At 46.8% G+C, this 46,081-nt stretch carries 36 protein-coding genes; 25 read left to right on the top strand and 11 right to left on the bottom strand.

Features of this window, described 5'->3' with window-relative positions; genetic code table 11:
- Positions 1-177: 177 nt before the first annotated feature.
- Entirely contained in the window at positions 178-1,530 is a 1,353-nt protein-coding gene (locus BM082_RS20380; RefSeq protein WP_074928410.1) for an MATE family efflux transporter, read from the bottom strand.
- Between the two features lie 207 nt (positions 1,531-1,737).
- On the opposite strand from BM082_RS20380, the gene BM082_RS20375 reads away from it, so the two are divergent.
- The 8 genes from BM082_RS20375 to mepA all read left to right on the top strand — a co-directional run bounded on the left by BM082_RS20375 (position 1,738) and on the right by mepA (position 12,608).
- A complete protein-coding gene (locus BM082_RS20375; RefSeq protein WP_244276063.1) occupies positions 1,738-3,546 on the top strand; it encodes an IucA/IucC family protein in 1,809 nt (602 codons plus the stop codon).
- Entirely contained in the window at positions 3,533-5,248 is a 1,716-nt protein-coding gene (locus BM082_RS20370; protein WP_074928406.1) for an IucA/IucC family protein, read from the top strand. Before BM082_RS20375 ends, BM082_RS20370 begins: the two co-directional genes overlap by 14 nt.
- A gap of 22 nt (positions 5,249-5,270) precedes the next feature.
- Entirely contained in the window at positions 5,271-6,527 is a 1,257-nt protein-coding gene (locus tag BM082_RS20365) for an AMP-binding protein (protein ID WP_017012454.1), read from the top strand.
- 9 nt (positions 6,528-6,536) lie between these two features.
- The gene (locus BM082_RS20360; RefSeq protein ID WP_017013335.1) at positions 6,537-7,811 is read left to right on the top strand and encodes a DUF6005 family protein; all 1,275 of its coding nucleotides are present in this window, start codon (positions 6,537-6,539) and stop codon (positions 7,809-7,811) included.
- Between the two features lies 1 nt (position 7,812).
- A complete protein-coding gene (locus tag BM082_RS20355; protein ID WP_017012456.1) occupies positions 7,813-8,643 on the top strand; it encodes a sugar phosphate isomerase/epimerase family protein in 831 nt (276 codons plus the stop codon).
- Between the two features lie 113 nt (positions 8,644-8,756).
- On the top strand, positions 8,757-9,491 hold the full coding sequence (locus tag BM082_RS20350; protein ID WP_017012457.1) for a response regulator transcription factor: 735 nt from the start codon (positions 8,757-8,759) through the stop codon (positions 9,489-9,491).
- Between the two features lie 137 nt (positions 9,492-9,628).
- On the top strand, positions 9,629-11,569 hold the full coding sequence (locus BM082_RS20345; protein ID WP_017012459.1) for a TonB-dependent receptor domain-containing protein: 1,941 nt from the start codon (positions 9,629-9,631) through the stop codon (positions 11,567-11,569).
- A gap of 202 nt (positions 11,570-11,771) precedes the next feature.
- Positions 11,772-12,608 carry a penicillin-insensitive murein endopeptidase gene (gene mepA, locus BM082_RS20340; protein ID WP_017013338.1) on the top strand — a complete coding sequence of 279 codons (837 nt, stop codon included), beginning with the start codon at positions 11,772-11,774 and terminating at the stop codon, positions 12,606-12,608.
- Positions 12,609-12,661: 53 nt separating this feature from the next.
- On the opposite strand, the gene BM082_RS20335 is transcribed toward mepA, so the two are convergent.
- Together BM082_RS20335 and trhP are read right to left on the bottom strand one after the other, a co-directional pair.
- Positions 12,662-12,916 carry a YfhL family 4Fe-4S dicluster ferredoxin gene (locus BM082_RS20335; RefSeq protein ID WP_017012461.1) on the bottom strand — a complete coding sequence of 85 codons (255 nt, stop codon included), beginning with the start codon at positions 12,914-12,916 and terminating at the stop codon, positions 12,662-12,664.
- A 3-nt stretch (positions 12,917-12,919) separates the two neighbouring features.
- A complete protein-coding gene (trhP, locus tag BM082_RS20330) occupies positions 12,920-14,311 on the bottom strand; it encodes a prephenate-dependent tRNA uridine(34) hydroxylase TrhP (protein ID WP_017012462.1) in 1,392 nt (463 codons plus the stop codon).
- 292 nt (positions 14,312-14,603) lie between these two features.
- Here trhP and BM082_RS20325 point away from each other — a divergent pair, with 292 nt between their 5' ends.
- On the top strand, positions 14,604-15,884 hold the full coding sequence (locus BM082_RS20325; RefSeq protein WP_017016734.1) for a peptidoglycan DD-metalloendopeptidase family protein: 1,281 nt from the start codon (positions 14,604-14,606) through the stop codon (positions 15,882-15,884).
- A 76-nt stretch (positions 15,885-15,960) separates the two neighbouring features.
- On the opposite strand, the gene rdgC is transcribed toward BM082_RS20325, so the two are convergent.
- The gene (gene rdgC / locus BM082_RS20320; RefSeq protein ID WP_181163557.1) at positions 15,961-16,875 is read right to left on the bottom strand and encodes a recombination-associated protein RdgC; all 915 of its coding nucleotides are present in this window, start codon (positions 16,873-16,875) and stop codon (positions 15,961-15,963) included.
- A gap of 122 nt (positions 16,876-16,997) precedes the next feature.
- Here rdgC and sbcD point away from each other — a divergent pair, with 122 nt between their 5' ends.
- The 5 genes from sbcD (at position 16,998) to BM082_RS20295 (ending at position 25,076) form a co-directional block, all read left to right on the top strand.
- On the top strand, positions 16,998-18,233 hold the full coding sequence (sbcD, locus tag BM082_RS20315; protein WP_026025133.1) for an exonuclease subunit SbcD: 1,236 nt from the start codon (positions 16,998-17,000) through the stop codon (positions 18,231-18,233).
- A complete protein-coding gene (locus tag BM082_RS20310) occupies positions 18,230-21,904 on the top strand; it encodes an AAA family ATPase (RefSeq protein ID WP_074928404.1) in 3,675 nt (1,224 codons plus the stop codon). Before sbcD ends, BM082_RS20310 begins: the two co-directional genes overlap by 4 nt.
- Positions 21,905-22,059: 155 nt before the next feature.
- Complete coding sequence (gene phoB / locus BM082_RS20305; protein WP_017012467.1) at positions 22,060-22,749, top strand: phosphate regulon transcriptional regulator PhoB; 690 nt, start codon at positions 22,060-22,062, stop codon at positions 22,747-22,749.
- 63 nt (positions 22,750-22,812) lie between these two features.
- Positions 22,813-24,108, top strand: a complete 1,296-nt coding sequence (phoR, locus tag BM082_RS20300; protein WP_017012468.1) for a phosphate regulon sensor histidine kinase PhoR — start codon at positions 22,813-22,815, stop codon at positions 24,106-24,108.
- 14 nt (positions 24,109-24,122) lie between these two features.
- Positions 24,123-25,076 (top strand): PstS family phosphate ABC transporter substrate-binding protein, encoded by a 954-nt coding sequence (locus BM082_RS20295; protein ID WP_017012469.1) that lies wholly within the window; start codon positions 24,123-24,125, stop codon positions 25,074-25,076.
- A 113-nt stretch (positions 25,077-25,189) separates the two neighbouring features.
- Here BM082_RS20295 and ppx read toward each other — a convergent pair whose 3' ends face one another.
- The 3 genes from ppx to BM082_RS20280 are packed head-to-tail and all read right to left on the bottom strand — an operon-like array spanning position 25,190 to position 29,316.
- On the bottom strand, positions 25,190-26,698 hold the full coding sequence (gene ppx, locus BM082_RS20290; protein WP_017012470.1) for an exopolyphosphatase: 1,509 nt from the start codon (positions 26,696-26,698) through the stop codon (positions 25,190-25,192).
- The gene (gene ppk1, locus BM082_RS20285) at positions 26,691-28,787 is read right to left on the bottom strand and encodes a polyphosphate kinase 1 (RefSeq protein WP_017012471.1); all 2,097 of its coding nucleotides are present in this window, start codon (positions 28,785-28,787) and stop codon (positions 26,691-26,693) included. Before ppk1 ends, ppx begins: the two co-directional genes overlap by 8 nt.
- Positions 28,788-28,806: 19 nt before the next feature.
- On the bottom strand, positions 28,807-29,316 hold the full coding sequence (locus tag BM082_RS20280; RefSeq protein WP_017012472.1) for a glycine cleavage system transcriptional repressor: 510 nt from the start codon (positions 29,314-29,316) through the stop codon (positions 28,807-28,809).
- A gap of 241 nt (positions 29,317-29,557) precedes the next feature.
- On the opposite strand from BM082_RS20280, the gene BM082_RS20275 reads away from it, so the two are divergent.
- The 4 genes from BM082_RS20275 to phoU are packed head-to-tail and all read left to right on the top strand — an operon-like array spanning position 29,558 to position 34,985.
- Entirely contained in the window at positions 29,558-31,729 is a 2,172-nt protein-coding gene (locus tag BM082_RS20275; RefSeq protein ID WP_074928402.1) for an ABC transporter permease subunit, read from the top strand.
- Positions 31,730-31,773: 44 nt separating this feature from the next.
- Positions 31,774-33,420 carry a phosphate ABC transporter permease PstA gene (gene pstA / locus BM082_RS20270; RefSeq protein ID WP_074928399.1) on the top strand — a complete coding sequence of 549 codons (1,647 nt, stop codon included), beginning with the start codon at positions 31,774-31,776 and terminating at the stop codon, positions 33,418-33,420.
- 25 nt (positions 33,421-33,445) lie between these two features.
- A complete protein-coding gene (gene pstB / locus BM082_RS20265) occupies positions 33,446-34,264 on the top strand; it encodes a phosphate ABC transporter ATP-binding protein PstB (protein ID WP_017012475.1) in 819 nt (272 codons plus the stop codon).
- A 13-nt stretch (positions 34,265-34,277) separates the two neighbouring features.
- Positions 34,278-34,985 carry a phosphate signaling complex protein PhoU gene (phoU, locus tag BM082_RS20260; protein ID WP_017012476.1) on the top strand — a complete coding sequence of 236 codons (708 nt, stop codon included), beginning with the start codon at positions 34,278-34,280 and terminating at the stop codon, positions 34,983-34,985.
- A gap of 69 nt (positions 34,986-35,054) precedes the next feature.
- On the opposite strand, the gene bamE is transcribed toward phoU, so the two are convergent.
- From bamE to nadK, 3 genes are all read right to left on the bottom strand, one after another.
- The gene (gene bamE / locus BM082_RS20255) at positions 35,055-35,411 is read right to left on the bottom strand and encodes an outer membrane protein assembly factor BamE (RefSeq protein ID WP_017012477.1); all 357 of its coding nucleotides are present in this window, start codon (positions 35,409-35,411) and stop codon (positions 35,055-35,057) included.
- A 147-nt stretch (positions 35,412-35,558) separates the two neighbouring features.
- Complete coding sequence (gene recN / locus BM082_RS20250) at positions 35,559-37,226, bottom strand: DNA repair protein RecN (protein ID WP_017012478.1); 1,668 nt, start codon at positions 37,224-37,226, stop codon at positions 35,559-35,561.
- A gap of 158 nt (positions 37,227-37,384) precedes the next feature.
- On the bottom strand, positions 37,385-38,266 hold the full coding sequence (gene nadK / locus BM082_RS20245; protein WP_017013349.1) for an NAD(+) kinase: 882 nt from the start codon (positions 38,264-38,266) through the stop codon (positions 37,385-37,387).
- 183 nt (positions 38,267-38,449) lie between these two features.
- On the opposite strand from nadK, the gene grpE reads away from it, so the two are divergent.
- The 3 genes from grpE to dnaJ all read left to right on the top strand — a co-directional run bounded on the left by grpE (position 38,450) and on the right by dnaJ (position 42,431).
- Positions 38,450-39,052, top strand: a complete 603-nt coding sequence (gene grpE / locus BM082_RS20240) for a nucleotide exchange factor GrpE (RefSeq protein ID WP_074928397.1) — start codon at positions 38,450-38,452, stop codon at positions 39,050-39,052.
- Between the two features lie 196 nt (positions 39,053-39,248).
- The gene (gene dnaK / locus BM082_RS20235) at positions 39,249-41,162 is read left to right on the top strand and encodes a molecular chaperone DnaK (protein WP_017012481.1); all 1,914 of its coding nucleotides are present in this window, start codon (positions 39,249-39,251) and stop codon (positions 41,160-41,162) included.
- Between the two features lie 126 nt (positions 41,163-41,288).
- Positions 41,289-42,431, top strand: a complete 1,143-nt coding sequence (gene dnaJ / locus BM082_RS20230; RefSeq protein ID WP_017012482.1) for a molecular chaperone DnaJ — start codon at positions 41,289-41,291, stop codon at positions 42,429-42,431.
- 44 nt (positions 42,432-42,475) lie between these two features.
- Here dnaJ and BM082_RS20225 read toward each other — a convergent pair whose 3' ends face one another.
- Positions 42,476-42,907 (bottom strand): type IV pilin protein, encoded by a 432-nt coding sequence (locus BM082_RS20225; RefSeq protein WP_026024847.1) that lies wholly within the window; start codon positions 42,905-42,907, stop codon positions 42,476-42,478.
- Positions 42,908-43,009: 102 nt separating this feature from the next.
- On the opposite strand from BM082_RS20225, the gene BM082_RS20220 reads away from it, so the two are divergent.
- From BM082_RS20220 to BM082_RS20205, 4 genes are read left to right on the top strand one after another with little or no spacing between them, the layout of a single operon-like run.
- Positions 43,010-43,549, top strand: coding sequence for a pilus assembly FimT family protein (locus tag BM082_RS20220; protein ID WP_035014030.1), 540 nt, complete (start codon positions 43,010-43,012; stop codon positions 43,547-43,549).
- Positions 43,546-44,235: a PilW family protein gene (locus BM082_RS20215; protein ID WP_017013353.1), complete on the top strand. Its 690-nt coding sequence runs from the start codon at positions 43,546-43,548 to the stop codon at positions 44,233-44,235. Before BM082_RS20220 ends, BM082_RS20215 begins: the two co-directional genes overlap by 4 nt.
- A gap of 3 nt (positions 44,236-44,238) precedes the next feature.
- Positions 44,239-45,528 (top strand): hypothetical protein, encoded by a 1,290-nt coding sequence (locus BM082_RS20210; protein ID WP_074928395.1) that lies wholly within the window; start codon positions 44,239-44,241, stop codon positions 45,526-45,528.
- Positions 45,518-45,958, top strand: a complete 441-nt coding sequence (locus BM082_RS20205) for a type IV pilus modification PilV family protein (protein WP_017013355.1) — start codon at positions 45,518-45,520, stop codon at positions 45,956-45,958. Before BM082_RS20210 ends, BM082_RS20205 begins: the two co-directional genes overlap by 11 nt.
- The last annotated feature ends 123 nt before the right edge of the window (positions 45,959-46,081 follow it).

Raw genomic sequence — 46,081 nt, 5'->3', positions numbered from 1 at the left:
GCTCCGCCATTCATTAAGAAGCCTCGCTAGCAATAGCGGGGCTTTTTATCGTTTGTAGGTTTTGTTAATGGGCTCTCACGAGCCTTCGGCTTGAGTTCCGGACGTGCGCGCCCCCGGTCGCTCCGTCATGTATTAAGAAGCCTCGCTAGCAATAGCGGGGTTTTTTTCGTTTTGGGCTCAAGCATAAACAGGGGCGTCGGGAGTTTTCCGTTTCTGGTGCACAGCAAACAAAGTCAGCGCTAAAGCTAGTGTTATGAATTCGGCGACGGGCAGGGCGGCGAGAAAGTGTGTTTGTTTCAGATAGGTTGAAAAGGAGAGGAGGAGTATCACTGGAAGCACTAATCCTCTACTTAATGCGATTGCAGTGGATTGCAATGGTTTCTGGACCGCGGTGAAATACGCGGAGATTAAAACATTAAGGCCACTGAACATAAGGCATGGCCAGAGGATATTCAGATAGAGCAAAGCATTTTGCTGTGATGCGTTTTCTAGATCTGAGAGGAACAATTTGGAGAGATGGTGGGGCATCAGCGTACAGACTAGCACTAGTACAGTGCTAATGCTTAGAATAGTTACTGCCGCTAAAATCATGAATTGTCTGATACGGCGGTGATTCCCTGCACCTAGATTTTGACTCACAAGAATATGGATAGCATCCACAATACCGTAGTACGCCATCATGCTGATAAAAAGAACATAATTTGCGATTGAGAAGCCTGCAATTGCTGCATCATCTCCGTTTACGAGCAATAGCCAGTGAACAGTAAAAATCACTATCCCTACAGATATTTCATTGATGAATTCAGAAAATCCATTGATGAACGCGCGTGCGGACTCTTTGATTTTTAAACCCTTCAACGTGAACTTCAGCGTTCTGTTTTTCTGCACAAAAAAGGAAAGCAAAACAATGAGCTGTATACTCTGGGCAATCGTGGTCGCCCATGCAGCCCATTCAATGCCTAACCCTAAGTATCCGAGGAAAAGAATATCCAAAGCAATATTGGTGATTGAGCCAAAGATGAGCGCCGCCGTTGCTAATACCGGAAAACCGTCGGCACGTACAAAGTAATACAACACCATGGTGGTCAATTGGATGATTAGGCAGAAAGACATAATGCCAAAATAGCTATTCATGGTTTCATGTATGTCTTGTGGCGCATTGAGCGCATCAAATAGGTACCCACTGTTTGGTGTCACGATCGCCGCCATTACGACTGTGAACAACATCGCGCTAATGAGAGATTGAGAAAAGATAGCGTCTGCCTTTTTCTGCTTCTTTTCACCTATGTACCTACCCGCCAATACAGTGCCCCCTATTGCAATCATCAAGCAGACAGAAAACATAAACGTAAAGTAAGGAATGAGTAGATTAATTGATGCAAGAGGCGCTGCGCCTAGATAGCGTCCAACAAATATACCGTCAACAATGCTGGCACTTGATATGGCAAGCAATCCAGCGAGGGAAGGTAAGGCGAAGTAGAAGAATGTTGGGATGATCGGCGCGTCAGTAATGCGGTTTTTTGTGGCCATTGAGAGTCATGCTTTGTGTAAAAACGTTATCTTGTTCGAGTGAGTGAATCATCACTAGGGGCCGGTTGTGAATTTGAGACCTTTCTGGAGGGGCGTTGTAACAAAAGTAACAGTTGGTGAAATGATAATTAATATCACTTAGGATTCTCAGCCTTGTTGGATGTAGCACTTACAAAGAGTGTTGCTCGCTTTGAAGGTGAGGTCATTTTGAGCCAGAACGCAAAGGAAATTGCAGATATTGCATCATTTCAGGCTTTCTTCAATTGCTACTTAAAAGAGATAGATGAAGGACATTGGTATACCGCGAAGCAATGGCAAGACGCGGATAAATCGATGGCACTCGAAGCTTGTACCTGGGTCGTTGAAACGCCTCTGGCAGCCCAAAGCACTAAACTTGCCGTTACCGTCAATTACCGCACCTTAGTGGGGTGTCACCGATTTTCTCGAGCCTATCTGTTCCACCCGTCGAGTTGTAAATGGCAAGAAGTGCCTTTTTCGAGTGTTGTGCAACTCCTTATTGAAACCATTTTCTCATCAAATGTTTTTTCGACCTTCAATGTTCAGCGTGAAAGGAATAAACAAGAACTGCTCTCCCGCGTAAATGAAAGTTGCTCATTAATGAATGCGTATATTTCGCAAAGACTTGATGATCCTAAGCTGGTAAGCACAGATTTTATCGATGCGGAACAGTCCCTGTTATATGGACATTGGCAACACCCAACCCCAAAAAGTCGTCAAGGTATGCTTGATTATCATCATGCCTATTATGCGCCAGAGACCAAGGGGAGTTTCTCACTGCATTATTTCAGTGTTGCTCGACGCCTTATATGTCAGCGTTCCGCGCTGACTATCTCTGCAGAAGAGATCATCACGTCTTCATTGCCAATATCATCACCTATAAAAGAGGGTCACTTGGTGCTACCCATGCACCCATTACAAGCTCAATGGCTTATTCACCAATCGAGTGTTCGTCGGTTGATGTCGGAAGGTTTGGTCGTCGACTTAGGTACGCAGGGCATTGATTTCACCGCAACATCTTCCGTTCGCTCTTTGTATAACGCGAATTTAGCGTGGATGTATAAATTCTCGCTGCCGGTCAAAATAACGAACTCACTACGCGTGAATAAAAGGCATGAACTTGATGCTGGGGTTGTGATGGCGACGCTCTATCGAAAAACAGGATTCAGCGAAGCGTATCCGCAATTCAAAATCATCACAGACCCTGCTTACATTACAGTTGTCTTGCCGGAACAAAGCGAAACAGGGTTTGAAGTCATCATCCGAGAAAACCCCTTTTCGGAAGGAAAAGATACCGATGTTGTTACCATCGCGGCGCTGACCCAAGAGGCCCTTCCGGGGGAGACGTCAATGCTGTCGCGCTTCGTTCAAACCATCGCATTAAGAGATCACACCTCACTTTCTCAAGCTTCCATTAAATGGTTTGCTAAGTATTGGGAATGCAGTATCGAGCCTATGCTAAAGCTCTACGATGAGCATGGCATCGCCTTGGAAGCGCATCAGCAAAATAGCGTTCTTCAGTTAGAAGAGGGCTACCCGTCTATTTACTACTTCAGGGACAACCAAGGTTTCTATTTATCGAATGCGTACAGAAACCACCTCGCGGCTATGGAGCCAGACTCAGTCACGGTTGATGCTCTGTACTTTGACGATGACGTTATTTGTGATCGATTCGCGTATTACCTTTTGATTAATAATTTGTTCTCTATTGTTGGCCGTTTGGGTTCAGACGGCTTGGTTGAAGAAAGAATATTGGTCAGCTTCGTTCAGCAGCGCCTTTTAGCATTGCGTAACGTTCTCACTGGCGCTGGCACCTTGTTTGTTGATCAGCTCCTCTCTCGATCCAGTATTCCCGCCAAAGGCAATCTATTAACACGCGTGCATGACGTTGACGAGTTGACGGTCGAAAATGAACAAGCGATCTATTGCCATATTCCTAACCCGTTGGTGATGACCTGCCTAGAAGAGCCAACGGAGGTTAACTATGCCTCTGCCTAACTGTGAACAACTGCCACCAGAAATAAGAGTTATCAAGCAGTTACTTGAGTCCTTGTTGTTTGAAAAGTTAGTTGAACCTTCCCCCTCATCTTTGACTGACGAGTTCTTATGGATGATGGGTAACCGTGAATACAGGGTTAAGGGCAGCATTGGTGCATTCGGTCGGTATCGATTAATGATGAATAGCCTGAAAATCAATGGGCGATCTATCGACGTGAGTAGCGAATGGCTGACGATCATTGATGATCTCCCAACCACCGCGAGCATCAAGAAAGCGCTAGCAGAAGAGTTTCTTCAAACGGCACAACTCAGTCGTTGGAATGTTCAGCACTTACCCAAGCGATTGTCGCGACGTTCATCAAGCTATTCCGAGCTAGAAAATCAACTGGATGAAGGGCACCCCTATCATCCCTCATTTAAAGCGAGGACGGGTTTTAGTGAAGCTGACCATCGAGCATTTGGGCCTGAATCGGGCAATGTCTTTAACCTGTATTGGTTAGCGATTCGTCATTCTTACTTTAAGCAAACCTTACCTTTAGAGCAGACACACTTTTGGCTCAATGAGCTTGGTCATGGGCAATGGAGTCGATTGTCCGGCGCACTAAATGCTCATGATGCGACATGGGATGATTATGCGTTGTTGCCAATCCATCCTTGGCAATGGCAGCAATTGAAAGACGGTTGGCTAGCAAAATACCTTGCGACGAAAGACATTATATTTCTTGGCATTGGTTCAGATAAATACGTGGCGACACAATCCGTACGAACGCTGCTGAACAAAGAGTCACCCCTGCATCCGAACATAAAGTTACCGATGAATATGGTGAACACCTCTTCTCATCGAAACCTTGCTGCACATTCTGTTTGCCTTGCACCAATGGTTTCTCAATGGCTTGAAAACACACTCCATCGTGATGGTGCATTGGGCGGGATCAGCATTCTCAACGAGTATGCTGGTGCACGGTTTTCTGATGATTCATTGGATGTGACTTCATCAACTGAATTAGGTCAACTGGCTGTTATTTTTAGAGAAAGTGTAGAGCTTCATTTGAAAGAAGGAGAAGCTGCTATTCCGTTTAACGCCATCATGATGGTGGAACATGATGGGCTGCCATTCGTTACGGGTTGGGTTGAACGCTATGGACTTGATGCATGGCTAGAGCAGCTTATCGAAGTGACGGTGACACCAATATGGCATCTCTTGGTGAAACATGGCATCGGTATAGAGCCCCATGGTCAGAACATGGTTCTAGTGCATCGTGATGGGTGGCCAGAGCGCATCATTGTTCGAGACTTTCATGAGAGCGTCGAGTACAACGCCGCATTTATCCGTGATGCAGACGCGGTGCCGAATTTTGCAGAGATTGAACCTTCACTCAGTGATGCGCCGCTCGATGATTATTACGCAATGAGTTCGATCGAACTACTGCGAGAGCTTGTTATGGATACCTTGTTTATCTACAACCTTGCCGACGTTTCACACCTTATCAGTACTTTCTATCCTTTGCCTGAACACGAGTTTTGGCGCCGTGTTTCTCACAAACTCGACGAGTATGAAAAAGAACACCCTGAGCTTGCTGAGCGCTTGTCGCTGCTTGGATACCGAGCACCCGAAATTCTCACCGAATCTCTTATGACAAGAAAGCTGAAGGCGAGTAGCGCCGAGTGCCACCACTATATTCCAAACCCACTGTCTATTTAGCATATTGAACAATAGGGACGTTATGATTTTTGTTAACGATGAATTCTATGGTCATGAGTATTTTCATGACGCTTATGAGGCATTTAAAGCCGATCCCATCCTTGGAGACTGCGCGGGAAAACGCTTTGCGATATGCAGTGAGGACCCTGCTTATGTATTGTCTGTGTGTCTGTATTTACGCCAACACGGTGGGTCTTTTTACCCGATATTTGCGCCAACACCTCGCCTTGCGGCTAAACGCTTAGCGAACCGTGCTGAGTGCCATTTCTTGTTGTTCGATAAACACCAGCCCGCGATGACGTTGCAAAACAGTACGGTTGATAAAGATGCAGTACTTGTTCAAACAAGTTCAGGAACAACGGGTGAACCAAAAGTGATTACACGCACTTGGCAATCCATTGCTGAGGAAGTTGAAAGCTACGTATCTTTCTTCTCAACCCCTCACACTATGACGCCGCTTATTGCATGTCCTATCACGCATTCTTATGGGCTAATAGCCGGCGTACTTGTCGCCCTGAAGCGAGGGTTAACGCCCGTTATCATCAATAACATCAACCCGAAATACTTGTTAAAAACCTTATTAAATACACCGAATCACTTACTGTATTCCTCTCCCGCGCTGATTAACTCTGTGGTTCAGCTTTATCCAAAAGATCAGAGGTTACACGCGGTAATGACGTCAGGCACGGTGCTTCCTGGGGCTTGGTTTGATGCGTTGCGAGAGAAAACAAAACACGTCTTCCAGCAATACGGTTGCTCGGAGGCAGGTTGTATTGCCATTAACACAAATACGCTCACCGCAAACCAAATAGGACAGCCATTACCACATTTGCAGGTCTTTGCAGGAAACGACGCTTCTTGCCCTGATGAAATTGTGATCACAAAAGGCGACGTAACCATCCACACCCAAGACCTTGGGTATATTGATGACAAAGGGGCGCTTTATTTTGTATCTCGGTGCGATGACATGATCAACGTATCGGGGTTGAATGTTTATCCACAAGACATCGAAAATGTTGTGCTGGAAATCCCTGACGTCACGGAAGCGATCGTCTTTAAGCGCCCTGATCCTTTTTCTGGAGAGCGTGTTTGTCTGCAATTTATTGCTACGAATCAGTTAGAGCCAAGTCGCATTCGCCATTGGTGTGGAACCAGATTGGCGTCTTATCAGCTACCCGTAGATATCGAGCAATGCGAAGAAATTGAAAAGATGGCGAACGGCAAGATTAACCGCAAGACGTTATCACAAAGCACAATTTCAATTCCGGCGTTAGGATAAGGAGGTACCATGCAGCGCGAAGACATTATCGAATCCATCCGACAAGTGCTGGCTGAAAACATGCAAAGCCGACATATGGACAGCTTCAGTGAATCTGCAAAGTTAAATGAAGACCTGTATCTTGATTCAGTGCTGATTCTTCAGCTTATTCTGCATCTAGAACTCGATTTAGGATTGAGCGTGCCCGAGCAAAACATTACTGCTGCGGATTACGCAACCGTGTCGAGCTTGGCCGACTTTCTGTGCCGAGTGAACAATAAGGTCGAGGTGGTAGACGAGGTAACAACGGAAGAGTTTGAAGACGTAAAAGTGCATTGCTTTGTCAGTTGTGTGTGCGAGTCGCTCAAACGCAAAGGGATCGATCATCGTCCGTTCTATTTCGGCGTGTGGGATGCCACTTTTACCATCAGTGAAGACTTTCAGCTTCAATACCACTCTGACGATATCAATCATGAACAGTTTCTTTCGTGGTATCAGCGCCTTTATGGTGTTCGCCTAGATTCTTGGTATAACGAGAATGTGTCTAAGCGACAAAACATTCAAGAAATGAATGTGTTATTGGCAAAAAAGCCAAAGACAACAAACCTGATGGTTATGTTGGACATGTACCAACTGCCAGAGAGAGAGAATAAGTTTAGCCAGAACCCTTTCCCCCATTATGTCATGTTGGAAAACACGGATAACCCCGAAAAACTCATGGTGCTAGATCCTGATTTTCGTTGGGAAGGCTTGCTTGATCGCGAACGCATTTTGAATGCTATTGCACAGCCGAGTGTCGCCGGTGGTTATGTGTTTGATGAACAGGGTTTAAAACACGCTGCTCCCGAGGATGTGAAAGCCTATTTTGAAGCATGCTTTATTGGGACCTCGAACCCACTGACGGAAGCCATTCGCACCATTCTTAATGCGCATATATCGGGTGCTCATGGTGTTTCTCTGTCTGCCTTGAACTTCGCATTACGTGAAATTCGGGTTATTGCCGTTCGTAAGTATGCGTATGAGCATGGCTTTGCGTTTTTCTGGCGAGCACTTGGTCTCGTCGATGACGACTTCGAGCGCTGGTGTGATGTGATTGAAGAGTTAATTCAAACCTACTCTTCTATTCAGTATCAAATCATGAAGCTTGCTGAGACGAAGGATTTGTCTTTACAGGTGGGTATTTATGCCCTGCTAAATAAGCAGAATAAAACTGAAATGCGTATTAAAAATCGTTTATACGAGGTATATCGAGATTGGTGTGAGCTCAATGATTTGACCATCGAAACCTGCGCAGAGGCTGTGTGATATGCAGTTGTCTATTTGTACGATCTCGTTTCGACATCATCTGGTTTCTTTAGAGAACATCGCAGAGTGGGCGAGGTGTCATGACTTTCAAGGTATAGAGCTTTGGGGGGTTCATGCGCGTGGGTTAGAAACGCAGCCTCAATATGATGCTAAGTGGATCAAGGATATGGGGTTGTCTATTTCAATGCTCAGTGACTATCTCCCCATTGTGGGAGATGCGCGAGATGCAGAAGAAAAGTGTCAGCATATCTGTCGTCTAGCGAATTACTGGGAAACGTCAAAAGTCCGCACTTTTGCAGGGCATCAGGCGAGTCAGCTCGTTGATGTTAAGCAGCGAAAGACAATGACACACCGCCTACATAAAATCTGTTGTTATGCGGCCGATTTAGGGCTGGATGTGCTTGTCGAAACGCACCCTGGAACCTTAGCGGATACTCCGAACTCCATTATTCAGTTGCTGGAAGAAGTTAACCATCCGGCATTGAAACTGAACTTTGATACCTTGCATGTGTGGGAAGCGGGAGAAGACCCTGTTGCTTTCCATCGGCGCGTGGCGCATTGCATCGGGCACTACCATTTGAAAAATGTACGTTCGAGAGATCAGTTAAACGTATTTTCACCAGACAATGTTTACTCACCCGTAGGCTGTCGTTATGGCATGGTGCCTCTGTTAGAAGGAGCGATGGATTACCATCGATTTCTCCCCGAAGTGTTGAAAAACGATCATGCAACGGCCTCGTTGGAATGGTTTGGCAATGACGTTAAGCAAACGCTATTGGGGGATAAAGCTGCGCTCGATTCCGTTCAACGGCACATTCGAATGCATTCATAATCAAAATGAATGTGTCGCCCAACTAATTAGACCCTATTTATGTGACATGGATCCTATATGTGAGGTGATAGGCTTTTATAAAACGTAATGATATTGATAATCGATCGCATTTAATGGGCTCAAAAAAAGATGTGAGTGAAGTAATGAATGCACGAGGAGCACAGCATGGAAATATTTTGCTGGTTGTTGAGCCTGATAAAAAGTACGGACAAGTGCTTGTCGATCAACTTCAACGCAAAGGCTTTATGGCTCGCTGGTGTTTATCATCCGAGGAAGCGTTAGCACTGCATGATCAACTTGCAGTTGAACTCGTGATGTTATCGACATCGCTTCCTGAAATGAAAGGTCATAACTTACTCAAACAACTGCGTCACAAGACATCAGTTCCGATTGTTTTATTAGCAAAAACATACTGCCAGCTTACTTGTATTAACAGCTTCCTCTACGGCGCGGATGACTACATCACGCGCCTACAACCTTTCAGTGAAATTGTTTGTCGAACGGCGGCGATCTTAAGAAGAACGGGACAACAGCCCATGCCGTTCCATCATTCTCTAATGATCGTTGATCAACTCGCCATGGATAAAAAGCAGCAGATCGTGACCTTTGATGGGCAAGTTATTTCAGTCACTCCCATTCAATTTAAATTGCTTTGGACATTGGTGGTTCAGCAACATCAGATCCTGAGTAAAGACTATTTGTATCAACGGGTTCTTTCTCGAGAGTTCCAAAAGTACGACCGAAGTCTAGACATGCATTTGAGCCGAGTGCGTAAGAAGCTCGTGGCAGCAGGAATGGATGCAGAGCGTTTACAAACGGCGCATGGTGTAGGGTATTGTTTTTCATGATTTATAGTGAGATTAATTTAAATCATTTAAAATCATAGCTTTATGGTTTTGTAACAGTTGTAAAATGCGTTTACAGAACAGCACTTCTTTTTGATAATAATGAAAATCATTATCGTTATCATCACGGAAGTACAAAGATGTTCCAAGGAAGTAGCTTCAAAATATCCCCGCTCAATATTGCTGTATGTACTGCACTTTTCAGTCATGTAGCCATCGCAAATACTGACGAAACCGTCGTTGTTACTGGTAACCCTCTCCAAGCCGCAGACGTCACGATTGATGCTAGCCAGCTTGAGAAAAGCCAAGCGAGCGATCTCAACGACATATTCCGCACAAGTTCCGAAGTCTCGGTCGGTGGGGGAACAGACTATTCGCAGAAAGTGTATGTGCGTGGTCTTGAAGACACCATGCTGAATGTCACCATCGATGGTGCTGTTCAAGCTGGCTCGTTATTCCACCATCAAGGTAGCTTGTTTATTGAGCCTGAGTTACTTGAGCAAGTTGACGTCTCAGCAGGTGCAGGACGTGCGACTGATGGTGCGGGTGCCTTAGGTGGCGCCATCAAAATGAAAACCAAGGATCCTCGAAAGCTAATCGAGGCCGGTGATCAATTTGGTGGCCGTGTTAAAACCACCTATTCCGACAATACTGATGGCTTTAAAACAACTGCGACAGGTTACGGCGCATTGAGCGACAAAGTCACTGTGTTGGCGTCGTTGGGCTATACGGACCAAGATGATTATGAAGACGGGAACGGTGATACGGCTGAATACACAGGTTTCCGTAACAAGTTTGGTTTCGCGAAGATTGTTGGTGAACTAACAGATTCTCAGACACTTACCTTTAGTTACGAGCGCAAAGAAGATGACGCAACCCGCTATGCGCGTCCTCACATGGGGTATTTTGAAAGAAGAGGAAATCCTGGAAACTACCCTCTTGCACAGAGTACTTACCGCGATACTGCCACGCTCAACTACCTTTTAGCTTCAGACAGTCATTGGTTAAATTTAGACACGACGTTCTATTACACCGACCTGAAGCTAGAGCGCTTCGATGACCCTCGATTTGGTACCTATATTGGTAATACTGAATCTATCGGTGGCGATATTCGAAATACGTCTACGCTCGATAAGTTAACATTGATTTACGGTATCGATTTCCGCAAAGATGAATCAACGTTCAGCGGTGGAAACCAGACCTTTGTTGATAAAGGCGATCAGACAGGTGCTTATCTCCAAGGTGATTATAAAGCTACACAGTCATTGTTGCTCAGTGCAGGTGCGCGTTATGACCGTTATGCGTTGGATGAAGATCTGCGTGATGGCGATTCTCGCACTGAAGGCTCTGACATTTCAGACAGCGGGTTCAGCCCCAATGTCGCAGCAACGTACTTCATCACTGAAGATGTGAACGTTATCCTTGGCTATGCAGAAGCGTTCCGTGGCCCTCAAGTGAGTGAATTGTGGCTGTTGGATTACGTCTATAGCGCCAACGATCGTAAGGGTGAGAAGGCGAAAAATACTGAGCTGACGATCAACTGGAACTTCAACAACGGGTACCTTTCAGCAACAGCTTTTGACAGTAAAATTGAAGATGTCATCGGACGCGATAGCAGTGTTTATGAAAACATCGGTACTGTAGACAACCAAGGCTTTACTGTTTCAGCGGGTTATCAGTTGGAAAGTGTTGCGGCGACCATCAGTTACAGCCGAGCAGAGCCAGAGTTAAATGGTGTGCCTTTGAACGATGGCAATATGAACATAGGCACGGCAACGGGCGATACGCTTGTTACTACGGTTAACTACTTTGCGACGGATGACTTGGAGTTTGGCTGGACTGGTCGTTTTGTTGATCGTCTGACGGATGTGCCTGACGGAACAGATGAAAAATCGGGTTATGGCGTACACGATTTGTACGCACAGTGGATGCCAATCAGCGGAGAAGATCTCGCGTTGACAGCGTCGGTGAAGAACGTGTTTGACAAAGCTTACCGAGATCAAGCGAGCTTGAGTGAAGACTACAACGGCCCGTTTGAACAAGGACGCAACATTAAGTTGGGTGTTAACTGGGGCTTCTAATGTCAATGGTAAGAGGAACGAACGTTCCTCTTACCTCATGTCTTTGGGTATGAGTGAATATCTACAAAAGGAGAAGCTGAGCTTCTCCTTTTTGATTTTGATTACAAATACCTTATTTGCTCTGCTCTTTGAGTAACCTATTGTCACTTGCGCGAGTCTAGCCTGCTAAGATCGGAGAGAAACGCTTTCTTGTGGGGGTGAGATGAAGAAAACCTTATTCATGCTTTTTCTGTTTGCTTTATTCTTTTTGGGTATAACCATGGCATTGGCAAATCCATGGGAGCGAGCGGGTCTGCCGTCAAATGGCCAAGAGCAATCGATAGGCAGTTATGCCAATGGGTGTCTTCAAGGTGGAGAAGCCATGCCGCTGGTGGGTGAAGGGTATCAAGTTATTCGTCCATCAAGGAATCGATACTATGGTCACCCAGATATGATTGCCTATCTGACGAAACTCGCGGGGAAAACGAAAGGGTTCGGTCTGGATGACTTATTGATTGCCGATATTTCAATGCCTCGTGGGGGGAATTTCACCAGCGGGCATTCCAGCCATCAAACCGGTCTTGATGCAGATATCTGGCTGAGCTTTGCGCCGGAAAGGCTCAAGAAAAGTATCGTTGAAAAACCGACAGCAATCAGCATGGTTGATTTAAAATCCTATTCGTTGCGTCGAGATAATTGGCTTCAGGAACATGCCGTTCTTTTCCAAGTAGCAGCCTCGGAGCCGGAAGTCGCTCGCATCTTTGTTCACCCAGTCATTAAAGAAACCTTGTGCGAAATGACATGGGAGGACAGGACATGGCTACAAAAAGTCAGGCCGTGGTGGGGACATCATTATCATATGCATGTTCGACTTCGCTGCCCTGACGGAAGTGCTTCTTGTGTTGATCAAGCAACGCCCCCGCAAGGGGATGGCTGTGGCAGTGAACTCATAAGTTGGCGACCAAAACCCAAAGATGAACAGAAAAAAGTCGTGAAGACGACGAAAAAAAAACGGGTAAAAATCAAACCAGAGCAGTGCTTGGTGGTACTCCGTCAGTGATGTGATACCACACATTGCCGCAGACAATAAAAAAGCGCCTTTCGGCGCTTTTCTTATGCTAGACCCTGAAGGGTAACGAATTTCTCTAAGAGTTCATCGTTCGTTTCACGATGTTCTGGATCGATAATGATGCAGTTCGTGATAGGGCAAACCGACTGGCACGTTGGCTTTTCATAGTGACCCACGCATTCCGTGCATTTGTCTGGATCGATTTCGTAGATCTCAGCCCCGAACGTAATGGCTTCGTTCGGGCACTCTGGATCGCACATGTCGCAGTTAATGCACTTCTCGGTGATCAGCAGTGCCATATATTACGCGCTCACAGTTTGAGCAGTAACCGGGTTGCGGGTATTTGTCCCATCTACCAAGTTGCGCATTAATAGACCGAAAGAAAGATCCATATCCGAAGGCACTGGGATGAACACAAAGTGTCCGTTACCTTTCGCGTCGTCGATGATTTCGCTCTTGCGGTTTTCCATCGTTTCTAGCGTGAAGGTCACGTTGCCTTTTGGTGTCATCACTTCCAGTGAATCACCCACAACAAACTTGTTTTTCACTTCGATTTCAGCCAAATCACCGCGGCGTTTACCCGTAAATTCACCAACAAACTGCTGCGCGTCTGAAACCGAGTAGCCGTAGTCGTAGTTTTGGTATTCGCTGTGATTGTGACGACGAAGGAAACCTTCGGTGTAACCGCGGTGCGCCAAACTTTCTAGCGTGCTCATCAAGGTTTCATCAAACGGCTTACCTGCTACCGCGTCATCGATCGCCTTACGGTATACTTGCGCAGTGCGTGCGCAGTAGTAGAAAGACTTCGTACGGCCTTCGATTTTCAGCGAGTGAACGCCCATCTTCGTCAAACGGTCAACGTGCTGGATAGCGCGAAGATCTTTTGAGTTCATGATGTAAGTGCCGTGCTCGTCTTCAAATGCTGCCATTTTCTCTTCTGGGCGATGTGCTTCGCTCAGCAGTACCACTTCGTCGGTTGGTTTACCAAGACCCAGCGTGTTGTCAGGACGTTCTTCAACGTCTTGAACTTGTACGGCATCTTGCACTTCAACGATTTGACCCGTTTCGTCTTCTTGCGCTTTCTCTGCTTTGTATTCCCAACGGCATGCGTTAGTACAAGTACCTTGGTTAGGGTCACGTTTGTTGATGTAACCAGAGAGCAAACAGCGGCCTGAGTACGCCATGCAAAGTGCACCATGAACGAAGATCTCAATCTCCATTTCTGGCACTTCTTTGCGTACTTCTTCGATTTCTTCTAAAGACAGTTCACGCGAAAGGATTACGCGCTCAATGCCTTGAGTTTGCCAGAACTTCACCGTCGCCCAGTTAACGGCATTCGCTTGAACAGACAAGTGAATCACCATTTCTGGGAACGCTTCGCGAACCATCATGATCAAACCTGGGTCTGACATGATCAGCGCATCTGGGCCCATATCAACAACAGGCTTTAGATCGCGGATAAAGGTTTTTAGCTTCGAGTTGTGCGGTTGGATATTGCACACCACATAGAACTTCTTACCCAATGCGTGGGCTTCATCGATGCCGATTTGAAGATTCTCATGGTTAAACTCATTGTTACGCACGCGAAGGCTGTAACGTGGTTGGCCTGCATAAACCGCATCTGCACCGTAAGCAAACGCATAACGCATGTTTTTTAAGCTGCCAGCAGGCGAGAGAAGTTCTGGAACAAACATATTCAATGCTTCTTATTTCTGAGTGTAAGTCAGGCGCATCAGACGCTGATGCGAAGGAGCGGCGATTTTACTGTGATCTTGTTAACATAGCCAGTTCGATTCTGGAAACCTTTTGAAGAAAATAATGTCATTCTTACAGCCCAAGGGTTTATGCGAAGTGTGCGCATAAAATGACGGAATAGCTTGGTGTTAATTGCCAGTAATGGATGGCGATAAATTGAAACACGCGGCGTGTGTCTATACTCTTGTCAGGTCGTGATGAATAAATACTGCGTAATTGAGAAGTCGTTTAATGTACGAAAAGAAAACCAAGACGATGAGTAAGTTGTCTAAATCGATGCTTGGCTTAATGGGATTGTCACTTGTGACGGTCGCCGTGTCCGTCAATTTCTTAAGCTCGGACACGTCTCGAATCATCCCCTTAACGATTTCGAATTCTTTGCTTCCCTCTTTTCCCGCGAATGATGTGGCAGTGACTGACACTGCCGTGATTGAAAAACTGGCGCTCCCAGATTATGAATACACCATTCAATCCGGTGATAGCCTTAGCCAGATTTTCATGAAGTTAGGCATTCCTTATAGCGATTTGCTTAATTTGATGGAAACCGACCTTAACCATCTGCGCATTGATACCCTTCAACCAGGGGATATTTTGCGTTTTTGGGTTGATGGTTCCGCGAAGCATCTCGACAAGCTCGAACTGGAATTTAACGTCGCATCGAAAGTGATGTACCAGCGAGAAGATGACGGTACGTTCGTGTTTAACGAAATTGATATTCCTGGCGAGTGGGTGCAAACCGTCTCCGCGGGCGATATCAAAGGCAGTTTCTCTGTTTCAGCGCGAAAAGCTGGGCTAAGTTACAACGACGTGGAGACCGTTACCAACCTGCTCAAAGACAAAATCAACTTCTCGCGAGACTTGCGCGCAGGTGATCGCTTTGAAGTGGTTCGCGCTGAGCAATTTGTTGACGGTGTGCCGAGTGGTCAACGAGAAATTCAAGCCATACGTATTGAACGTCGTGGCGCGCCGATCACGGCGTATTTGCACACAGACGGAAATTACTACGATAAGAGCGGTAATAGCTTGCAGCGTGCTTTCCAGCGCTATCCGACGGTAAGCAAAAAACGTATCAGTTCGAGCTTTAATCCGAAACGTAAGCACCCTGTGACGGGGCGCGTATCTCCGCACAACGGTACTGACTTTGCCGTACCAACTGGTACGCCGGTGGTGTCGACAGGGGATGGTGTGATTGTTATGGTGAGAAATCACCCTTACGCGGGTAAATACATTGTTGTGGATCACGGGAACCAATTCCGAACACGTTACCTGCACAACAGTAAAATTTTGGTGCGTAAAGGCCAACGCGTGACGCGTGGTCAGCGTATCGCCTTATCAGGACGTAGTGGTCGTGTCACCGGGCCTCACATTCACTATGAACTGCTGATCCGTGGTCGTGCGGTTAACCCAATGACGGCGAAAATCCCGATGGCCACTTCTGTATCACGCAGTGAAATGACCGATTTCAAAAAATCTGTGGCGGCTTACGACAAGATGATGTTTGCCAAGATGTAGTGGCCTTTAAACATAAAAAAACAGCGCCGATTGGCGCTGTTTTTTTATGTGGCGATATGATTGCGACGCGAAAGGTTTAGTCGCTTCCCGTATCAATCCCATCAAGTTCTTCATACAGGTTTGGCAAGAACGCGCCAAGCTCACCGCACATCAGAGACAAATCTGCATCAAGGCGTTGAGCGATGTCTTCACGGTCGATGTCTGCATTTTGATCGCGCAGTTCTTCAGAGAACTTAATGCGCTTGATAGACATGTCTTCGCAAAGCATCAGTTCGATACGGTCTTGCCAGTTTAGTGCCAGTTTGGTCACCAACTTTTCCGCTTCAATGTGCGCGAGAATTTCATCACTCGAGAGATCTTGTTGCTTACAGCGGATCACGCCACCTTGCTCCAAAATCGCTTTCAGTTCAGCTTCATCACCAATGGTGAAACCTTTAGGCGCGGCATTTGAGCGAACCCATTCAGTCATGGCCAGCTCAACCGGTTTGTTGGTTTCAACAGGCACCACAGGAAGACTACCCAATGATTTACGCAGCAGGGCCAAAATGTCTTCTGCTTTTTTTGCACTGCCGGCATCAACAATCACGAGGCCGGTTTTTGGCATGATCAACGCGTAGGTTTGGCTCAAGCGGCTGAATGCACGCGGCAGCAAATCCATCACGATGTCATCTTTAATGCTGTCTTTTTCTTTCTTCTTCAACGGACGGCCTTGCTCAGTTTCCATTGCCTCAACACGCGCGTTTAGCGAGTCTTTGATGACAGAAGCCGGAAGCATTTTCTCTTCTTTGCGCGCACAGATCAGAATGTTGCCATCACTCACGTGGGTCATCATGTCGCCATGTTTACCTAGCGCAGTGGTCCAGCCGAATTTTTGCATGTCTTGGCTGCCACAAGGCGTGAAGCGAAACTCAGACAATTGCTTCTCAATGTGCTCTGGGTCGAGGTCGATATCGCGCGAAAGGCGGTAGGTAAAAATGTTCTTGAACCAAATCATGGCGAGGCTTTATCCATCCAGTAATGACAAAGGCCACATGGTATTGCATTCAAGGGAGAATGTCGCTGCAAATGGGGTACAATTTGGCACTGAGCACAAGAACGAGCATACAACTTGCGATGAAAATACTTCACACCTCTGACTGGCATTTAGGACAAAATTTCTTCACAAAAAGTCGCCGAAGCGAGCACCAAGCGTTTATAGACTGGTTGTTAAATCAAATCGATGAACACCAAATAGATGCCGTTATTGTCGCGGGAGATGTGTTTGATACTGGCGCGCCGCCAAGCTATGCACGTGAACTGTATAACCAGTTTGTGGTGTCTATCAGCCAGCGTCATTGCTCGTTGATTGTCTTAGGTGGAAACCATGACTCAGTATCCACGCTAAAAGAATCTAAATCGTTACTGGCTTGCCTTCATACACAAGTGGTTGCCAATACCAGTGATGACCTTCAAGACCAATTATTGACGTTAAAAAACAAAGCAGGGGACGTCGGTGCGATTGTCTGTGCAGTGCCTTTTGTGCGCCCTCGCGATGTCATGACCAGCCGCGCTGGTGAATCCGGCACTGAAAAACGCCAAGCCTTGGGCGATGCCATCAAAGCCCATTATCACGCCTTGTATCAAGCCGCGGTTGAACTGCGTAGCGAACACCAATGGAAAGTGCCCATTATCACCACCGGGCATTTAACGGCATTGGGTGTTAGCCCGTCTAAATCGGTGCGTGACATCTATATCGGTTCGCTGGATGGCTTTGCGGCAGAGGGGTTCCCTCCTGCCGACTATATTGCTTTGGGGCACATTCATCGCCCTCAAATTGTCGCTAAATCAGAGCATATTCGTTACAGCGGATCGCCGATCCCTCTCAGCTTTGATGAACTTAAATTTAGCAAGCAAGTGGTGCTGGTGGAATTCGATGGTGAGCAGCGTATTAGCATCGAGCCTATCAGCGTGCCGAGCTTTCAGCCTATGGCTGTCCTAAAAGGGTCGTTGGAAGAGATAGAGGTACAGCTTTCTGCGTTAAAAGATCATGATGATCCTAAACCTATTTGGCTGCACATCGAAGTCGCGGTGCAAGACTATCTGTCCGACTTGCAGCAGCGTATTCAAATCCTGACCGAAGACCTCAATGTTGAAGTGCTTCAACTACAACGCGCCCGCACACAAAAATCGCAAGCACTCACTCAAGAGGCAAAAGAAACCTTAGCGGAATTAACCCCGCATGATGTTTTCCAAAAACGCCTCGACTTAGAAGTGTTTGACGGCGAAGTAGAAGAAGCCCGTAAAGTTCGTATTCAAACGCAGTTCGCGCAAATCGTCGCGGACGTTGAGCATGTGGAGGCGGGCGAATGAAAATCCTCAGCTTACGCTTTAAAAATCTGAACTCGCTGAAAGGCGAATGGAAGATTGATTTCACCCAAACGCCGTTTTCGGACAATGGCTTATTTGCCATTACAGGTGCAACGGGGGCGGGTAAGACGACCTTGTTGGACGCCATCTGCTTGGCGCTTTATCACCAAACACCGCGATTGGGGCTTATCTCTACATCAAGCAACGAAATCATGACGCGGGGCACTGCGGAGTGTGCCGCAGAGGTTGAGTTTGAAGTGAAAGGCCACCCGTACCGCGCGTTTTGGAGCATGCGACGTTCTCGTGGCAAGGTTGACGGTAACTTGCAACAAGCCGACGTTGAGCTTGTCGATACAAAAACGGACAAGGTGTTGGCAACACAAGTGAAGCAAAAAAATGAGCTGGTGGAAGACATCACTGGCCTCGATTTCTCGCGATTTACCAAATCCATGATGTTGTCGCAAGGTGATTTCGCCGCCTTCCTAAATGCCAAAGAAAACGAACGTGCGGAGTTGTTAGAAGAACTCACGGGCACGGAGATCTACGGCCGAATTTCTGAGAAAGTGCATGAGCATTTTGCGGCTGCGAAGCTACAACTGAGCCAAAAAGAGGCGGAAGCCAAAGGCGTACAACTGCTGAATGCCGAAGAAATTGATGCCATCGAAACCGCATTGGCAGAGGTGGATGCTAACCACAAAGCGCAACAAGGACGGCTAGCCGAACTCACGGCTCATCTTGCGTGGTGGAAAGAATACCAAAAGAGCCAACAGGAACAGTCACAGTCAGAACAGCAGCAACACCTTGCGAAATCAAACTGGGAGGCTGCCCAGCCGCGTATAGAAAAATTAGAAAACAGTGAGCCTGCAGAGAAGCTGCGAATGCCTTACGAGCTATGGCAAACCGCGGTGCAGAAAAGCACATCAAGCGAAGAAGCATTGGCGGCGAAGCAGCACATGCTGACAACCTGCACTGCCCAAAGTCAGACGGCAGAAAAAGCCTTGAAACTGGCGCAGGAAACCTTCGCCCAAGCGAAAGCGCAGCACCAAGCGCTTGATGTGTTGATCACCGAAAAAGTCATGCCGCTCGATAACGAGATCAAACATAGCACTCAGCGTCATCAGGAAGTTGCTGCGCAGTACATTGGATTACAAGCCAAGTGTACAGAGCAAACCTCGGTGCGTGATGAAAAAACGCGTGCGCTTGAGGAGCAAACCCAAGCGCTGGGTGCGGTCACTGCATTCCTTACTGAGCATCAATCGGCGGGAACGCTCAAGCAACACCTTGGTCGGTGGGCACAAATGGGTGAGCAGATTCAGCAAGAGCAATCTGCAATGGCGGGGTTGCATGAGCAAGAAAAGACCCTCATGGCCGCTCTCAATGCCGACAAAGCCCGAGCGGAGAAAGACCAAAAAGAACAACTCACCGCCGTTGCAACCAGTGATGCTGCGAAACGCCATTGGGAAACATTGCAACATGCCTTTGTTGAAGCGACAGAAAAGGGCAATGTGGATGCCATTGATAAGCAGCGTGAGCAGCTAAACGCCCAGCTTGCAACGCACTTTCAGTTGAGCCAGTGGCAGCAGCAATGGTTGGATATTGATAAAGACAAGGTCGATAAGCGAGCGCTACTTGAACAGCAAACTGTGTTAGCGACAACCCTAGAAAAAGAGCTGGTGGCACTTCGCGGTCAGTTCAAAGATAAAAAGCAACTTATTGACGCGCTAGGCAAGCTTGTTAGTCAAGAAGAGCACCTCGCTCAATATCGCGCAACACTTCAGCCCGAAGAGGCGTGTCCACTGTGTGGCTCGACTGAACACCCAGCGTTGGCTGGTGCGGTACTGAATGTATCGGAAACCGTTCAAGAGAAAATGGATGCTGAAACAGCACTGAGTCAGCTGGAAGTTACAGGCAAAGAAACCGGCGTGAAGCTGGAAACATGCAAGCGTTACGTCACTGAGCTTGAACAGCAACTCACCCGCACACAATCTCAGCAGGCAGCATTAGAACACCAATGGGCCGAAACTTCTTCAGCACTGGGTATGGCGTTGTCGATACAGCAGCAAGATGCGTTTACGGCCTTCACAGATGAGCAAAAACAAGCGCGAGATACATTGACGAAAACGCTGGCTCAGCTAAAAGAGCACGACAAGCACCTTCAACTTGCTAAGCAGCAATGGGATGACGCCGTGCGTGCACAAGCAGGGTTTGAACAGGCGCTGTCTTTGCTGACGCTAACCATTGAAAACAATGAACGACAGTTACAAGGTTTGCTCGAAGACCTGCGCCAGCGTTTAGACAAGCTCGATACCTTGCAAGCGGGCCTGAACACGCAAATTGCCGATAGCGGTTACACCGCGCCACATGCCGACACGCTATTAACCTGGCTTGAGGAAAGAAAGCAAGATGCTGAACAGTGGGAACAAAATACGCAGCGTAAAGACGTACTTGGAAAGACGGTAGCGCTGTTGGAATCTGAACTTGCGAGTATTTCTCGTGAACTGAGCGTGTTGAATGAGCAACGGTTAGCCGTGCAAATGGATAGCGAGAAACTGCTTGGGGCATTGAATGCCGCGAAAACGCAACGCGAAGAATTGTTCGGCGACAAAGTGGCGGAACAAGAAAGGCAACAGAGTGCTGTGACATTAGCGAACGCCGAAGAAACCTTGACGGTAACTCAGCAGCAAGCACAACATTGCCAAGGTGATTTACGTGCAATTCAAGCAGAAACAAGCAGCTTAGAGCAAGCGCTCAATGGCCAGAAAGAAGATACGGCAAGCAAAGAAGCAACGTGGAATGAACGTTTGAAGGCTTCGCCTTTCACATCGCTTGATACCTTCCAATCTGCCTTGTTGCCTGAAGAAGAAAAACAGCAACTGTTGGTAGAAAAGCGCCAACTTGAGAATGCCTTGGAAGGCGCGAAAGTCCTGCTTCAAAAAGCACAATGTCACGTGGCAGAGGTATTGGCACATGATAATGCAGAACTACTAGAGCAAACACCACTGGATGAGGTAGAAAAAGTCCTTCAGGCTCAGACGGATGTGCTAAACCAACTGGCAAAACGCAGTGGTGAATTGAGCAATGAGTTATCATCGGATAAGCAACGCCGAGAGAATCAGCAAGCCTTGTTTGAACAGATTGAACGTCTTCGCGCAGATTATGATGATATTCAGTACTTGCACTCACTGATCGGCTCTCAAAAGGGGGATAAATTCCGTAAGTTCGCCCAAGGCTTAACGCTGGATAATCTTGTCTACCTTGCCAACAAGCAACTGGATCGTATTCATGGTCGTTATCAGCTTAACCGCAAGCAGGGGTTGGAGTTGAGTGTGCTTGATACGTGGCAAGGCGACATAGAGCGTGACACGAAAACCCTATCCGGCGGTGAAAGCTTCTTGGTCAGTCTGGCGTTGGCACTGGCGCTGTCTGATCTTGTGAGCCACAAAACCAGCATTGATTCGCTTTTCCTTGATGAAGGGTTTGGCACGTTAGACAGTGAAACCCTAGACATTGCATTGGATGCGCTCGACAGCTTAAATGCATCTGGCAAGATGATTGGTGTGATCAGCCATATCGAAGCCATGAAGGAACGTATTCCGACGCAATTGCGTGTGACGAAAAAGACAGGGTTAGGGATCAGTGAGTTAGAAAATCAGTATCGTGTAGCATCATCGTAATCGTGTTGAAGGCGGCATTTTCCGTGGCCTGTCGTGAAATGACGACAGTTGGGATGATTTTCTGTGCTGTGATAGCTCGTGATGGGTCACAAAAATGTCATAATATAATCACATAATGGCGTCCAAGAAATAAACGTTAACTGGATTATTAAATAATGGTAAGACGGATTCTTGTTGTAGAAGACGAAGCACCGATTCGTGAGATGTTGTGTTTTGTACTAGAGCAAAAAGGCTATCAGGCCGTAGAAGCAGAAGACTATGACAGCGCGCTGGAAAAGATCTGCGAGCCGTACCCGGAATTAATCCTCATGGATTGGATGTTGCCAGGCGGTTCAGGGATCAACCTGATTAAGCACCTTAAACGCGACGAACTTACACGTCAGATCCCCGTGGTTATGCTGACTGCGCGTGGTGAAGAAGAAGACAAAGTTCGTGGTTTGGAAGTGGGCGCAGATGATTACATCACCAAGCCATTCTCACCGAAAGAGTTGATGGCACGCTTAAAAGCGGTCATGCGTCGAGTGTCACCCACGTCATTAGATGACGTTATCGATGTGCAAGGTTTGAAGTTAGATCCTGTATCGCACCGTGTGACGGCAAATGAAAAGCCGCTGGATATGGGCCCGACTGAGTTCAAAATGCTGCACTTTTTCATGACTCACCAAGAACGTGTTTATAGCCGTGAACAACTGCTAAACAACGTCTGGGGCACTAACGTTTATGTTGAAGATCGCACAGTAGACGTGCATATTCGTCGTTTACGCAAAGCGCTCGAAGAAGAAGGTCACGACAAACTGGTTCAAACCGTTCGTGGCGCTGGTTACCGCTTCTCGACTCGCTCTTAATCCTCACGGATACGCTTTCATATTGTTATCCAATGGCCACTGGATGACAGGCTGGAGACATTGATGGTCGAAAGACTCACATGGAAGAAGCTGGCTCTTGAGCTGGCTTTTTTTTATTTACCTTGGTTCATCATAGGATGGTTCTTTGGCGGTTTGCCTTGGCTACTCCTTCTTGCAACCGTTCTTGTTTTGCTGTGGAATTTCTATCACCAGCTAAAGCTTTCTGATTGGCTCTGGAAAGAGCGTAGTCTCACGCCACCTTCCGGCTCAGGCAGTTGGACGCCGCTATTTAACGGCATTTACCGCCTTCAAAAACGTAACCGCCGTCGCCGTAAAGAGCTTGCTAATCTGATCCGTCGATTCAGAAACGGTGCCGAATCGTTGCCCGATGCCGTTGTGGTGTTTGAGCACGATGGTTCTATCGTTTGGTGTAACAAGCTGGCTCAAGAACTCTTAGGCTTTCGCATGCCTGATGATGCGGGACAGTACATCGCGAACCTGATTCGTACGCCAGAGTTTATCGAATACCTTTCTCGTGCTGAATTTGGTGATGCTTTCGAAATGCGTTCACCGCTGCTTGCATCTAAAACCCTTGAGTTTCGAACCATGCCCTATGCCGAAGGTGAATACCTGATGGTGGTACGTGACATTACTCAGTTGAAACAGCTCGAAGGCATGCGCAGAAACTTTTTTGCCAACGTCTCCCACGAATTACGTACACCGATGACAGTATTACGCGGTTATTTGGAAATGTCTGAAGACCCAGAAATGCTGCAAGGTCCAATGTGGGATAAAGCCCACGGGGTGATGACTGAACAATTGTCTCGTATGGAAGGGTTGGTGGAGCAACTGCTGACGCTATCTAAAATCGAAGCGAGCGTGAAAATAGCGCTCGACCAGAAAGTGAATGTTCCCGCGATGTTGGATGTGCTTGAAAAAGAAGCGCAAACATTGAGTGGCGATCACGCTCATACCTTTGAGTTTGATGTCGATCATTCGCTTCAAGTGCTGGGTGACGATGATCAGTTACGCAGTGCGATTTCCAACCTGGTGTATAACGCCGTGAAACACACACCCGAAGGGGCGGCGATTAAAGTACGCTGGTTCCGTTCATTAAAAGGGCCGCGTTTGGAAGTGACCGACAGCGGTGAAGGTATCGCACCTCAGCATATTGATCGCCTGACCGAACGCTTCTATCGCGTCGATAAAGCACGTTCGCGCCAAACCGGTGGCAGTGGCTTAGGGCTGGCGATCGTGAAGCACGCCTTGAACCACCATGAATCGGAACTTGAGATAAGAAGCCAACTGGGTAAAGGCAGTGTGTTCTCCTTTACCTTGCCGGAGCGTTTGTCATGCTAAGGCGCGTTGCGAGTATGCTATTAGCCGTGAGCACGCTGGTCACCGGTGTGCTCGCGACAAGTTCGGCGGCAAACGCCGACGATCATTTGCCGTTGTATTACCGCACTGACGATATTTCTGGAAACCTGTCGACGGTTGGGTCTGATACTTTGGCCAACCTTGTGACACAATGGGGGGCGTTGTTTAAGCAATATTACCCCAACGTGAACATGCAAATTCAAACCGCAGGCTCTTCCACTGCCGTGCCCGCTTTGATTGAGTCAACGGCACAATTCGGCACCATGAGCCGCAAAATGCGCGCGAAGGAAGTGGAGTTATTTGAGCGTCGATACGGGTATCCGCCGACTGCGATAAAAGTCGCGATTGATGCCATGGCGATTTTCGTTCATCAAGATAATCCCATCGAAGGTGTTTCTCTTGATGATGTGGATGCACTATTTTCAGAAACCCTGCGCTGTGGCTCGACACAGCGGATAACACGCTGGGGTCAAATGGGGCTCGAAGGCAGTTGGGAAAAACGTAGCATTCAGTTATTTGGTCGAAACTCTGTGTCGGGCACTTATGGCTTCTTTAAAGATGAAGCCTTGTGTGATGGGGATTTCCGTAGCGATGTGAATGAACAGCCGGGCTCTGCCTCTGTGGTGCAATCGGTGAGCTCTTCTCTCAACGCCATTGGTTATGCTGGTGTAGGGTATCGCACTGCGGGGGCAAAAATGTTACCACTGAACGTAGATGGGGAGCTTATCTTCGCGACGGCAGACAAGGTAACATCGGGTATTTATCCGCTATCCCGTTATCTTTATGTGTATGTGAACAAAGTGCCTGATAAGCCCCTACAAAGTATGGAAGCGGAATTCATTAAGATGATGCTTTCTCGCCAAGGTCAGGCTTTGGTGTCGTCAGAAGGTTTTGTCGCCCTCCCTGAAATAGTGATTCAAGAGCAGCTTGAGTTGGTGGGTCTGGACTGATTCTGTCAGTCATTTTCCGTGAGTTATTGAACATGAAAAAGCCGAAGCAAATTGCTTCGGCTTTTTCTTTGTCACTTGATGCTTTACTCTGGTGCTGTGCGTCGAGGTGTCACTTATTCCGCGATATCAAGCGTCCAGCCTGCGTTTTGCCACAAGGCCTGTTCAACGATCAAATCTGCTTCTAGCAATCTATTTTGACGTAACCATGTTTTGGGGAAGCGCAACGTCCACACATCTTCGCTTACGACCAGTTCAACGTCGGGTAACGGATCGTCAGATCGTTGAACGTTCAATACACACGCTAACCGAAGTGACCTGATTAGAGGGAAGATATGCTTGGATTTAAACAGGGTGAAGTCGGGCATTTCCCCTAGTTTTAGTGCCTTTCGATGAAAGCGTGCAAGGGTAGCAAGCACGGTTTGCTGCTCTTGGTTGAAACCTGGGAGGTTGGTGTTTTGCAATATGTAGGCAGAATGCTTGTGAAAACCAGAGTGCGAGATACTTAACCCCACTTCATGAAGTTGTGCTGCCCACCTTAGTAAAACGGATAACTCCTCTTTTTTTGAGCTCCATTGAGACTCTGCTTGGAGGTATAAGCTAGACGCTACTTGCTGCACTCTATCAGCATGTTGGCTATCAATATGATATCGCTCGGCCAAATCAGCGGCAGTGCGGCTTCGAATGTCGCTGTGCTGGAAGCGATCCTCCATTTCATACAGTAACCCTTCGCGCAAAGCGCCGTTTGAAAACACCATTTTTTCAAGCTTCAATGCACTGAAAACGCCGGATAAAATGGCAAGTCCCGCAGCAAATACCGGTTGTCTATCGGGTGACAGTCCTGGTAAGTCAATGTCTTCGCTGTGCTTGAACGTCAACAATGCTTCGATAAGGGTATCGAGGCGTTTGCGTGTGATATGCCCATCATCATGGCCTGATGCAATAAGCACTTCTCGGATGGCCTTAATGCTGCCAGACGAACCAACCGCGTCATTCCAACCGTATCGGATGTATTGTCTAGCGATACTTTCGAGCTTCAATTCTGCGGCGAGCTGAGCGGACGTAAATCGCTTCGCTGATATTTGCCCATCTTTGAAAAAACGTGCGTTGTAGCTGACGCAACCCATGTGCTTGCTGTTCGTGAGTGCGGCGTAGAAGTCGCGCCCTATTACCAGCTCGGTACTGCCTCCTCCAATATCAACCACCAACTTTTTTCCTTCGCCGGGTTGTGTGTGGCTGACACCCATGTAGATCAATCGGGCTTCTTCAATGCCAGGAATGATCTCAATAGGATAAGGAAATACGTTAGCGGCGCGCTGCAAGAAGACATGGCTGTTCTTCGCTTCTCGAAGCGTGAACGTTGCTGCAACACGAACGTTTGCTTCATCAAACCCTTGCAGGCGTTCAGCAAACATACTTAAACATTCAATGCCGCGCGTGATGGCGGCATTGTCTAGGTTTTGATGGCTGTCTAATCCAGACGCTAATCTGACACGTTGCTTGTGTCGACTGACGATTTGCAGTCCTTGCCCGACGACGCGGGCAACGACCATGTGAAAACTGTTGGAACCGATATCAATAGCTGCAATTTCTCTTGGCTTTTCTGCACTAACGTCGTCATTCATTCTTTTGTTTGTCCGCCTGCCGCTTTTCTGCTCGTTCTACTTGTTTAAGGTAATCGTAAATGGCAGTTTGCGAGCGAACTTTTTTGCGATTTCCACGTTTTACATACGCATTTGACATGTCTTTATCCAAAACGCGCGCCTTCGCACGGTCTAGGAATTGAATTTCAAGAATGTCCATGATGCGTTGTTTTAGGCGTTCGTCTTTGATGGGCGTAGCGACCTCGATGCGATTGTCAATGTTGCGTGTCATCCAGTCAGCAGAAGAAATGTAAACATCGCGTTCCCCACCATTTTCAAAGGCGAACACGCGCGGGTGTTCAAGAAAGCGGTCGACGATGCTGATGGCTCGGATATTTTGGCTAAGGCCTTTAACCCCGGGGATCAGTGAGCACATACCACGAATGATCATGCGTATCTTCACGCCTTCACTGCTGGCTTTGTAAAGCAAGTTCACAAGCCCTGGGTCTACAAGGTTATTCACTTTGAGCGTGATACCAGATTTACGCTTTGCACGGGCATGTTCAATTTCGCGTTCGATAAGCTTGTAAAGACGGCTGCGTGAATTGCGTGGCGAAACAATAAGGTTGGAGAACTTCACGGGCTTGTAGGGGTTTTCAATGAAGTTGAACACCTTGCGAACTTCAGTGGTCAGTGTTTTATCGGCAGTAAACAAGGAAAAATCGGTATAGATACGGGCGGTCTTCTCGTGGAAGTTACCCGTACCTATGTGCGCATATTCCTGAACGCCATCTTCTTCGCGGCGAGATATGAGGCATAGCTTTGAGTGGATTTTTAGGCCGGGTGTGCCGAAGACGACTTTGACGCCTGCATCCGTTAATACGCGTGCCCATTCTATGTTTGCTTCTTCATCAAAGCGGGCCTGAAGTTCAACGACTACGGTGACGCGTTTACCGTTATTCGCCGCATCGATCATCGAGTTAATGATTCGGCTGTTTTTCGCAACACGATAGATGTTGATGCGAATGCTACGCACCTTGGGATCGAATGAGGCTTGGCGAACCAATTCCGTCATGTGTCTGAAGGTGTGGTAGGGGTAATACAAAAGCACATCGCGCGCTCGGATCGCATCAAATGCGTTGTTATGACGCATGAAGTCGGTAGATTCAATGGCGGGTAACGCCGGGTTTTCAAGGTACTTCATCCCCACATTTGGGAAGCCAATGAAGTCTTTGAAGTTGTGGTAGCGTGCGCCAGGCAGAACGCTGTCGTAATCAGAGATCTTCAGCATTTTGATGATGCGTTCAATCATGTCTTCAGGCATGTCTCTTTGATAAACGAAACGTACCGGAAGGGCGGTTAAGCGTTGGTCGAGACTGTCTGACATGTTTTCGAGCAAGCTGTGGTCGACTTCGTGTGTTAAATCGTATTCTGCATCTCTCGTCATTTTCATCGCATAGGCTTCGATGCTGTCATAGTCGAAGAAACCACGGAAGATTTCATCAAGACAAAGACGAATGATGTTGTCGAGTAAGATGATGGTTTTACGGCGGCGCTTGCCTTTGGGCTCTGGCACTTTGATGAAGCGTTCTACGTCATCAGTTGGTATTTCAATGAGTGCGTAGCGCGTTGGTTGTCCCTCTTTTTTGAGCTCGACACCAATATAGGAGTAAGCATCTTTCAAGAAAGACAGTACATCCATTTTTTCCGTTAGGATAATGGGTGTGATGTGGGGAAGGAGGCTGCTGACGAAAAAGCGTTTAAGCCAGTTTTGTTGATATTCAGTCAATTGTCTTTCATTGACCAAGAAGATATGGCGACGCGCCATTTCCAACAAAATATCGTTATAAAGGTGGTCAAAATCTTGATTGAGTTTAAGCACCTTTTCTTGGATTTTACTCATCAGTTCACGAACGCCCACGTCTCCGTGTTGCTCTTCGCTAATAATGAGTCGGCGTTTTACATCGGCAAACCTGACCTGATAAAACTCATCAAGGTTGCTTGAGAAAATACCGAGAAAGCGAACGCGCTCAATGATTGGAACGCTTTTGTCCGCCGCTTCTTGTAATACCCTTTCGTTAAACGATAACCAGCTTAGCTCTTTATCTATGAAAAGCTTGTCAGCACTCATCCTTCCCTTTCCTACTCATTCAGATATCGCTGACGTCAAACTCCACGATGAGATCGTCAGACAAGCCTTCCAATGCTTCTCCGAGATCCGATAAAGGGATTGAGTTGGCGATATCAAGATCGAAATCTGCCGTGAAAATCATGCCACCAGAATTGGCGGCACTTTGTGCGTGGCTTTTCAGTTTGTTGATATTAATACCAAATTTCGCAATTTCTCGCGTAACCTCTTGAATAATGCCTGAGCGGTCATTGCCTGTCACGGTGAGAGAGTGTGTAGTGCTATCTGGTTCGGATTGACGCGGCGTATCCGCGATCAATACGTCAAGCTCTGGAATGCCGTTCAGTGCTTTTGCGAGCGACTCCGCATCTTCATTTTTGATGTCTACTTGTATGATTCCGGCGAACTTGCCCGCAAGTTTACTCAGGCTACTCGCTTGCCAACTGCCGTGATGTTGAAATACGGTATCGGAGAGTGTTTCGACAAGTCCAGGCCTATCTGTGCCGATCAGGGTGATCACTAGCTGCTTCATGGTTAATCCTTAACATCTGCATCGGTGGGTCTTTCATTATTAAAGCAGGTCTATTGCATGTCCACTGACGCGTTATTGAGCCATTAGGAAGTGTGTCTTGAATCAATGTTAACAAAGGCCACAAGACCTTTTATCGTCGCCTCATGTCACTTGCTACACGATTTACATATTTATGCACTGTCACAATTATGTCATCAAAAAGACATAATATGAGCCACTAAATCTAGATTCAGAGGTACCAATGGCAAACGCCGCCAATGTGCTGACACAAGGTGATCCTCGTCGGCGCTTGAAAGACAAACTTGCTCGCTTGTCCGTTATCGGTGGCGGGTTAGTCGTGCTTTTTGCGTTGCTATTGATTTTCTTCTACCTCGCATATGTTGTGTTTCCTCTTTTTAAAAGCCCAGATGTGACGATTGATACACGTCTGGATATACCTCTCTCTGGTGCGCCTGCACAGCTCGGCATTGACGAAAATAACCAATTTGGTTTTCGCTATTCAGACACAGGTGAGCTGGTCGTCTTTTCGTTAAATGAGAAACCCGAAACGCTTCTTCAACAGCAACTCGTGTTTTCGCCTACCAGTTTTTTTGCTGCATCGACTGCGGCAGGCAAAGTTGCCTACGGGCTGAATAATGGCGAAGTGTCGTTGCATCGACTCCGTTTTCTTGCTCATTACCAAAATGGCACTCGCCAATTCACCCCTGATATTCAGCCGCTTCAAACTGTAGATTTGAGTGAGGGGGAGGCGCCAGTATCGTCGGTGTCTTTTTCGATGGAAGGCGACCATTTGCTGGTGGCGGGCATCGTTGCCAATGAGCTGATCATTTCAGTTCAAGAGCAAGGGCAAGAAACGCGTAGAGCTGTTTTCCCTGTGTTGTCAGGCTCAACCGTGTTAGCTGCCCATGATGGCCGCAAAGTGTACGTTCTATCGGGATCTAAGTTGAAGGTCTACAGTGTGCTTCGTCGCGATATCATGCTGAGAGAAACGGTTAATATCGAGGCCGTGACGAATCAAAAACCACGCTCAATGACGGCGTTGGCGGGTGGGCACTCTTTGTTGATCCGCTTAGAAAATGGTCAGATAGGGCAGTGGTTTGACGTCGTAAAAGCCAATGCGAGATCGCTGACGTTAGCGCGGAGCTTTGATACTCCGCCGGGCATTATGGCGGCGGAATTGCACCGTAATGTGTTTGCGAATTTATCTGAAGTTGGAACATTAACCTTATGGCACGCGCCGAGTGAAACCGATGATCGTTTTTCTTTCTCGGATTTGGCGAAAGGTGTTGAAGCATTTTCGTTCTCGCCGCGAGCGGATCGCTTGATTGCAGAGCAAGGCAATACGCTAACGTTGCTGGATGTTGATAACCCGCATCCTGATGTGAGCATCCGATCGTTGTGGAGCCAAATTTGGTATGAAGGTTATAGCGAGCCTGACTATGTGTGGCAATCAACATCTGGTGATGAATCATTTGAAGGTAAATTGAGTGCGGTGCCTATCGTGTTCGGGACGATAAAAGTGGCGGCATTTTCGCTTCTTTTTGCGGTGCCTTTAGCCGTTGGTGGTGCTATCTACACGGCGTATTTCATGCCATCGGGCTTACGTAAAGTGGTGAAGCCGACGATTGAAATTATGGAAGCATTGCCGACAGTCATTCTCGGCTTTCTGGCTGGACTTTGGCTTGCACCCATTGTTGAAACCCATTTGCCTGCCGTATTACTCATCTTCTTTGCATTGCCGATTGCATTTTTGGTCACCGCATTTGCTTGGGCTGAATTGCCGCGGTCAGTGAGAAAGCACCTTCCAAGTGGCGGACACTTGTTTGTTCTTATCCCTATAATTTTGCTGTTGGGGTATGCGGCATTTGCGGTTGGCCCTTACATTGAAATGCATTATCTCGGTGGCGATAGCCGTGTTTTTGTCACCGATGTGCTTGGCGTGAACTTCGATCAACGAAATGCCATTGTTGTTGGATTAGCGATGGGTTTTGCTGTCGTACCGACGATTTTTACCATCGCTGAAGATGCGATTTTCTCTGTGCCTAGCCACCTTACGAATGGTTCTCTAGCCTTAGGTGCAACCCATTGGCAAACCCTTACACGCGTCGTATTGCTGACGGCAAGTCCGGGCATTTTCTCCGCGGTGATGATGGGGTTAGGCCGTGCGGTTGGAGAAACCATGATTGTTCTGATGGCGACAGGTAACACGCCATTGATGGAGTGGAATCCCTTTGAAGGGCTGCGAACTCTGTCGGCCAACATTGCAGTTGAAATGCCCGAATCCGAGGTGGGCAGTTCCCATTACCGTGTGTTGTTCCTCACCGCGTTTATCTTGTTCAGTTTCACCTTCTTGTTCAACACGATTGCTGAATTTGTTCGTCAGCGGTTGCGGGAGAAATACCGTGCGTTGTAATGGTTTTCTCCTCACATCGAAGCGCTCGTTAGCGGGGTGTGATTATGTTTAAACGCTTGAACAGAAGTTCACCTTGGGTATGGATGTCTGCAGGCATGGTCAGCTTGTGCCTTATTGCTGTGCTTGGGGTGATGTTGCTTATTGGTTGGAAGGGTTTGGCGTACTTTTGGCCGTCACCTGTTTATCAATTTGAAATTGATACTCCGAGCGGTGTTGAGACATTTATTGGTGAAATCTATGGCACTGAGAACGTGTCTTCAATCCAACTTCAAGAAGCCGGTATTGCGCTTAAAAACCCTACTTTGTTAGACCACACGCGCTTGCTGATTAAGATTGCGAACCGTGAGCGAGAGGCACACGATTTTATCTCAGTGCTGGAGCAAAACCTGCTTTCTCAGAAAGCATTGCCAGATATTGCGGTGGTTGAGCGTGTTGAAAACGGGGTCTTCTTCGGCATTCCTAGTGGCTACATGCAGGGGGGCAAACTGGTCGATGAGACGCTTACGCCAAGTTTGATTGAACAAAAGGTCACGTTGGCGAGTGATCACCGTGACGAGATTTCTCTTATTGAAGACACTGAAATTGGCAAAGTCAGTTATGCGCTAAATGCGCTTCGTTTGGAAGAGAGAGCATTGCTCAAAGCGGGTGAGTCCGTGCCTGATTCGGTGAATGATGAAATTGTGGCGCTGAAATCTCGCTATGCAGGATTAGAAGCTACGTTAGCGTCACTGCGCACTGAAATGTCCCTAGACAGCTTAATTGTAAAAGATCGTAATGGTCACTCCGTCATGATACCTATTGATGATGTGTTGTCTGTCTGGTATCCCAATGCAATGGGGTGGCATGAAAAGTTAGGGCATTGGTTGGTTCACATCGGGCGATTTGTCACCGAAGACCCGCGCGAAGCAAACTCTGAAGGCGGTGTGTTTCCTGCCATTTTTGGTACCGTGTTGATGGTGCTGCTGATGTCAGTCATGGTGACACCACTTGGTGTGCTATCAGCTGTATATCTGCATGAATATGCCAGTAAGAATGCGTTTACTCGAATGATTCGAATTGCCGTTGTGAACTTGGCGGGTGTGCCGTCGATTGTCTATGGCGTATTTGGGTTGGGTTTCTTCGTTTATTTCGTGGGCGGCAACATTGATGCCCTATTTTATTCGGACGATTTACCTAATCCAACGTTCGGTACTCCAGGTATCCTTTGGTCTTCATTGACCTTGGCCATTTTGACCTTGCCAGTTGTGATTGTATCGACAGAAGAGGGCTTAGCGCGAATTCCTTCGTCTGTGCGTCATGGCTCAATGGCACTGGGTGCAACACAATCAGAAACTTTGTGGCGTATCGTTTTGCCTATGGCAAGCCCTGCGATTATGACGGGCTTAATTCTAGCTATCGCCCGGGCAGCAGGGGAGGTTGCTCCTTTGATGCTCGTTGGGGTGGTGAAAGTCGCGCCGAGTCTACCGCTTGATGGTAACTTCCCGTTTCTTCACCTAGACAGAAAGTTCATGCATCTGGGTTACCATGTTTATGATGTCGGCTTCCAAAGCCCGAACATTGAGTCGGCGAGACCTCTGGTATACGCGACATCGTTTTTACTGGTCACCGTGATTGTGAGTTTGAATTTGGCGGCAATCACCATTCGCAACCACTTGCGCGAGAAGTATCGTGCGCTTGAACAAGAAGTGTAATTCTTCATGAGGAACCGATAGCGAAATGATCTCTATCAATGCCAACATTGGATTGCCTGGCCCGGTTGATCTGTCATCACTGCCTGATGAACAGACGGCATTGGTGATCAAAAATCTCAACCTGCACTACGGCAATACTCAGGCATTGTTCGATATCAATATGCGTATTCCCAAAGGGAAAGTGACGGCATTTATCGGTCCGTCAGGGTGCGGAAAATCGACGCTTCTTCGTTGTATTAATCGAATGAACGATTTGGTGGATGGCTGTCGCGTAAGCGGTGAAATATCGCTGCATGGGATGAACATCTACAATGAAGATGTGGATGTGCCAGCATTACGTCGCCAAGTTGGGATGGTGTTTCAACGGCCAAATCCGTTTCCTAAATCCATTTATGAGAATGTGATTTATGGTCTTCGCCTTCAGGGTGTGAAAAATGCGCGTACCTTGGATGATGCGGTCGAACGGTCGCTTCGTGGCGCAGCATTGTGGGATGAGGTCAAAGATCGCCTTCATGAAAACGCCTTTGGCTTGTCCGGCGGTCAGCAACAACGTCTGGTGATTGCGAGAGCGATTGCCATTGAACCGGAAGTTCTGCTTCTTGATGAACCGACATCGGCGCTCGACCCAATTTCCACGCTGACCATTGAAGAATTGATCAATGATTTAAAACGCAAATTTACCGTGGTTATTGTTACGCATAATATGCAGCAAGCAGCACGTGTTTCTGATCAAACCGCGTTTATCAATTTAGGGAAGTTGGTAGAATATGCGGACACAGATACGCTGTTCACCACACCCAAGAACAAGCAAACCGAAGACTATATTACTGGCCGTTACGGCTAAGGATCTTACGTAGATGGATAACCTCAACATCAGCCGCCATATTTCAGGTCAGTTCAATGCTGAGCTTGAATCTATTCGCACACATGTTTTAGCGATGGGAGGGCTGGTGGAGCGTCAGTTAACGGATGCGCTGCGCGCGATGCATTATCAAGATGCTGACCTTGCAAAGCAGGTGATCAAAGAAGATCACAAGGTTAATTCGATGGAGGTGGCGATCGATGAGGCTTGTACGAGGATCATCGCCAAGCGTCAGCCAACGGCGGGCGATCTACGTTTGGTTATTGCTATCATCAAAACAATCACGGATTTAGAGCGCATTGGTGATGTTGCTGACAGCATCGCGAAAATGGCGCTGGATAACTTTTCAAACCATCAGCAGCCGTTCTTAGTATCCCTTGAGAACCTTGGGCAGAAAGCCGCCCGTATGTTGCATGATGTGCTGGATGCATTTGCACGCATGGACGTTGATGCGGCCATGAAGGTTTACCACTCAGACGACCAACTCGATAAAGAATACGAAGCGATCATTCGTCAGTTAATGACCTATATGATGGAAGACCCACGCTCTATTCCTAACGTATTGAAAGTGATGTGGTCTGCACGAGCAATAGAACGTGTGGGTGATCGTTGCCAGAACATTTGTGAATACATTATATATTTCGTGAAAGGCAAAGACATACGACACACGAACAAAGAGCAGCTAGAGAAAATGCTCAAGTAGGTCGCTATGTCATATAGCCCAGATAGAAAAAAACCCGCAGTAGCGGGTTTTTTTGTAAAGGGGAAAGCGTTAGCGAATGGCTTCAAAGAACCGGGTACCGGGTTGATAATCGCCTTTCATGCCAACCAATTGGTTACTGTCATCGAATGACAAAATCAGTTCTTTTTGTTCTGGCGCATCGTGCCCAGGTTTTAGGTATTGCACAAAATACCAAGTATTCGGATAGCCTGATTCCACTAACATTGGAGGACCAAGTAAGAATTTTACTTGTTCCTTGGTCATGCCAAACTTGAGTTCTTCAACTGCATTTTGGTCTATGTAGTTTCCCTGATTAATATCTATGCGGTAAACCAACTTGTTAGCAAGAGAACAGCCTGTAAGGCTGGCTAAAACAAGTGATACCACAGCGATGTTTTTCCAACGCATGACTTCTTACTTCATTTCCAAAATAGGGGTCGATGATAAACAAGCTAATACGAGAAGTAAAAATCTCTTGCTTGAACTTGTCAGTTCGACCGTGCTATTTCCAAAAAGTTTCTTATCTTAGACCGCGAAAACCTATAAATCTGAAAATCATGCAGCGATGAGCAGTTCACGTGCGTTTGCCAACGTGTGCTCAGTGATTTCGCTACCACCAAGCAAACGCGCGAGTTCTTGAACGCGTGACGACACATCCAGAGGCACCATGCTTGTGGTGGTATTGCCTTTGTTGCTGGTCTTAGTCACAAACATTTGCTGATGACCGCAACCCGCGACTTGTGGCAAGTGTGTCACACACATGACTTGCGTTGACTCGCCAAGTTTTCTTAGCAGTCGCCCTACGATGGCGGCTGTTGGACCACTGATACCAACATCGACTTCATCGAAAATCAAACTTGGGGTATCCACTTTCTGTGCCGTGATAACTTGAATAGCAAGAGAGATACGTGATAGCTCACCGCCAGATGCCACTTTTCCAAGCGCCTGCATAGGTTGGCCTGGGTTAGTGGAAACCAGCAATTCAATGCTATCAACACCCAGGGGCGACAAATTATTATCAGGGCTACTTTCCAGGGCAATGTGGAATTTACCGTGCTCCATGCTTAATTCATGCATGCTGGATGAAATCAGCTTGTCGAGCTCTTTCGCGTAACGCTTGCGACTCTTGCTGAGTTTTTCCGCTGCGAGTAAACACGATTGATATTTCGCATCGACATCTGCAGCCAACTGCTCAACTTTTTCATCGCTGCTGGTAAACGTTTCTAGCTCTGCCACCAGAGCTTGATGCGCGGCAAACAGCGCATCAGGCGTGACTTGGTGCTTGCGCGACAAACGAAGAATCGTTGCCATGCGCTCATCTAAATAGCTGAGACGTGAAGGGTCCATGTCGAGTCTATCCATGTAACTGGAAATTTCGTGCGTGGTTTCCTGAACTTGAATATAGGCTTCATCTAACATTTGGGTCAGTTCAGAAAAACGCGAATCCATCGCGGCAAGTTCTGCGAGCTTATGCTGTGCAAACTGCAACAATGACATGGCATTGTTATTGTCGTCTTCAGTCAGGGCTTGAAGCACGCTTTGGCTACAAATGGCGATATCACCACAATTGGAAAGGCGTCTGTGCTCTTCTTCCAGTTCTGGGTATTCGTTTTCACCCAGTGCTAATTCGTTAAGCTCGTTTACTTGGTATTCAAGAAGCTGTTTTTGTGCTTCGAAAGCATCTTTGTTTTTTTCTAGCTGTTTGAGTTCATTTCTCGCGGCACGCCATGCCTGATAACGTTGTCGCATGGTATGCAGCAGGTTTTGGTGGCCTGAATACTGATCAAGCAGAGTTAGTTGGTAGTCGTTACGCATCAATAGTTGGTGCGCGTGCTGGCCATGAATGTTGATCAAATGCTGACCGAGTGATTTTTGCTGAGATGCTGGTACTGGGCTGCCATTAATGAAGGCGCGAGAGCGACCTTCTTTGGTAATGATTCTACGAAGAATGCATTCGTCACCATCAACCAGTTCATTGTCTTCTAACCAGCGTCGCGCGGCAGGATTATTCTGCAAATTAAACAGGGCCACAATCTCAGCTTTCTCTTCACCAGGACGTACCATTGAAGGGTCAGAGCGATCGCCGAGGCATAGGCCAAGTGCATCAATCGCAATAGATTTACCCGCTCCGGTTTCACCCGTAATGGTTGTCATTCCTTTGTGAAAGTCGAGTTCCAACGCTTTAACAATGGCAAAGTTCTGAATCGTAATGTGCGCCAGCATGTATGAGTACCTGTGTTAATCATCACCTGTTGATGCATACAGTATATACTGTGATTACATACAGTAAAGTTGTTCAATGCACTGTGAATGAGAAAAATGTGATTCAGACAACAAAAAGAGCAGGCTAAGCCTGCTCTTTTTGTATGAATGGATGAGAACTAAAACAGTTTGTTTGACCATCCTAGTTTTGTACGCAGCGTTTTGTAATAGCTGTAATTTTTGGGATGAATCAACTGCAAGAACGATGGACTGCGGTAGATGTGAACTTCATCCCCTGGATTGACGGGAAGAGAAACTTGGCTATCGCAACTGACTTCTAGCGTGCTTCCATTGTCTGGGGAAACCACCAATTTAATGTGACGGTTTGCGTCGACAACCAGTGGTCGACTCGAGAGCGTATGCGGAAACATAGGAACCAGTGAAATAGCGTCTAAACTTGGCGATAGAATCGGACCGCCGCCCGATAAGCTATACGCGGTTGAGCCAGTCGGTGTTGAAACGATCAAACCATCCGAACGTTGAGAGAAAGCGAAGTTATCATCAATATACACCTCAAATTCAATCATATGTGCAACTTGACCCGGGTGAAGCACAGCTTCGTTGAGGGCCGCGTTATGACTTTTAATCTGCCCATGACGATGAACTTCTGCTTCCAATAGGAAACGATGTTCCTCGACGTAGTCGCCTTCTAAAACAGACGTCAGTGCCGCTTCGTAATCATCAGGATCAATGTCGGTCAAAAAGCCAAGGTTGCCGCGGTTAATCCCAATAACAGAAATATCGAAACGCGATAAAACGCGTGCTGCACCCAGCATGTTGCCATCACCACCAATGACAATCGCTAGATCGGCTTTTTCGCCCAGGGAAAGTAAATCGTGAAAATCTTGCGCGGGAATATTTAAGTAATTATCAAGTCGGTTATCGACCAATGTGCGATAACCTTGTTCAGTAAGCCACTGGTAAAGACTCTCGTGAGTCGCTACCGCCTCCGGATTTCTTGGCTTACCAACCAGAGCGATAGTATTGAAACGCTTTGACATCTTATTGATCCTGCGCCATTTAGAGGCTCAATTATAAGTTATTGATAAAAGCTTGTCGTGCTTTGCCACGAATGACACCTTGAAACACGGGCATACATCCCCATAATAAGCAAAACTGTCGAGATTGATTTCCCAATATCGGTTTTTTGGGGAGTTAACACAGAGTATTGTGTCGGAGAGAGCATGAGCAACGAAGAAAATAAGATCCAGGAAGAAGAATTGCAAAACGACGCGGCTGCGTCACAGGACGATAACGCCCTTGATGCAGAGACTGATGCGATGATTAGTAGGATCACTGAACTTGAAGCGGCGCTTGAAGCAAGCGAAGCGACGGTAAAAGAGCAGCAAGATAGCGTGCTACGCGCACGCGCAGATGTTGAAAATATTCGTCGTCGTACCGAGCAAGAGATCGATAAAGCGCGTAAATTTGCATTGGAACGTTTTGCGAATGAACTGCTTCCAGTTATCGACAACATGGAACGCGCCCTAGAAATGGCAGACAAAGAAAACGAAACACTGAAGCCTATGCTTGAAGGTGTTGAGTTGACCTTGAAAACCATGAAAGATTCTGTGGCGAAATTTGGCCTTGTTGAGCTAAACCCTGAAGGTGAAGCCTTCAACCCTGAATTCCACCAAGCTATGTCTATTCAAGAAAGCGCTGAGCATGCACCAAACACAGTGATGTTGGTCATGCAAAAAGGCTACGCACTGAATGGCCGCGTTGTACGTCCAGCGATGGTTATGGTCTCAAAAGCAGCATCAGGCAACGTTAACGAACAAGCCTAATATTGCCAGTTTTGAAGAAAACCCGTTTTTAAGCGGGTTTTTTTTCGTTTGAAGCCTTGAAAGCAAAAAAGCAGCCCTCATTTACCTGTCAACGGGAAAGAAAATAAAAAATTTTCTTTATTAGGGTTGAACCCTGAATAGCCAACCCCATATAGGGGTTACGCAATATATAAGATGAATTTTCGGAGAAAACCAAATGGGTAAGATCATTGGTATCGACTTGGGTACTACCAACTCATGTGTAGCAGTACTAGACGGTGACAAGCCACGCGTAATCGAAAACGCCGAAGGCGATCGCACAACGCCATCGATCATCGCATACACCCAGGACGGTGAAACTTTAGTAGGTCAGCCTGCAAAACGTCAAGCTGTTACTAACCCAGAAAACACTGTGTACGCGATCAAACGCCTGATCGGTCGTCGTTTTGAAGACGAAGAAGTACAACGTGATATCGAAATCATGCCGTTCAAAATTGTTAAAGCTGACAATGGCGACGCTTGGGTAGAAGCGAAAGGCGAGAAAATGGCTGCGCCTCAGATTTCTGCCGAAGTTCTGAAAAAAATGAAGAAAACTGCAGAAGATTTCCTTGGTGAGGAAGTCACTGGCGCGGTTATCACTGTTCCTGCGTACTTCAACGATGCTCAGCGTCAAGCAACCAAAGATGCTGGCCGTATCGCAGGTCTAGAAGTTAAACGTATCATCAACGAACCAACTGCTGCTGCATTGGCATATGGTCTGGATAAAGAAGGCGGCGACCGCACTATCGCGGTATACGACCTTGGTGGTGGTACCTTCGATATCTCAATCATCGAGATTGATGAAGTCGACGGCGAGAAAACATTCGAAGTTCTAGCAACCAACGGTGACACTCACCTAGGTGGCGAAGATTTCGATAACCGCATGATCAACTACTTGGTTGAAGAGTTCAAAAAAGACCAAGGTATTGACCTGCGCAAAGATCCGCTAGCGATGCAGCGTCTAAAAGAAGCGGCAGAAAAAGCGAAGATCGAATTGTCTTCTGCGCAACAAACTGACGTTAACCTGCCGTACATCACTGCTGATGCGTCAGGCCCTAAACACATGAACATCAAAGTGACTCGTGCGAAGCTTGAGTCTCTTGTTGAAGATTTGGTTCAACGTTCACTGGAGCCATTGAAAGTTGCTCTTGCGGATGCGGACCTGTCTGTTAACGACATCAACGACGTTATCTTGGTTGGTGGTCAAACTCGCATGCCAATGGTTCAAGCAAAAGTTGCTGAATTCTTTGGTAAAGAAGCACGTAAAGACGTAAACCCTGATGAAGCAGTTGCTGTTGGTGCTGCGGTTCAAGGTGGTGTTCTTGCGGGTGACGTGAAAGACGTACTTCTACTAGACGTTACTCCACTGTCTCTTGGTATCGAAACCATGGGCGGCGTGATGACGAAACTGATTGAGAAAAACACCACGATCCCTACTAAGGCGAATCAAGTGTTCTCAACAGCTGACGACAACCAAAGCGCTGTAACTATCCATGTTCTGCAAGGTGAGCGTAAGCAATCCATGCACAACAAATCTCTAGGTCAATTTAACCTAGAAGGAATCCAAGCGGCGCCACGTGGTATGCCACAAATCGAAGTAACCTTCGACTTGGATGCGGATGGTATCTTGCACGTGTCTGCAAAAGACAAGAGCACAGGTAAAGAGCAGAAGATTACTATCCAAGCATCGGGTGGTCTGAGCGACGACGAAATCGAGAAAATGGTTCAGGAAGCGGAAGCGAACAAAGAAGCAGATAAGAAGTTCGAAGAACTGGTGACTGCTCGCAACCAAGCTGACCAAATGGTTCACGGCACTCGCAAGCAAATTGAAGAAGCTGGCGACGCACTACCTGCTGACGAGAAAGCAAAAATTGAAGCTGCTATCTCTGAGCTAGAAGAAGCGCGTAAAGGCGAAGACAAAGCAGCAATCGACGAGAAAGTACAAGCGCTTATCGCTGCTTCTCAGAAATTGATGGAAGTTGCACAGCAACAAGCCCAGTCAGCTCAAGCTCAAGACGCCGGTGCAGAGTCTAAGCAAGACGACGATGTTGTTGATGCTGAGTTCGAAGAAGTTAAAGACGACAAAAAATAAAACCAGCTAATTTTTAGCTAGCCGTTTTATTTCGCACGGGCGTAGGAGGATTCTCCTCCGCCCGTAGTTGTATGATGCGAAGCGGATTTATGTCCGCCTAGTATAAAAACAGGTGACAACTGAAAAATGTCAAAACGTGATTTTTATGAAGTACTTGGCGTAAGCCGTGACGCCAGCGAACGCGACATTAAAAAAGCGTACAAGCGCCTGGCGATGAAATATCACCCTGATAAAAATCCAGGTGATGAATCAGCCACAGACAAGTTTAAAGAAGTTAAACTTGCCTATGAAATCTTAACTGATGATCAGAAACGTGCTGCTTACGATCAGTACGGTCATGCTGCATTTGAACAAGGTGGCATGGGTGGCGGCGGTTTCGGTGGCGGAAGCGCAGACTTCAGTGACATCTTTGGTGATGTCTTCGGTGACATTTTTGGCGGCGGCCGTCGTGGCGGTGGTGCTCAACGTGCGCAACGCGGCGCGGATCTTCGTTACAACATGGAATTGTCTCTTGAAGAGGCGGTTCGCGGTATTACACGCGAAATCGATGTTCCTACCTATGTAAGCTGTGACCCATGTGGTGGCAGTGGCGCGAAAGCGGGTTCATCACCACAAACATGTGGTACGTGTCATGGCCAAGGCCAAGTACAGATGCGTCAAGGCTTCTTCGCGGTTCAGCAAACCTGTCCTACCTGTCATGGTCGTGGGAAAATCATCAAAGATCCTTGTGATTCTTGCCATGGTCAAGGCCGAGTTCAGAAAACCAAAACCCTCAGCGTTAAGATCCCAGCGGGTGTCGACACGGGTGATCGTATCCGTTTGACTGGAGAAGGTGAAGCAGGAGAGTTTGGTGCACCAGCAGGTGACTTGTACGTACAAGTTCACGTTCGCGACCACCACATCTTTACGCGTGATGCCAACAACCTCTATTGCGAAGTACCAGTAAGCTTTACGATGGCTGCGCTAGGTGGTGAAGTTGAAGTCCCAACACTTGATGGCCGTGTGAGCCTGAAAGTGCCGTCTGAAACACAAACCGGTCGTATGTTCCGTATGCGCGGTAAAGGTGTTCAGTCAGTGCGCGGTGGCGGTGTCGGTGATTTGATTTGTAAGCTTGTGGTAGAAACGCCTGTTAACCTAAGCAGCAAACAAAAAGAACTGCTGAAAGAGTTTGAAGAATCTTTGGGTGGAAGTGCAGCGAAAAAGCACAAGCCTAAATCTGAAGGCTTCTTTGATGGCGTCAAAAAATTCTTTGATGACCTAACAAGCTAAGACGCAAAGCGAATACAAAAAAACCGGCCTGATGGCCGGTTTTTTTATGTCCAACATTTGCTGCTGTCTAATGCGGTTCCATCTTTACTAGCATTTGATTGCTCCGATACGGCATTAATGATCATTGTGTAGCAGTCAGTATCATTCTTTTGATTCGACGTTGATTTTGGCGTGGCCTTAATTTTGTAAACGTCATTTCCTGCCCCTGAGCTGTCGATAGAAAATGTATATTCCTCGGAAACTTGGCATCTCGTGCACTCAATTTTTGAAGGGTAAGTGCTTGTAGCTGTGTATTGCTGTTCTACCCACACCTGCAATTGATAAAGATCGGTTTGTACACGGCTTCTTTCTGCCTGGATCAAATAGTTGCTGAATGCGGGGACCGCTATAGATGTCAGCGCACCAATAATAGCGATAGCCACTAAGATTTCGATCAATGTCATACCCAGCTGTAACGTTTTGATTCCTCGATCCATTTTTATCTTCGCTATGCAGTAAATCTTTATTGATTCCAAAGGCATAAGTTATCTTCGTGATAATATCCAGACAAGTTATGTTGGAAAGATTGGACGTCAGCAGTGAGTTATTGGAATCGACTACGCGGATTTAGCTTAATTGAAATGATAACAACCTTGTCAGTACTGGCAGTGGTCACAGCGGTAGCCGTCCCTACGTATGTTTCCTCACACAAAACTGCGAAGGTTGAAAGCACTGCTATGCAGTTGCTTTCGGTTTTGGAAGTCGGGCAATCAGAGTCCCTAAAACGTCATCGTAATGTCTATGTGCATTACATTCCTGTTTCCAATGAGTTTGGTGGCTGTATTGGTTTAAGCGAAACATCTGATGCTAAAGAGTTTTCTTGTTCGGATAATGAAGGTTTTCAGAAGTTTTTTCTTGATATTGACGACTTGGTTGCCGTCCAATCTCCAGTGGAAACTGGACCAGTCAAACTCTTTCATTTCTCACATATGACGGGACTTCCCTCTACAAACACGACGCTCAAGCTTTCGGCAGGATCTGAAACAGGAAAAGAGTCTGGCATCATGATCCGACAATATTCCGGTCTAAAAGGATGCAGTAACACAGCAGTGAGTGATTGGGATGCTTGTCCATCATGAAAAAAGCATTGCTGTACGGTTATACCCTTATAGAAATGATGATTGGCTTAACGGTCAGTCTTATTGTTCTTGCCTCCTCGCTTGCCTTGTTTTCGGTTAACACCTCAATGGGGACTCAGCAGTTACAAAGAGACTTTCTTCATACTCAATTGAATGTGCTTGCAACGACGATAAGTAATGAAGTTAAAAGGGCTGGCTTTTGCTTTGACTGTGTATCAACCAATGTCTTTATGTTGTCAGATTCGTTAGGTGATTCTTCTTCAATTTTAATTGATGATAGCGCGACTGAAACGAAGAAAGGGGCATGCATCCTATTTGCCTACAACCATGACAAGCGTTCGGGAGCCTTATCTCTTGATAAAGATGATGCGAAGGGATACAGGTTAGGGCAAGACAGTAAAAATAACCCTGTCATTGAAGTTTATGAAAATTGGAAAGGGCTTACGAATTGGAACTGCGGCAGTGGTAGCTCTGATGGCGGTACAAGTGGATATTGGCGAGATATGACTTTCGACAGGATCGTTATTAATACACTGACTTTCCAAAGAAGCAGTTACCACTCAGTTGGTAGCAATACGAATCGACTTCAATCTATTGATATAGAGATCAAAGCTTCATTGAAAGCAGACAGCTCGGTCGTTGATTCGGTAAATTTTTCCGTTGTTGTACCTAACGTGGATGGTTAATGAATGAATAACCAAAAAGGAATGGCTACGTTAGCTGTAGTTAGCGGTGTTGTTTTAATCATCGCTTTGTTTGCTATCTCAGTTGGAAGCTCGGGGATTTCAGACATTAAAAAATCACAGAACGTAGTGATAGATAGTCAGCAAAGAGCAAACGCTAAAGCCGGGCTAGATTGCGCTATTGCAGTGTTTGAGGAAAAGGGGCTGAATCCAAAAAATGCTGATTTTAGTCAATCAGTCTTTGATGTTTGTAAAGCGCCAACAAACAGCAGCAGTATTAGATTGACCGATAACACGACGCACTGGACATTGAGTGCCACTTCAGGCTATGCCGTTCAGAGTGTGTTGATTAAATCTGGTGGAGCGACAGCTGCAGCATTCAAGACCTCTGGCAGTTTGGTTATAGATGGCGGTAATGCTTGGATACCAGCGAAAGGCGACAAAGTCGGTACCGATGGAGATATAGGTATATATGAGTGCATTGCCATTATTGCAGGAGGCGATGTCACTATCGATGTTGGCAAAAGTTCCGCTGAATTCAAATCGGCACTGACCGGAACGAATGAGCGGTGTCATGAAAGCTTCAGTACTCACATTCCACCAGACACTGATCCAGTTACCAATGAATTTGAATCTGACATCTTGGATAATCAAGAAAATATCGATGTATTCCAAGATTTGTTTGATACACCCAAAGAGAATTGGGGAAGTGTAAAAAAGACGTTTGACGTTAAGATAACCACAGGATCTGCGATTTCAGACAAAGAAGCGGTTAGCAGTTGCGGCAGTACTGTTAAGTCTGAAATCGATGCGGGTAAAAAGAAGATTTGGGTTGATGGCGACTGTTTTATAGCAGGGCTATCCGGCGCAGGAAGTAGTGAAAATCCACCGCTTGTAGTGATAAAGAATGGTGTAGTCGGCGCTAAAGACGCCTTCACATTTCATGGAACCATTTTTCAGTTTACAGTCGATTACTCAGAAAGCAGCCTAGCAGATTCTTGGGGAGCATATCAAAAGACAGACGGGACGGGTCACAATCTATGTGAAGACGGAGCGATGTCTTCTCTTTGTGCTGAGTTGATTCTTGAGTACAAAAATGATTCGAGTAAATGGGGTAAATTACCGTTTTACTTTCATGGTTCCTATGAAAGTAAGGGAAGCTATCTCGTCGATGTTCCCGGTTCAATATCACTCGTGAAAGGATCGTTTAAGCCAGGATATGACGAAGGTAAAGACCCCTTACCAGGAGGTTCTGGTATACCCAGGATATTAAAAGGTAGCATTCATGACTTCTAATCGTGGGTTTTCATTGGTAGAGGTTCTGATATCTATCTTTATTGTTGTGCTATCAGGCGTCGGAACACTGAAGCTATACAGCTATATAGAGGTAGAAAAAGCGAACGCAGGTCTTTTTGTTAAAGCGGCCTATATTTCTGAAAGGCAAATTGCCATGCTTCAAAGCTTTAATACGATAGGTTCTAGCTGCGCCGATAGAACGTTAGCTGACATAACGGATTGTAAGTTATCGCTCGAGAGTGGTAGTCCTTTCTCTATAGTGTTGAATGCGGCATCGGGAGGAGTATTTAAGAGTAATAATGATACTGGCGCCGAAGTAACTTACGCGAAGGTACTTACTGTTAGCGTATCCTGGAACGACCGTTCAGGAAGCCTCAAAAACCTATCGATACCTGTTTCCGTATCAAAATACACCAACCTGCTCAATTAGCGCTCGATTGGGTGCTTTTAGTGATGTTTTTCACAAAAAGCCCTTGCCAAGATCTGAACCGTCCCTATAATGCGACCTCACTGACACGGCGACCTGCTCCACACGGAACTGGCCACTGAATCA

Origin of the sequence: Enterovibrio norvegicus DSM 15893 (genome assembly GCF_900115495.1) — a bacterium.
Classification (GTDB): Bacteria; Pseudomonadota; Gammaproteobacteria; order Enterobacterales; family Vibrionaceae; genus Enterovibrio; species Enterovibrio norvegicus.
Note: the sequence above shows the minus strand (reverse complement) of the source record. Positions and strands in the feature narration are given on the sequence as shown.

Coding starts and splice junctions, on each gene's coding strand:
- BM082_RS20335 (WP_017012461.1), bottom strand. CDS start 12,916: ATGGCACTGCTGATCACCGAGAAGTGCATTAACTGCGACATGTGCGAT.
- BM082_RS20225 (WP_026024847.1), bottom strand. CDS start 42,907: ATGGATCGAGGAATCAAAACGTTACAGCTGGGTATGACATTGATCGAA.
- BM082_RS20310 (WP_074928404.1), top strand. CDS start 18,230: ATGAAAATCCTCAGCTTACGCTTTAAAAATCTGAACTCGCTGAAAGGC.
- BM082_RS20355 (WP_017012456.1), top strand. CDS start 7,813: ATGCAGTTGTCTATTTGTACGATCTCGTTTCGACATCATCTGGTTTCT.
- BM082_RS20205 (WP_017013355.1), top strand. CDS start 45,518: ATGACTTCTAATCGTGGGTTTTCATTGGTAGAGGTTCTGATATCTATC.
- trhP (WP_017012462.1), bottom strand. CDS start 14,311: ATGTTTGTTCCAGAACTTCTCTCGCCTGCTGGCAGCTTAAAAAACATG.
- BM082_RS20345 (WP_017012459.1), top strand. CDS start 9,629: ATGTTCCAAGGAAGTAGCTTCAAAATATCCCCGCTCAATATTGCTGTA.
- pstB (WP_017012475.1), top strand. CDS start 33,446: ATGATCTCTATCAATGCCAACATTGGATTGCCTGGCCCGGTTGATCTG.
- bamE (WP_017012477.1), bottom strand. CDS start 35,411: ATGCGTTGGAAAAACATCGCTGTGGTATCACTTGTTTTAGCCAGCCTT.
- BM082_RS20325 (WP_017016734.1), top strand. CDS start 14,604: ATGTACGAAAAGAAAACCAAGACGATGAGTAAGTTGTCTAAATCGATG.
- BM082_RS20275 (WP_074928402.1), top strand. CDS start 29,558: ATGGCAAACGCCGCCAATGTGCTGACACAAGGTGATCCTCGTCGGCGC.
- sbcD (WP_026025133.1), top strand. CDS start 16,998: ATGAAAATACTTCACACCTCTGACTGGCATTTAGGACAAAATTTCTTC.
- nadK (WP_017013349.1), bottom strand. CDS start 38,266: ATGTCAAAGCGTTTCAATACTATCGCTCTGGTTGGTAAGCCAAGAAAT.
- pstA (WP_074928399.1), top strand. CDS start 31,774: ATGTTTAAACGCTTGAACAGAAGTTCACCTTGGGTATGGATGTCTGCA.
- BM082_RS20360 (WP_017013335.1), top strand. CDS start 6,537: ATGCAGCGCGAAGACATTATCGAATCCATCCGACAAGTGCTGGCTGAA.
- mepA (WP_017013338.1), top strand. CDS start 11,772: ATGAAGAAAACCTTATTCATGCTTTTTCTGTTTGCTTTATTCTTTTTG.
- ppk1 (WP_017012471.1), bottom strand. CDS start 28,787: ATGAGTGCTGACAAGCTTTTCATAGATAAAGAGCTAAGCTGGTTATCG.
- BM082_RS20365 (WP_017012454.1), top strand. CDS start 5,271: ATGATTTTTGTTAACGATGAATTCTATGGTCATGAGTATTTTCATGAC.
- BM082_RS20380 (WP_074928410.1), bottom strand. CDS start 1,530: ATGGCCACAAAAAACCGCATTACTGACGCGCCGATCATCCCAACATTC.
- BM082_RS20210 (WP_074928395.1), top strand. CDS start 44,239: ATGAATAACCAAAAAGGAATGGCTACGTTAGCTGTAGTTAGCGGTGTT.
- BM082_RS20295 (WP_017012469.1), top strand. CDS start 24,123: ATGCTATTAGCCGTGAGCACGCTGGTCACCGGTGTGCTCGCGACAAGT.
- BM082_RS20280 (WP_017012472.1), bottom strand. CDS start 29,316: ATGAAGCAGCTAGTGATCACCCTGATCGGCACAGATAGGCCTGGACTT.
- phoB (WP_017012467.1), top strand. CDS start 22,060: ATGGTAAGACGGATTCTTGTTGTAGAAGACGAAGCACCGATTCGTGAG.
- BM082_RS20370 (WP_074928406.1), top strand. CDS start 3,533: ATGCCTCTGCCTAACTGTGAACAACTGCCACCAGAAATAAGAGTTATC.
- BM082_RS20350 (WP_017012457.1), top strand. CDS start 8,757: ATGGGCTCAAAAAAAGATGTGAGTGAAGTAATGAATGCACGAGGAGCA.
- dnaK (WP_017012481.1), top strand. CDS start 39,249: ATGGGTAAGATCATTGGTATCGACTTGGGTACTACCAACTCATGTGTA.
- phoU (WP_017012476.1), top strand. CDS start 34,278: ATGGATAACCTCAACATCAGCCGCCATATTTCAGGTCAGTTCAATGCT.
- phoR (WP_017012468.1), top strand. CDS start 22,813: ATGGTCGAAAGACTCACATGGAAGAAGCTGGCTCTTGAGCTGGCTTTT.
- dnaJ (WP_017012482.1), top strand. CDS start 41,289: ATGTCAAAACGTGATTTTTATGAAGTACTTGGCGTAAGCCGTGACGCC.
- BM082_RS20215 (WP_017013353.1), top strand. CDS start 43,546: ATGAAAAAAGCATTGCTGTACGGTTATACCCTTATAGAAATGATGATT.
- ppx (WP_017012470.1), bottom strand. CDS start 26,698: ATGAATGACGACGTTAGTGCAGAAAAGCCAAGAGAAATTGCAGCTATT.
- recN (WP_017012478.1), bottom strand. CDS start 37,226: ATGCTGGCGCACATTACGATTCAGAACTTTGCCATTGTTAAAGCGTTG.
- grpE (WP_074928397.1), top strand. CDS start 38,450: ATGAGCAACGAAGAAAATAAGATCCAGGAAGAAGAATTGCAAAACGAC.